This window comes from Pseudomonas sp. TH10 (assembly GCF_016651255.1).
Classification (GTDB): Bacteria; Pseudomonadota; Gammaproteobacteria; order Pseudomonadales; family Pseudomonadaceae; genus Aquipseudomonas.
This window is the reverse complement of the sequence record NZ_JAEKEG010000002.1, coordinates 1-57,671: the sequence shown is the minus strand read 5'-3', so window position 1 is coordinate 57,671 and position 57,671 is coordinate 1. Positions and strand designations below refer to the sequence as shown.

Here is a 57,671-nt window from a genome sequence, read left to right as displayed (position 1 = left end):
CCCAGGCAGAGGAATTGCGCCAGGCTTCTGATTTGAAAAGCCGCTTCCTCTCTTACATGAGCCATGAGTTCCGCACGCCGCTGGGTTCGATCCTGAGCATCAACAGCCTGCTTGCCGATGAACTCGACGGCCCGCTCAGCCCCGAGCAACACAAGCAGGTGGCATTCGTCAGCACTGCCGCTCGCGAGCTGAGCGACATGGTCGATGACTTGCTCGACCTGGCGAAAATCGAGGCCGGACGCATCAGCATTTCCCCGGCATGGTTCGACATGTTCGACCTGTTCTCGGCCCTGCGCGGGATGTTCCGGCCGATCGTCGATGCGACGGCGGTCGATCTGATCTTCGAAGAACCGAACGGCCTGCCGCGCCTGTACACCGATGACAAGAAACTCGCACAGATCCTGCGCAACTTCATTTCCAACTCGCTGAAGTTCACCACCCGCGGCGAAGTCCGGGTCTCGGCACGGCTGCACGACGCGACTCACGTACGTTTTGCCGTCAGCGACACCGGAATAGGTATCGCCCCGGAGCTACATGGCGCATTGTTCGAGGACTTTTCCCAGGTCGACTCACCGCTGCAGAAGCGCCTTCGCGGCACCGGGCTCGGACTGTCCCTGTGCAAACGCTTCGCCCAGTTGCTCGGTGGTGAAGTCGGCCTGGAGAGCAAGCCGGGCCTGGGCTCGACTTTTTTCGTGATCATCCCGCTGGCAATTGCCATGGAGCCCGTCGATGAAACGTGACATCCGCCTGCTGGTCGTCGATGACAACGTCGCCACCCGCTACGCCCTGCGCCGGCGGCTGGAGCGTCACGGCTATGAAGTGCTGGAGGCTGGCACCGGCACTGAGGGGCTGGCGCTGATCGAAAGTGAGCCGCTGGATGCGCTTATCCTCGACGTCAACCTGCCGGACATGAGCGGTTTCGACATCGTGCGCAAGCTACGCTGCGACCCCGACACCGCCCTGCTGCCGGTGATTCACGTGTCGGCGGCGTCGATCCAGACTGGCGATATCATCACCGGCCTGGACGCTGGCGCGGATGCCTACCTGATTCACCCGGTGGACCCGGATGTGCTGCTGGCGACCCTGCGCACCTTGCTGCGGGTGCGTGAAACGGAAAATGCGCTGCGCGAGAGCGAGGCGCGTTTTCGGGAGATCTTTGTCAATGTGTCTGCGCCCATCGCGGTGCTGGACGCGCAGCTCAAGGTGCACGAATGCAATCACGCGTTCACGCAGCTGATGCAGGACAACCTCGACCCGGATGCCCTGCGCGAGTGTTTTGCCCCGGACCAGGGCGCGGTCATTGATGAACTGCGCCTGCGACTGGCCTATGGCGAGCGCTGGAAAGGCACGCTGAATATGCGCGTGTACGGCGAAGTCCGCGAGACCGAATGGCAGCTCTCACCCTACCGCACACCTGAACTGAGCCTGGTGTTCGTCGAGGACGTCACCGAGCACCGTCATCGTGAACGCTCGCATCTGGCGCGCCTGGATGACGCCACTACCCAGCTGGCCAACGAAGTCGCGCAACGGGCGCGCACCGAAGGCGCAGCTGCTGCAGGTGCAGAAGATGGACGCGCTGGGCAAGCTCACCGGCGGTATCGCTCATGACTTCAACAACCTGCTGACCGGCATCATCACCAGCCTCGAACTGATCCAGAAGCGCATCGCCGCGTCACGCACCGACAAGGTCCAGTTGTATACCGAAGCCGCCTTGAGCTCTGCCATGAGTGCCGCCTCCCTCACTCATCGCCTGCTGGCTTTTGCCCGCCAGCAGCCACTGGACACCCGGCCGGTGGACATCAACGCCCAGGTGCGTTCGCTGGAAGAATTACTGATGCGCACTATCGGCGAGCGCATCGCCTTGAAACTTGAGCTGACGTCCAAGGCGGCGATCGCCCTGGTCGACCCGGTCCAGCTGGAAAGTGCCGTTCTCAACCTGGTGATCAACGCGCGCGATGCGCTGCCCCAGGGCGGTAATATCTGGGTCAGTACCTATGCCGCCTTCTCCCACGGTGATCCCAACCTGGCGGACGGTGCTTATGTCGCCCTGGCCGTGCGCGATGACGGTACTGGCATCGATCACAACGTGATCGATAAGGTGTTCGATCCGTTTTTCACCACCAAACCCCTGGGTCAGGGAACCGGATTGGGGCTGTCGACGATCTATGGTTTCGCCCGGCAATCGGGTGGCGATGCACACATTCGCAGCGTGGCTCGACGCGGTACGGAAGTGACGATCATGTTGCCCGCTACTTCCGACCCGACCTCCAGCGAGGCCCCCACTCACGGCAGATGCTCAGGGCGATGGCGAGCACGTGCTGATCGTCGAGGACATGCCGTCAGTGCGCATGTTCGTCGCTGAGGTGCTGATGGACGCCGGTTACCGCTGCACCCAGGTCGGCGACATTGAAAGCGCACTCGAGCGGTTGCAGAACGACCCGTCGATCGACCTGCTGCTGACCGACGTCGGCCTGCCGCGCATGACCGGCCGCGAGTTGGCGGACGTAGCCCGAGGCTGGCGCGCGCAGTTGCCGATCCTGTTCATGACCGGCTATGCGGAAAACGCGATCAACCGCCAGGTGTTCCTCGGCGACGGCATGGAAATGCTGGTCAAGCCATTCCAGATCAACGAGCTACTGGACAAGGTGCGACGTACGATTGATAGGGTTTGATCTACCGTTTGTGGGAGTAGGACCGGTGGGAGCAATGCTCATTCCGGTCCTGCTTCTACAGGTTGAGCGTCCTGGCCAAAAACGGTGCAGTCTTGCTCTTCCTGCTTTTGGCAACTTTCAGCGGCGTTCCCGCCACCACAATTTTACCGCCCTGATCCCCTGCCCCGGGCCCGATATCAATCACCCAGTCACTCTGCGCTACCACGCGCATCTCGTGCTCGACCACTATGACCGTATGCCCCGCCGACACCAGGGTGTTGAGCTGTTCCATCAGCCGATCGACATCCCGGGGTGCAACCCGGTGGTCGGTTCGTCGAGCACGTACAGGGTGGCGCCGCGCTGGTTGCGCTGCAGTTCAGTAGCCAGTTTGATGCGCTGGGCTTCGCCGCCCGACAGCTCGGTGGCTGGCTGGCCGAGGCGCAAATACCCCAGGCCAATGTCACGCAACACGTCCAGTGAACGGCGGATGCCAGCCTGCTCGGCAAACACCGTCACCGCTTCATCCACGGTCAGCTGCAGCACCTGGGCGATGTTCAAGCCTTGCCAGGTGATAGCCAGAGTCTGGGGGTTGTAGCGCGCACCATGGCAGGTTGGGCATGGCGCATACACGCTGGGCATGAACAGCAACTCGACGCTGACAAAACCTTCGCCTTCACAGGTCGGGCAGCGGCCCTTGGCGACATTAAAAGAGAACTGCCCGGCATCGTAGCCTTGCGCCCGCGCCTGATCAGTGGCGGCATACAGCTTGCGCACGCTGTCGAACAGGCCCGTATAGGTCGCCAGGTTCGAGCGCGGCGTACGGCCAATCGGTTTCTGGTCGACTTGCACCAGGCGCTTGATCGACGTCAGCCCCGCAGTCACCTGACCGCCGCTGACCTGGGGCGCATCGTCCTCCAGGCTCGGTTCCTCGGCATCACTCTCAGCCACCGGGCGTCCCAAGTGCGCGCCCACCAGTTCCAGCAGCGCCTGGCTGACCAGGCTCGATTTCCCCGACCCCGAAACACCGGTAACCGAAGTGAAACAGCCCAGTGGAAACTCCACACTGAGGTTGTCCAGGTTGTTGCGGGTGATCCCTCCAGTCGCAGCCAGTCGGCTGGCTTGCGGCAGGTGCGCGCCTGGCTCGCTGCCTCGGCGAACAGGTAGTCGCGGGTTTGCGATTCCTTGACCTGCTCCAGGCCGGCCGGTGGCCCGCTGTACAAGATCCGCCCGCCATGTTCACCGGCCGCCGGGCCGACGTCGATCAGCCAATCGGCACGGCGCATGGTTTCCAGGTCGTGCTCGACCACAAACAAGGTATTGCCGCAGGCCTTCAGCCGTTGCAAGGCATCGAACAGCGCCTCGCCGTCCGCCGGGTGCAGGCCCGCCGAGGGTTCGTCGAGCACGTAGATCACGCCGAACAGTTGCGAACCCAACTGGGTCGCCAGGCGCAGGCGTTGCAACTCGCCGGAGGACAGGGTCGGCGTGCTGCGCTCCAGTGCCAGGTAGCCCAGGCCCAGGTCGGTCAGGGTACTGACCCGTTCCAGCAGATCCTGAGCGATACGCTGCGCCGCCAGACGCTTTTCCACCGACAGGTTGGGCGTATGCCGCACATCCGGCGCATTGGCATGCGCACTGGCCCCGTGGGCGACGCGCTGGGCCCGGGCTTCCAGGGTTTGGCTTGGCGTGAAGACGTCACCCGCTTCCTCGGCCTGGTCCAGATAGGTCTGCGCCGCCACCGGTTTCAGCACCTCGGCAAACTGCAGCAAGGGCATCTGCGACAACTCGCCGATGTCATAACCGGCGAACTTCACCGACAACGCTTCGCGCTTGAGGCGTTTGCCGTCGCACACCGGGCATGGATTGCCGAGCATGAACTGCGCAACCCGCTTTTTCATCAGCGCGCTTTGGGAATGGGTGAAGGTGTGCAGGATGTAGCGTCGGGCGCCGGTAAACGTGCCCTGATAACTCGGCTCCATCTTGCGTTTGAGGGCGACGCGGGTTTCTTCCGGGGTCAGCCCGGCGTACACCGGCACGGTCGGGGTTTCTTCGGTGAAGAGAATCCAGTCGCGCTGTTTTTTCGGCAGCTTTTTCCATGGGATATCGACGTCGATGCCCAGGGTCACGAGGATGTCGCGCAGGTTTTGCCCCTGCCAGGCCAACGGCCAGGACGCCACGGCGCGTTGGCGAATGGTCAGGTTCGGATCGGGCACCATCAGCGCTTCGGTGACCTCATACACGCGACCAAGACCATGACATTCCGGGCAGGCGCCCTGTGGCGTGTTGGGCGAGAAGTCTTCGGCGTACAGCATCGGTTGCCCGGGCGGGTAGCTGCCGGCCCGGGAATAGAGCATGCGGATCAGGCTCGACAAGGTGGTCACGCTGCCCACCGACGAGCGCGTGCTCGGCGTGCCGCGCTGTTGCTGCAACGCCACGGCAGGCGGCAGGCCTTCGATGGAGTCAACGTCCGGCACACCCACCTGATCGATCAGGCGCCTGGCATAGGGCGCCACTGACTCGAAATAACGCCGTTGCGCTTCGGCATACAAGGTCGAGAACGCCAGCGAGGATTTGCCCGAGCCGGACACGCCAGTGAACACCACCAGCGAATCGCGAGGGATGTCGACGTCGACGTTCTTCAGGTTATGTTCACGGGCGCCACGCACCCGGACCATGCCGGAGGTTGGATCGGAATTCATAGGCTGCCTTGATTGAATTGAGGATGCTTAATCTCAGGTTTACCAGCTCCTACGTTGGTTCCTTGCAAATCCCGATAATTCACTTCAACCGCTCAGAACATTACGGACCATGCGCGTCAGCGCTTCCGGCCCATAAGGCTTGCTCAACAGATGGGTATCGGGACTGAGCTGGTGATTGCGCGAAATGATGTCGCGGGTATGCCCCGACGTGAACAGCACCGCAACCGGCGGTTTCTGGACCTTGGCCCAGGCGGCCAGGTCCGAGCTCTTGATCAGCCCGGGCATGACCACGTCAGTGAAAATCAGATCCACCGCTACGCCTTCCAGCAACATCTGCATGGCGATGTCCCCGTTGGCAGCGATCAGCACCTTGTAACCCTCCTCGTGCAGCAGCTCCACGGCCGCGGCGCGCACCGCCTCGTTATCCTCCACCACCAGGACAGTTTCGTGGCCGCCTGGATGCTGCGCGTCGTGCACCGCTGATTCAACAGACAGCCCGCGCAGGCACCGCGGAAAATAAAGCTCGACCCGAGTGCCCTGGCCTTCAAAGCTGGACATCTCGATATGCCCGCCGCTTTGCTTGACGAAGCCGAACACCATGCTCAGGCCCAACCCGGTGCCCTGGCCATCCGCCTTGGTAGTGAAAAAGGGTTCAAACGCCTGCGCCAGCACCTGGGGGGGCATGCCAACACCCGTGTCAACTACCGCAACCCGCACATAATCGCCGGCGACAATGCCCTTGCCGGCACAGAACTGGCGGTCCAGTGCAACATTTTCGGCGCTGAGTATCACCGTGCCCTCGCCCCGCATGGCGTCCCGGGCATTGATTGCCAGGTTGAGGATGGCGTTTTCCAACTGATTACGGTCAACGTTGAGATGCCAGGACTCTTGCGGGACCCGCACATCGATCTGCAAGGTTTCGCCCAGCGCTCGCTGCAGCAACTCGGCCAGGCCTTCGAAGATTTGCCGTGGGTCGTAGACCGCCGGGGACAAAGGCTGGCGCCGGGCAAACGCGAGCAGTTGCGAGGACAGCTTGGCCCCGCGCTCGACCGCTGCAATCGAGGCCTTGACCCGACGTTGCACATTGGCGTTGTCCGGCTCATGCCGCGCCAGCAGGTGCAGGTTGCCGGCGATCACCTGCAGCAGGTTATTGAAGTCGTGAGCTACGCCACCCGTGAGGCCACCGATGGCTTCGAGCTTCTGCGACTGACGCAATTGCTCCTCGGCCTGCAGCCGCGCGCCGACCTCTTCAGCGACACGTTGTTCCAGATTGCGGGTGAACTTGAGCAGTGATTCTTCAGCCGTCTTGCGCACATGAATGTCGATCAGCACTCCGGGGAAGCGCAACGGTTCGCCCCTTTCGTCGAACTCGCAAGCGCCGCTGGCCAGCACCCACAGATGGCTGCCGTCGGGCCGCAGCACGCGGTATTCGGCGTTAAAGGGTTCACCGGTCTTCTGCGCCTGCTTAACCTGCTCACGGACCCAGCCTACGTCCTCGGGGTGAATCCGCGATTCAGCGACGGCACTGGGCAGGTTGGACAGGTCGTAGCCTGGCGGAAAGGAGAATGTGCGGGCGAATCGGTCGTCGCCGGAAAGAATGTCGGCCTTGAGGTCCCAGACGAAGGAGCCCAGCAAGGCCCCGGCATTCAGTGCCAGGCGGACCCGCTCGTTATCGGCGCGATAGGCATCTTCAGCCGCCCGGCGCCGGCGCTCGGAAATGACATGGTCGGTGGTATCCACCACCATCGCCATGACGCCTGCGGGCCGACCCTCGTCATTGGCCACCGGGCTGTAATAGAGATCGAGCCAGACGTCTTCGGGGACCCCGTTGCGTAACAGCACCAGTTCCTTGTTCTGATAGGACAAGGTGCCCCCGCCCAGGCACGTGTCCACCACATGCCGGTTGAATTCGGCGACTTCCGGCCAACCCAGCTCCACCGGAGAGCCCAGCAGGTAAGGATGGCGGCCGCCAGCGAATTCCGAGTAGGCGTCGTTGTAGATCATGTACCCGGCCCGGCCCCAGAGCATGACCATTGGCAAGGGCGACGCAAGCATCAACTGCACGGTGCTGCACAGGCTTTTCTGCCAATTCTGGACAGGCCCAAGCTCGGTCAGGCTCCAGTCGAATGCACGAATGCGTCCGGCCATCTCACCGTTCCAGCCGGCACACCCGTGGCTTGCGTCTAGAAACTGCATCGACTGACTCTTTAGTCCCTGAAATGACACCTGTCTGCTTCGAGCATACGCGGCGCCAATGGTTTCATTGCCTACAAGCACATCGTAGCGATTTGAAGCACGCGCAGGCGCTGTCGAGAGAAACGAGGCTGCGATCCTTTGATCCTGGCGCTAGCCAAACAAGATCAAAAGATCGCTGCCTGCGGTAGCTCCTGCCTGAATTTCCAGATCATCACACTTCAATCAGATGCTTGAGCGGATGGTAGCCAGTTTTCATCTTGGCGGCGACGTCGAGAATGGCTTTTTCGATGCCATTGAGGTGCATGCAGGTCAATTCAATCGCCGCGCTCTGATTGCCCGCCTCGATGTACTCGAGCAGTCGCAGGTGTTCGTCATCGCGGCAAGCTTCGTGGCTGTCGTCATCCAGCGCCGCAGCGTACAGCGACGCGCGGGAAATCAGCTTCTGGAACCAGTCCAGCAGCACCGGATTGTTGAGGCTGCGTGCCAGTTTGATGTGGAACTCGCCGAGCAGATGAATCAGCCGTTCGTGGTCACCGGCGGCGTGGGCTTCATCTTCCAGCAGCAGGTGCTCGCGCAAATCCTGCATCGCCGCCGTGTCCTTGCGCCGGCACAGTTCGGTGACGATGCCGATCTCGATCAGACGGCGGGTTTCGAACAGCGAACGGATTTCTTCATTGCTCGGCAGCGACACCGACGCACCTTTATTGGGCTCGGTGGTGACCAGTCCGTCGGCCTCCAATTGCTTCAGCGCGGCGCGAACCGATGTGCGGCTGACATTAAATAACTCGGCCAGCGAGGCCTCGCCCAGCTTCATCCCCGGACGCAGCGAACGCTTGCTGATCGCCTCGTAAACCCCTTGGTAGACGCGGTCGACCGTGGTTTCCAGTTTCTTCTCGGTCATTGAAAAACTCCTTTAGGTGCTGGCAACGCTGCCCTGGCGAATGAACAGCCGGAAAAAAGGGGGTTGCACACGCAGATTAATCCGGGTATTTCTAAATTGCATTCAGATATTGCATACAATAAATAGAGGATTGCACCATTATGGGTCAACCAATAGCAATTGAAGTGCGCAACGTCTCCAAACGGTACTCTGACGATCCTGGCCTCGCGCCGGCCCTCGACAATGTTTCGGTGAACATCGCCGACAACGAGTTCTTCACCCTGCTCGGCCCTTCCGGCTGCGGCAAAACCACTCTGCTACGCACCATCGCCGGCTTCGAACACGTCAGTGAAGGCGAGATTCGTCTGGCCGGCGAGCCGGTCAATGACCTGCCGCCGTTCAAACGCCGGGTCAACACGGTATTCCAGAGTTACGCGCTGTTTCCGCACATGAGTGTGGCGCAGAATATCGCCTTCGGGCTTGAGATGCAGGGTCTTGATCGCAAGTTGATCCCGGATCGGCTCAACGAGATGCTCGCGCTGGTGCAAATGGAGCATCTGGCCAATCGCAAACCTTCGGAGTTGTCCGGTGGCCAACAGCAACGCGTGGCGCTGGCCCGGGCCTTGGCGCCGAAACCGAAAGTGCTGTTGCTGGATGAGCCGCTTTCGGCGCTCGACCTAAAGCTGCGCAAGGAAATGCAGGTCGAACTCAAGCGTGTGCAGAAAGAAGCCGGCATCACCTTCATCTTTGTCACCCACGATCAGGAAGAAGCGCTGACGCTGTCCGATCGCATCGCCGTGATGTCGGCCGGCAAGATCTTGCAGATCGGCACCCCGACCGATATCTACGAGCATCCAAAACACCGCTTTGTCGCGCAGTTTATCGGCGATATCAACTTCCTTCCCGGCCACCTGAAACACGGCGAGCACAACGAAAAGCTGTTCGTGCCCAACGGCATGCCAGTGGAGATTGCCTGCCCGCCGCAGGGTTTCGACGGCAGCAGCGTGCAACTGGCGTTTCGGCCCGAGCGTTCGCAACTGGTCGACGCCAGCCAGCCACATCACCTGCGTGGCGTCATCGAAGCGGTGCTCTATGTCGGCACCGCAACGCTGTACCAGTGCCGTTTGAACAATGACATCAAAGTCATGCTGCGCGAAAACAACGAAGGCCTGAACCGTGGCCGCGCGGTCGGTGAACGCGTCGCCGTGCATCTGCCGCCCCACGCCTGCCTGTTGATGGAGGCCTGAGATGAGCGTCAGCAGCACTTCCCCCGCCTTGAGCCGTGCGCTGTTGCTCAGCCCGGTGGTCCTTACCTTGCTCGCCCTGATCGCCATTCCCCTGGGCATCATGGGCTACATCAGCCTCCTGCCGCGCAACGTCTACGGCGGAGTCGACTGGCAGGCCGACTGGCAATTGCAAAGCTACGTGCAACTGTTTTTCCAGGAAGGTTTTGATGGCGAACTCGAACTGAACTGGGTCTACGCGCAAGCGCTGTTACGTTCGGTGCTGCAGGCCGGTGGCACGACCGTACTGTGCTTTCTGTTCGGTTTTCCGGTGGCGCTGTGGATGTCGAGCCTGACCCCGCGTCGACGCAATCTGATGGTGTTGCTCATCACCATTCCGTTCTGGACCAACCTGCTGATCCGCAACTACGCGTGGCTGATCATCCTGCGCGAACACGGTTGGGTCGCACAGAGTCTTAACGCGCTGTTCCCGAGTGCCGGCGGCATCACCCTGCTCTACAACGATTTCGCGGTGAGCGTCGGCCTGGTCTACAGCTTTCTGCCGTTCATGATCCTGCCGATCTACTCGACCCTGGAAAAACTCGACTGGCGTCTGGTCGAAGCCGCCTACGACCTCGGCGCCAACCGCTGGCACGCCTTGCGGCGGATCATCCTGCCGCTGTCGATGCCGGGCGTGATTGCCGGTGCGCTGCTGGTGTTCGTGCCGAGTCTGGGCGCCTTCATCACCCCGGCGATTCTCGGCGGCGGCAAGACGCTGATGATCGGCAATCTTATCCAGCAGCAGTTCGGCACCGCGCGCAACTGGCCGCTGGGCAGTTCGCTGTCGTTCCTGTTGCTGGCGATTCTGCTGGTGTCGCTGGTGCTCTACGCCCTCTACAGCCGCCATACGTCGAAGACCCTGAATCGGGGAGCCAAAGCATGATTTCTCTGCACCTGAAAAAACTCCCGGCAACCCGTGAAATCAGCCTGCTGATTCTGGCTTATCTGTATCTGCCGATCTTTGTGTTGATCGCCTACAGCTTCAACGCCAACCGCTCGGCGACGGTGTGGACCGAGTTCTCCTTTGCCTGGTACGGACGGATTCTGGCCAACCCGTCGATTCAGACCGCGGCGCTGAATTCGATCATCGTCGCAACCATCGCCACGGTGTGCGCCACGGCGATTGCGCTGCTGGCGGCGCTGGCGACCTATCGACCTTTCTACGGACAGAAAATGGTCGAGGGCGGGATCAATCTGCCGCTGATCCTGCCGGAAATCGTCACTGCGGTGGCCACGCTGCTGCTGTTCATGGCCTTGGGCATCAAGCTCGGGTTGCTGACAGTGATCGTTGCGCACATTGGCTTCTGCATTCCCTTCGCTTATTTACCGATTCGGGCGCGGCTCAACGATCTGGACAAGAGCCTGCTGGAAGCGGCGAACGATCTGTACGCCAATCCGTGGCAGGTGTTTCGCCGCGTGACCTTGCCACTGCTGTGGCCGGCGGTGTTGTCCGGTGCGGTGCTGGCGTTCGTGGTCAGCCTCGACGATTTCATCATGACTTTCTTCGTCGCCGGCCCGGGATCCACAACCCTGCCGGTGTACATCTTCTCCGCAATCAAGGCCGGCGTGACGCCGGAGATCAATGCGATTTCGACCCTGATGCTGGTGATTTCCATCGTGCTGGTGGTCCTGGCCTTCTGGCTGGGTCAGCGCGGCAAAAACCAATGAGCCTGGAGTGTTCTGTCATGAAAATGAAAACCCTGCGGTATGGCGTCGCCGGTCTGGCACTCAGTTGCCTGACGGTTTTTACTGCGCAAGCCGCCGAGCCCAAGGAGCTGTTCTTCTACAACTGGACCGATTACTACCCGGTCGACCTGCTGGCCAAATTCGAGAAAGAAACCGGCATCAAGGTCACCATGGACGGCTACGACAGCAACGAGACCCTGCTCGCCAAGTTGCAGGCCGGGGGCGCCGCGTATGACGTGATCGTACCGTCACAATCCATCATGCAGACGCTGATCAAACAGGATCTGCTGATGGAAATCGACACGCCGACCCTGAGCAACTTTCAGTACGTCAAAGGGCCGTTCCGCGATCCGGGGTTCGACCCCGGCCGCAAGTTCTCGGCGCCGTATCTGTGGGGCACCACCGGGTTTTCCTATGACAGTGCGCGGGTGCCGGGCGGCAAGCTGGATGATTCATGGAAGGAGTTCTTCGAACCGCGCAAAGAGCTGCAAGGCCAGCTCGCCGCGCTGGATACGTCGAGCAGCGTGATCAATGCCGCCAGCCATTACCTGAACGTCGACGAATGCAGCGAAAACCCGCAGGACGCCAAGCGCATCCTTGAATTGCTGCAAAAACAAAAGCCGTTCTTGAAGATGTACAGCTCCGACAACACTGTCGACCGCATGGCTTCCGGCGAGGTGATCATGATGCAGAACTGGAACGGTTCTACCGCGCGGGCCACCTTGCAGAAAAGCACGATCAAGTACGTGTATCCGCGTGAAGGCGTGGCGATGTTCCAGGACAACTTTGCCGTGCCGAAAAGCGCACCGCATCCGGGCAACGCGAAGATCTTCATCGACTGGATGATGAAACCGGAAAACGCGGCGGCCGTGTCCAACGCCATTGCCTACGCCAACGGCATTCAGAGTGATCAGTTGCTCGATCCGAAATGGAAGGTCATGGACGCGATCAACATGCCCGAGGAATACGCCTCGCGTTTGCGCCCCGAGAAGGAATGCAGCAACAAGGCGCGCGAGCTGCAGGATCGGATCTGGTCGAAGCTCAAGGGTTGAGTGCCTGATTTGAAACCGAGGTGCGGCCTTCGCGAGCAAGCTCGCTCCCACAGGGGGCCTGGCCCCCACGGGTCCCTTGTGGGAGTGACCTTGCTCGCTATGGAGCCAACTCTGACCTCACAAGATCCGGAGATACGTAATGATCCAATGGCTACGCAACGTGCGCCCCTACGGCGCCCCCGCTGAAGACCTGCTGATCGAAGACGGCCTGCTCAAGCAACGCCGCCCGGCAACAAACGCAGCGCTCAGCGCCACCGACATCGACGGCGGTCATCAACTGCTCACCCCGGCCCTGGTGGAAAGCCATGTGCATCTCGATAAAACCCTCTGGGGCCAGCCCTGGCGCCCGAACAGCGCCGGGCCGACTCTGAAGGACTACATTGCCAACGAGCGAAGCGTCCTGCGTGAAGTCGACTCGCCCATCGCCCACCGGGCTGGCGCACTTCTGGAAAACTGCATCGCACGCGGCTCGCTGACCATGCGCTGTCACGTCGACATCGACCCTGAGTTCGGCCTGCGCCACGTCGAAGCCATGCAGCAACTGCGCGAGCGCTACCGCGACCTCATCGACCTGCAACTGGTGGTGTTCCCGCAAACCGGCCTGATCAGCCGCCCCGGCACTGCCGACCTGATGCGCGAAGCCATGACCCTGGGCGTGGAAAACGTCGGCGGCCTGGACCCCTGTGGCATCGACAATGATCCCGTCGCCCAGCTCGACTTCGTGTTCAAGCTCGCCAGCGAATTCGACCGTGGGGTGGACATCCACCTGCATGACAAAGGCGAACTGGGCCTGTGGCAGATCGCCCTGATTGCCGACTACACCGAGCGTTTCGCACGCCAGGGACAGGTAATGATCAGTCATGCCTACTGCCTTGGCATGTTGCCCTGGAACCAGGTCAAACCCGTGGCCGAGCGTCTGGCTGCCCTCGGTATTTCGCTGATGAGTTCGGCGCCAGCGGACTGCGCAGTGCCACCGTTCCTCGCGTTACGCCAGGTCGGGGTCAACATGTGCCTGGGTTCCGACGGTATCCGCGACGCCTGGTCGCCCATGGGCAACGGCGACATGCTGGAACGGGCGATGCTTCTCGCCTTTCGTTTCGACCTGAACAAGGACGATGAACTGACCGCCGCGTTCGATGCCGCGACCGTCAATGGCGCCCGCGCATTAGGCATCGAACACTACGGCTTGGAGCTCGGCCGCCCGGCGGACTTCCTGTTGATGCCGGTACAGACCCTGGGCGAAGCAGTGGTCGCGCGGCCATTGCGCCAGGTTTATCGCCAGGGCCAGTTGATTGCCTGCGATGGACGATTGCTGGACAGTCGCCTGTGAGTCGCCGGGCAACCATCATCGGCCTCAAAGCAGCTTGTGTGGTCGGTTTCGACGGCTCCCGGCATGTGCTGTGGCGCGACGGCGAAGTGGTGTTCGCTGGGTCGCGCATCGAGTTCGTCGGACGGGGTTATACGGGGCCGGTGGATCAGTGGATCGATTACGGCAATGCGTTGATCGGCCCGGGTTTTATCGATCTCGATGCGCTGGGCGATCTCGACTCCACGGTGTTGACCCTGGATAACGGCGACGAACGCAGCATGGGGCGCATGTGGTCTTCCGAGTATCTGGCCGCTGGCCCACGTGAGACTTACAGCCTGCAAGAAGAGGTATTCAAATACCGCTATGCCTTTACCCAGTTGATCCGCAACGGCATCACCACAGCGATGCCGATCACCTCGATGTACTACCGCGAGTGGGCGGAAACCTACGACGAGTTTGCCGCCGTCGCCCAGGTTGCCGGCGAGCTGGGCCTGCGGACCTACCTCGGCCCTTGCTACATGAGCGGCATGAGCTACTGGCGTGCAGACGCAACCCTGGGGCATCACTTTGATGAGGCCAGGGGTTGGCCGGGCTGGCAGCGGCTGAACGATTTTTCCAGGATTTCGACGGTGCCCACGGCGGGCTGATTCGCGGCGCGTTGCTGCCGGACCGCATCCAGACCTGTACGCAAGGGTTACTGCAACGCACCGCTGCTTTAAGCCGCGAACTTGCAGCGCCAGTGCGCCTGCACTGCTGCCAGGGGCTTGGCGAGGTCGCGATGGTCGAGCAACTGCACGGTTGTTCACCGCTGGGTTGGTTGCAGCAGCTGGACTTGCTCACGCCGCGCAGCCTGTTACCGCACGGCATCTACACCACGGGCGATGACGACTTGCAGCGGGTCATCGATGGCGGCGCGAGTCTGGTGCATTGCCCGCTGGTGTTCGCCCGCGATGGCGAGGCGCTGAATGCCTTCGGACGTTATCGGGCCAAGGGCATCAATTTTGCCCTCGGCACGGATACCTGGCCGGCCGATCTGCTGGAAAACATGCGCCACGGTTTGCACATCGCGCGGTTGATGGAGGGTGGTTCGGCGCTGACCAGTAGTCTCGACCTCTACAACGCCGCCACCCTTGGTGGTGCGCGGGCGCTGGGTCGTGATGACCTCGGACGTCTGGCGCCCGGTGCCAAGGCCGACATCACTGTGTTCAACCTGCGCGGTCTGCACTTGGGGCCCTTGTTCGATCCGCTGAAAAACCTGCTGTTGGCCGGGCGTGGCGACGACTGCATCGCCAGTTACATCGACGGTCGCTGCGTGATGCACGACGGTCAGGTCAACGGTGTCGACTACCCCGCCCTGCAACGCCAGGCGCAACGCCAATACGAAAAACTGATGCGCAGCCACAGCGAGCGAGCCTTTGCCCGACCGGACTGGAAAAGCCTGTTCCAGCCGGCCATTCCGTTCGCCGATGACTACAGCGCCGACGCGCCATTGAGCGCAATCGATCCACTTTCCTAGAGAGTTCTGCCATGCACAGTTTCGATTTCAGCCAGCTCAGCCCACGGGAAAAATACAAAATCCTGATCGGCAGTGTGGTGCCCCGGCCGATCGCCCTGGTCACTACCATTGATGGCGAGGGCCGGGTCAACGCCGCGCCGTTCAGCTTCTTCAATGCGCTGTCGGCGGATCCACCGATTCTGGCGCTGGGCGTGGAGAATTACGGCGACCAGAGCCCGAAGGACACCACGCGCAACATTCAGTTGAATCAGGAATTCACCGTGAACATCGTCAGCGATGCGCTGGTGGAAGCAATGAATGTGTGTGCCGTGCCGTTTGCACCGGGGTTCGATGAATTGACGGCGGCGGGACTGACGGCGATTGCCGGCACCACCGTCAAATGCCCACGCATCGGTGAAGCACCGGTGGCACTGGAGTGTCGGCGGATGATGGCGCTTAACATCGGTCAGTCGCGAGAGATTATTTTTGGTGAGGTCTTGATGGCGCACGTGCGCGATGAGTTGATCGACCCGAAAACCTTGTACATCGATCAGCTGGGGCTGGATGCCATCGGGCGCATGGGCGGCCATGGTTATGCGCGCACCCGGGACTATTTCGACTTGCCGACGCGATCGCTGCAGGCCTGGACGCAAGCGCCGGGCGGCGGCGAGCGGGTCTGGCCTGAAGTGTAGGAGCTGTCGAGTGCAACGAGGCTGCGATCTCTTGATTTTGTTTTTTACGATCAAAAGATCGCAGCCTCGTTGCACTCGGCAGCTCCTACGGAGAGGGGATAGAGGATGGATTCATCAATGGAAATCCCGACTGCGAATGCTCATCCCGTCCAGCAACTCACTCAGGTCACTCATTCTTCCGGCAATCAGGTGACGAACCTCGCCCTGGCTCTCCCAGCGCCCATCGACCTTGAGCAACTGCGAGCCCACCAGCACTTTTCGCTGACGCTCGGCCAGGTCGCGCCAGACGATCACGTTGACGTTGCCGAACTCATCTTCCAGGGTGACGAAGGTCACACCACTGGCGGTACCCGGTCGCTGGCGACCGGTGACCAGGCCGGCGACGCTGACCGGACGGCCATGCTCGACCTCCAGCAATTCCCTGGAACTGCGACAGCGCCGCGCTTTCAGCTCGCCGCGTAACAAGCGCCAGCGGATGTGGGCCGAGGGTGGTACCGACACGTGGTGTAGTCAGCCAGCAGATCCTCGCCAACCGTGGGCTTGGGTAAGGCCACCAGGTTCCTCCTCCTGCATCGCGCAGCCCGGCAAACAGTCCCAGTTGCTTGTGCACCCCTGCCACTTCCCAGCGCGCGCGATGGCGATCTCCCGCCAGCCCGCGCAGGGCTCCAGCATCGGCCAACTGCTCCTGGGCGCGGGCTTCGAGCCGTGCCCGTTCGCCGAGGTCGGCGATGTCGACAAATGCCCTCGAGCCCGGGCCACCTCGATGCGTCGTGCATCGTCCTCGCGAAAGCCCTTGATCATGCGCAAGCCCATACGGATCGCCGGCTGCGCCCCGGCAACGGGTTCAAGGCTGCAATCCCAGTCACTGGCGCGCACATCCACCGGGCGAATCTGTAAATGGTGGCGGCGTGCATCCTGCAGGATCTGGTCGGGACTGTAGAAACCCATGGGCCAGCTGTTAATCAGCGCGCAGGCAAATGCCGCAGGTTCGTGGCACTTCAGCCAGCAACTGGCGTAAGTCAGCAAGGCAAAGCTTGCGGCGTGGGACTCGGGAAAACCATAGCTGCCAAACCCCTTGATCTGTTCGAAGATCAGCTCGGCGAATTGCGCCGTATAGCCGTTTTTCTTCATCCCGGCAGCCAGGCGCAACTTGTGCGGTTCAAGCCCGCCGTGGCGTTTCCAGGCCGCCATGGAGCGACGCAACTGGTCGGCCTCCCCGGGGCTGTAGTCGGCGGCAACAATGGCGATCTGCATCACCTGCTCCTGGAACAACGGCACCCCAAGCGTGCGCTTCAACACTTCGCGCAATTGCTCGGACGGATAGGTTTCAAGCTCTTCACCGTTTCGTCGCCGCAGATACGGATGCACCATGCCACCCTGGATAGGCCCGGGTCGCACGATCGCTACCTCAATGACAAGGTCATAGAACTCTTTGGGCTTGAGCCTGGGCAACATCGACATCTGCGCCCGGGACTCGATCTGGAACACCCCGACCGTATCCGCACGGCCAATCATTTCGTAGGTCTGGGGGTCTTCAGCCGGCACCGTGGCCAGGCTCAGGTCGAGGTTGCGGTGGCGACGCAACAGGTCAAAACAACGGCGAATGGCACTGAGCATGCCCAGCGCCAGGATATCGACCTTGAGCAGACCGACCGCATCCAGGTCGTCCTTGTCCCATTGAATGATGGTGCGCTCGGCCATGGCCGCGTTCTCCACCGGCACCAGGGTGTCGAGTGGCTGCTCGGAAATGACAAAGCCACCCGGATGCTGGGACAGGTGCCGGGGAAAGCCGATCAGTTGTCCGGTGAGGCTGAGCACCCGACGCAACACCGGGCTTTCGGGGTCGAAACCGCTTTCGCGCAAGCGCTCCAATGGCGGCGTCTGATCGCTCCAGTGGCCGCAACAATCGGCCAGGGCGTTGATCTGGTCCGGCGGCAACCCCAGCGCCTTGGCCACGTCACGCACCGCTCCGGCAGCGTGATAAGAGCTGACCACTGCGGTCAGGGCTGCACGGGTGCGACCGTAGCGCTGAAACACGTATTGCAGGACTTCTTCGCGACGTTCGTGTTCGAAATCGACGTCGATGTCTGGCGGTTCGTTACGCTCCTTGGAAAGGAAACGCTCGAACAGCATGTTCATGCGTGCCGGGTCGATCTCGGTGATGCCCAGGGCAAAGCACACCGCAGAGTTGGCCGCCGAGCCGCGTCCCTGGCAGAGAATGCGCTCGCGTCGGGCGAACGCGACGATGTCTTGCACGGTGAGGAAATAACTTTCATAACCCAGCTCGGCGATCAGGCCCAGTTCCTTGTCGATCAGTTGCCGAACCTTGTCACTCGCACCTTCGGGCCAACGCTGGCGAATCCCGCGCTCGGTCAGTACCCTCAGCCACGAGACCCCGCTGTGCCCCTCGGGCACAAGCTCACGTGGGTATTGGTAGCGCAACTGGCTCAGGTCGAAGGTGCAACGCCGGGCGATCCTGACTGTTTCGTCGAGCAAGGCCTGGGGATAGAGCGCGCCCAGTGCATCGAGACTGCGCAGGTGCCGCTCGCCATTGGGGTGCAGGCGTAAACCGGCGGCTGCCACCGGCACGTGATGGCGGATGGCGGTCATGGTGTCCTGCAGCGCGCGTCGCCCGCGCACATGCATGTGCACGTCGCCGCTGGCTACCATCGGGATTTGCAGCTCGCCCGCCAGGCTCATCAGGTCGGCCAGTCGGCGCCGGTCATTCTGCCCACAGTGCAACTGCACCGCCAGCCACAGACGTTCAGCAAACACTTGCCGCAGCCACTGACCACTGCCCGTATCATCCACAGCGTCAGGCACCCACAGCGCCAGTAAACCCGGCAACGGCTCGCTGAAATCCTCGCGCAGCACCTGATACTGGCCTTTCTGCGTACGACGTCGGGCCCGGGTGATCAGCCGGCACAGGTGCTGATAACCCTCGAGATTTTCCACCAGGAGCACCAGTTTCGGGCCGTTCTCGATGCGGATTTCACTGCCGATGATCAGCGGCAAGTCCACCGACCTGGCCGCCTGCCAGGCTCGGACGATGCCTGCCAGCGTGCATTCATCAGTAATGGCCAGCGCCTGGTAGCCCTGCTTTTTGCCCGCTGGAACAGCTCAAGCGCACTGGATGCGCCGCGCTGGAAGCTGAAGTTCGACAGGCAATGCAGTTCCGCGTAGGCGCTGGTCATGCGAACCAGCCCTGCAGCCACAATGGACCACCCTCGCCTACCGCTCGATAGGCCCAGGCCTGCTGGCCGGAGCGGGTTTCAATCAGGTAATAGTCGCGTCGCACATCGCCGCCATCCCACCAACCGGACTCGATTCGCTCCGGCCCCATGACAATGCGCGCCGACCCTTCCTGCACCGCCAGCGGTTCAGTCAGCAGCCACCCTGGACGTTGCACACCGCACAGCCCGTTGCCGCGCTGGTTATCGGCCCCGGCCTGCCAGGCACATTCAGGTCGGTGGTCGGCCTGAAAGCGCAAGCCGTGAACCGCATCATCCCCAAGCCGGGCCCGCAAGCGCTCGCGCAATTGCTCCCAGGGCAAGGACTGTTGCGGACGGTCGTCGAACAGCTCCTGATGCTGGGGCACAAAGGCGGGCAAGTCTTCGGCTCGCAAGCGAAAGCCGCGCACCGGGGCCTGCACCTGCACTTGCTCCAGCCGCCCACGGGCCAGTTCAAAGAGCATCGCCGGATCGCGCTCAGCGCTGAGCAGGCCGACCTTGATCACGCTGTCAGGCAAGCCTGAGTGTTCCAGGTGCAGGTCAAAACGCTGCACGCCACTGTCGCGCCCGCACAGGAACGCCGCGAGATCGCCGGTCAGGCGGCGTAATGGAAACAGCAACGCCTGGTGGGACTGCACATCAAAATTGAGCTCGATGCGCACATCAAAACGGTCAGGTGGCAGGTAGAACGCCAGGGCCAATGGCCGGATCCCGCACAAGGTGTCCAGGTGCAGCAGTACACGGGCTTCGAACCGCCGTGCCAGGCTGTTACGCGGCAAAGCCTGCAGCTGGTCCAGGGTGCGCAGCCCCATGCGCGACAAAGCCGTGGCTACCGTCGGTTCCAGGGCAATGCGGTCGATGGGCAATTGCGCGAGGTGCCATTGCAAGGCGGCGTCATCCGCGACCACCAGACCGTCATGCAGGTTGGCCAATACCCGTGCGGCCACCGGGTTGGGGGCTGCGACTATGCGATGGCGAAAACCCAGCTCCCCCAGCTCGCTGCGCAAGCGGGCCTCGAATTGCGACCAGGGGCCGAACAGGCCCAGGCTGGATTCGATCTCGAACACCAGTGCACGGGGGTAATGCACGCTGACCTGGGAACTGAACCGATAGGCCCAGGCCGCGAGGAATTGCTGCCAGTGTTCGATTTCTGCGGCGTCGTACTCCGCCGTGACAAAGGCCTTGCTCAATGCCTGGGCGGCAGTCATTGACTGGCCTGGACGCAAGCCCAGTGCCCTTGCAGAAGCGTTGACTGCCTGCAACACACGGCGCTGGGCCGGGCCGGTCAACAGCGCCAGCGGTTGATCCGGGTCGCTGCGCTGACGCAAGACCGCGTCCAGCGCCAATTGCGGGAAGAGAATACATACCCAACGCATGGCAACCTCAATGCCCCACGGCAAAGGCGATTGGCGCCGAACGGGCCAGCCCGCCCCGGCACTTGAGCACACGCAGTTGCGCGGGGCGCGCATCGATGGCGATGCGCAAGGCTGCAGGCGAAGGGTTGATGGCCTCCTGGATCGAGCGATAGGCAAACGCCAGGGTCGAGCCGGTTTCTGCTGCCACTTGCAAGCGACGCAATGCACGGTCATCGGCTTTATGCGGCCAGCACAGCACCGCGCCGCAACTGCCCGAGCGCAGGCACTGCTCCGCTGCCCACAAGGCATCGCGCTCGCTGGCCTGGATGATGGACAGTTGACGCAGATCGACCCCGGCGTTTTCCCAGGCTTGGGGGTAGGGAACAAAGGGCGGCGCCACCAGGACAATCCGCTCCCCCGCTGCGGACAACCGCGCCAGGGCCGGCCACACCAGTTGCAATTCACCCACGCCCTGCCCGGCCAGGAGGATTTCAGTCAGTGCCGCTTCCGGCCAGCCACCGGTGGGCAGCGCGGCATCCAGCACCGCGTGCCCGGTGGGTTGCGGGCTGGCGGCCGAGGGCGCGGGCCGGCCCTTCCAGACCTGGCCGCCATTGAACAGCGTATCCAACGCAACGACGGCGCCCATCAGCCTTGCCTCACCAGACCGCAGAACACTCCTTCGATGGCCAGATCCTGATCGTCGCGCACGACAATCGGCTGATACGCCGGGTTGCGCGGCAACAGCCGCACTTCATCGCCGAGCCGTTCGAAACGTTTGATAGTGACTTCACCGTCGAGCCGCGCCACAACGATCTGGCCGTTGAGCGCTTCGGGATTGCGCCGCACGCCGACCAGATCGCCGTCGAGAATGCCGTCCTCGATCATTGAGTCGCCCTGCACCCGCAGCATGTAATCGGGCGTGCGCGAGAACAGCGCCGGGTCGAGCATCAAGCGCCGGTCAACCTCGGCATCGGCGCCAATCGGCGCACCGGCAGCGACGCGGCCGAGCACGGGAATGTCGAGCAACTCCGGGCGCGCCGGTTGCCCAAGCAAACGAATGCCTCGGGCCTGATGGGGGTTGACCTCGATGAACCCGGCTTCGGTAAGCGCCAGCACATGCTTGCGCGCCACACTTCGGGAGGCGAAACCGAACGCCTCGCTGATTTCAGCGAGGCTTGGGGGCTGACCGTGCTCGGCGATGCGATCGCGGATAAAAGTCAGAATGGCGGTACGGCGGGGAGTGAGGTTGGTCATGGAGTACATTTGTACTCTTCTGCGGTTTTGGTGACAAGCACCATCCGTCCATGACATGCCCCGTGGGGGCGTGTTCAATTGGAGTTATTAGCCAGTCCGGCGAGAAAGCCCCACGGAAAAATTCCCCGCTCATGTCCATCACTGAATACCAGCTGCACCCCATACCCCTGGTCATTGACCTCGATCACCCGCACCCGCGAGTCCACCAGCGGCGCCTGCCCTCGCAGCCGAAACGCCCGGCATTGCGAGCACGGGCACTGGCGGCGCAGTTCAGCATGGTCCAGCAATTGTTCACGGCCATCCGGCCAGTTGAGGCGCAATTGCTGTCGAGCCTGCGAATTCCCCACCGACCGCGGGTTCATTGCAACTGACTCAAGGCAATGCGCACGGCTTTGCGCACTTCCGGGTCGCCGTCATCCTGCGCAGCCTGCAATGCGGCCACAGCGCCGCGATCATTCAGTTCACCCAGGGCCAGTGCGGCTTCCTTGCGCAGGTTGCTGATGCGATGGCCGAGGGTGTCGATCAGGGCCTCAAGCGCCGGGACATAGCGCAAGCGCCCGAGGCTGCGGGTGGCGCGCAGGCGTACTTGCCAGTAATCGTCGCCCAGGGCATCGACCAGCGCCGGGCCCGCGTCAACGTGGCCGACCTTGCCCAGGGTCGTAGCGGCTTCCTCACGAACCTGCCAGGCGTTGTCCCGCAGGGCCTGACGCAGGGCCGGCAGGACCTGGGCATCGCAAGCCAGACCGAGGGCGCCGGTGGCGGCACGACGAACTTCTGTGTCGGGATCCTGGCTGGCCAGCGTCGCCAGCGCCGGCAAGGCATCGAGCTGCTTGAGCCAGCCGAGCACGCCGACCGCCTCGCGGCGCACACCTGGGTCCACATCGAGCAAGGCGGCAGAGGCGGCAGCGGCGGCACCGGGGAAGCGCAACTCGCGCAGAGCCCGAAACGCGGCGACGCGCACCTGCACTTCGGCATGCACGGTCCACGGCAGGATCACCTTGCCTGCCGCCTCGCTCTTGAGCAGGCTGAGGCTCTGCGCGGCGGCGGCCTGCACTGTCTGCGCAGGGTCGGTCAGGGCCTGGCACAATGCCTCGACGACCGGGTCATCCTCCCAGGCTTCCAGCAGCCGTGCGGCTTCGGCACGAACTTCTTCAGCCGGATCCTCGGCCAGTCGGTCGACCAGCCAGACCAGGCCTTCAGGCTCCTCGAGATCAGCCAGTTCAATCAGGGCAATCCTGCGCACGCCCGGATCCTCATCACTCAGGCGTGTTTGCAGGGCAAGAATGTCAGCGTTATCGGTCACATCGAATAGAGAGGTCATAGGGCAAATCGCGGCAGTTTATTTTCTGGGGGAAGTCCGAGAGGGTTCAGGCGCGGTAGCTGCCGACCGTCTTCGTGACGCAACAACTCAAGGCAGTGACGCTTGAGTCGGGAGAATTCGTGGCTGGTGACCAATTCGCTGGTGCGGGGTCGGACGAAATCCAGGCGCAAGTCTTCGATGATTCGCCCCGGCCGTGCGCTCATCACCAGCAAACGGTCGGCAAGGAACAGCGCTTCGTCGATGTCGTGGGTGACGAAGACCACGGTGGTGCGGATGCGCGTCCAGATGTCCAGCAGCAGCTCTTGCATGTTCAGACGGGTCAGCGCATCCAGCGCGCCGAACGGCTCGTCCATCAGCAACAGGCGCGGGCGATTGACCAGCACACGGGCGATTTCGACACGTTGCTGCATGCCCCCGGACAACTGATCAGGCCAGCGCTCGGCGAACCCTTCAAGCCCGACCAGGGCCAGGATCTCGTCAGCGGCCTGGTGTCGCTCGGTTTTACCGATGCCACGCATCTTCAGGCCGAAGGCGACGTTGTCACGCACCGTGCGCCAGGGGAACAACGTGTGATGCTGGAACACCATGCCGCGCTGCGGTGATGGGCCTGAGACTTCGCTGCCATCGACTTTCAGGCTACCGGCATGGGCGTTGAGATGCCCGGCCAAGGCGCCGAGCAAGGTCGATTTGCCGCAACCGGACGGGCCGAGAATGCACACAAACTGGCCTGGCTCGATCTGGCAGTCGAGGCCTTGCACGGCTTCGAATGCTTGCAGCCCTTCGCCAAGAACAATGGATAACTGGCGGATATCAATCCGTCCTTCCGGGGTTTGCATCACGCTCATCAGGCTTTTCCTCGCGGTCGATGCCAAGGCGTGAACAACCCGCCCAGGCGTTTGATCAGCAAACTGCTGCCCATGCCCAGCACACCGATCAAGAGCATGCCGACGACGATGTCGGCATAGTTTTGAATGGTGTAGGACTCCCAGGTGTAGTAACCGATGCCGAACTGGCCGGAGATCATTTCTGCGGTGACCAGGCAGAACCACGACGTGCCCATGCCGATCGCCAGACCGGTGATGATGCTCGGCGCGGCGCCGGGCAGGATCACTTCCAGCAGGATCGCCCGGCGCCCTGCTCCGAGGCTTTTCGCTGAGGCAATCAGGCGTGGGTCGACGCCTTCGACGCCGTGCACGGTATTCAACAGGATCGGGAACAGTGCGCCCGTGAAGGTGATGAAAACCATCGACAGCTCCGACGAGGGAAACATCAGGATGGCCAGGGGAATCCAGGCCACGGCGGGAATCGGGCGCAGCACTTCCAGGGGCGGCAGCAGCCAGTCTTCAGCCCGCTTCGAGCGACCGATGGCCAGGCCCAGGGCGATGCCGATGACCAGTGCCGCGAGGTAGCCGGCGAAGACGCGGCTGAGGCTGGCGGTCAGGTGTTGCAGGAGCTTGCCGGAGTCGCCCAAGCCAAGCGCCGCTTCGATCACCGCGATGGGTGTCGGCACGTTGGCGAAGGTGACGAGGCCGAGGTTCCAGTGGTGGCTGGCGGCGAGTTGCCAGAACAGCAGGCAGAGCAGCAATGAAGCGGCCCTGGGGGTCCAGCGGATAAATGATCGGTACATAAACAATTCCCAATGGCGACACGCCCCCGTAGGAGCTGCCGGAGCCTTCGGCAGCTCCTACGTTGACCGCATTCCAGTTTGATTACCGGGCAGCAACCGCCTGGGTGGTGGCGTCGGTGAAGTCGAAAACTTTGCCGCCCTGCGCCGCTGCAAATTGCTGGGCCTGGCCCTTGAGCAGGAACGCACTCAAGCGACCCTTGGCATCGCTGGCAAACCACGCCTGGTCGGCCAATAACTTGATTCCGCTGTCACTGGCCTGCGCATACACCGCCCGGACGTTTTTGCCCTCGGCTTTCAACTGCGCCAATGCGCTGAACGCTGTCTGCGCCGAGGCATACTGGCGAACCTTGGGTTCACCGCGCACCCAGATCTCGGCCACGTGACTGAAGTCGGTGATGACCTGGCCGTTCGCTGCATCCACTGCCTTCAACGGGCTCTGGGCGTAATTGCCAAGCTGGGCGGAGTAATCCAGGTTCGACGCCTTGAACGCGGCGCGAATGTATTGGTCGTCGATGAAGGTATTCAGATCGAGGCCTCGGTCGGCCTTCTTCAGCAGCTTCAACGTGTCGATGGCGGTGCCGACCGCCTGACGATATTCCGGCTTCCAACTCAAGTCGCGGGTCTGCACGCCGAGCGGGCCGTGGAACAGGTAGTTGACCTCGGCATCGACGCCGGTGACTTTGGCGATCAGCTCGCTGTACTTCTCTGGTTCGGCGGCGAGCAGTTGATTGGCCTCAATGCTCGCCCGCAAATAAGCAACGACGATCTCCGGGTACTTCTTCGCATACGCCTGATCCACCAGCGCACCATGGAACGTCGGCGCATTGGCCTGGGCGCCGTCGTAGATCTTGCGAGCAAAACCACGGCTCGGGAACAGTTCGGCGAACGGCACGAAATCGGCGTGAGCGTCGATTTTGCCGGCCTGTAATGCCGAGCCGGCGACCTCCGGCGGCTGGGCGATGATGTTCACATCTTTCAGCGGATCCCAGCCCTGCGCCGCCACCGCTCGCAACAACATGCCGTGGGCCGTCGAGGCGAACGGTACGGAGATGGTCTTGCCCTTGAGCTCGGCCAGGGATTGCACGCTGGACGCGCTGGGCACCACGATGCCGTTACCGCTGCCTTTGATACTGCCCGACAACACGCTGATGAACAGGCTGTGCTTGCCAGCGGCTTCAAACGCCACCCCGTTGAAGGTGCCGGGGAAATCCGCCATGGCGCCGAAGTCGAGTTTGCCGGCGACCATCTCATTGGTCAGGGGCGCACCGCTGGTGAAGTTTTTCCACTGCACCTCGTATTGGGCGTCTTTGTAGGCGCCGTCGTGGGGCAGGTATTTGTCGAGCAGACCGAGTTCACGAATCAGCAAACCGCCTGCGGCGCAGTTGATGGTGGTGTCCTGGGTGCCGATGGCGATGCGGATGGTTTCGGCTGAGGCCGACAAGGTAAATGAGGCCAGTACCAGACCGGCGATTGCTGCACGCAACATGAGTGTTTCCCCTCGAATCGTTTATTTGAGTTCGTCTCCGCCGCGATCAGGGCGCGGTGGGAAACGAGGGGTGTTCGATGAATCCAGCGTCCGGGGTTCACCGGATGGCTTTACAAGTTGTCTGTACTCGATCCCACAATGATTGGGATTTAGCGCAACAGATAGGGAATCTCGACCTTCACCGCCCCGGTCGGGCAGTCCTTCTCGCACGGCATGCAGTACCAGCATTCATCGAACGCCATGTAAGCCTTTTGCGTCGCCGGGTTGATCGCCAGCAGGTCCATCGGGCAGACGTCAACGCACACGGTGCAACCCTTTTCGGCGATGCATTTGTCCTCGTCCACGGTGACGGGGGCATTGGAGCGGAAGAAGATTTCCTGGGCTTGATAGGCCATGGTTCGGACTCTCTTTTCAGTGATGCATCACGCGGCAAAGGCACCGACTCGCAAGCGGTCGTAGGCCTGCATTTCTTCGGCATCGAGCGGGATGATGTAAGGCTCGACGGCTTTCTTGAAACTGGTCATCAAGCCGTCATCGCCCTTCTTCAGGTGGCAATGGCAGAACCAGTCGCGGTCATTGCGCTGCGGGTAATCGACCCGATGGTGGTACAGCCCCCAACGGCTTTCGGCGCGGAACAATGAGGCGCGAGCAGCCATTTCGGCGCAATCGCGGATCACGCTGACTTCCATCGCGCGCATCAGTTCGTGGGCGTTGTTGGCCTTCATCTGCTCGAGGTCGCGCTCGATGTCGCTGAAACGTTGCAGGCCGATCTGCATCTTCTTGGTGACTTTCGGCGGTTGCAGGTAATCGTTGACGAAGCGCCGCAGCTTGTACTCGACCTGTGCGGGCGGCAGACCGTTTTCGCGATCCAGTGGCGCGTAGACTCGGGCCTTTTCCTTTTCGATCTGCTCGGCATCCAGCGCAGAAAACTCGCGCCCGGCGACAAAGTCCGCAGCGTTGTGCCCGGCGAACCAGCCGTAGGTGAAAGCGCCAAGCATGTAGTTGTGCGGCACGGCGGCCATGTCACCGGCCGAGTACAAGCCTTTCACCGAGGTCTCGGCACGCTCGTTGACCCACACACCGGACGCCGAATGACCACTGCAAAAACCGATTTCGGAGATGTGCATCTCGACCATTTGCGTGCGGTAATCGGTGCCGCGATTGGCGTGAAACTGGCCCCGGCTCGGGCGTTCGTTGCTGTGCAGAATCTCCTCGATGTTCTGGATGGTTTCCTCGGCCAGATGATCGAGTTTGAGAAACACCGGACCGTTGCCGCTTTCCAGCTCCTGGTGGAACTCCCACATCATCTGCCCGCTCCAGTAGTCGCACTCGATGAAGCGTTCGCCCTTGTTGTTGGCGGTATAGCCGCCCAACGGGCCAGTGACGTAAGCGCAGGCCGGGCCGTTGTAATCCTTGATCAACGGGTTGATCTGGAAGCACTCGAGGTTCGCCAGTTCGGCTCCGGCGTGATAGGCCATCGCGTAACCATCGCCAGCGTTGGTCGGGTTTTCGTAGGTGCCCATCAGGTAACCCGACGACGGCAGACCGAGGCGTCCGGCGGCACCGCACGCGAGGATCACCGCTTTGGCCTTGATCACATGGAAGTCGGCGGTGCGGCAATCGAAGCCCATCACGCCATTGACGGTGCCCTCCTCGTCGGTCAGCAAACGCGTGCACACCAGGCGATTGGTGATGTTGACCCGAGCGCGTTTCAACTGGCGATACAAGACCTTCTTGATGTCGTGTCCTTCCGGCATTGGCAGCACGTAGGCGCCCATGTGGTGGACTTTTTTCACCGCGTAATCGCCGGTTTCGTCCTTTTCGAACTTCACGCCCCAGCGGTCGAGTTGCTCAATGGTTTCGAAACTATGCGTGGCGTAGGCGTACACCGCCGCCTGATTGACGATGCCGTCGTTGGCGATGGTGATTTCCTTGGTGTACTGCTCCGGCGTCGAGTGGCCGGGAATGATCGCGTTGTTCAGGCCGTCCATGCCCATGCTGATCGCGCCGCTGCGTTTGACGTTGGCCTTGTCGACCAGCAACACGCGCAAGTCGCGGTTCTTTTCCTTGGCCTTGATCGCGGCCATCGGGCCGGCAGTGCCACCGCCGATAACGACGATGTCGTACTCCTGTTCGAGAACGTTGCGGGTCATGCCTGCGCTCCTTTTTGCCGGTCGATTCGCAGGCGGTACTGGAAGGCGTCGCCACGGTAGTAAAGGTATTCGAAGTCCAGCGGCTGGCCGTTGGCGTTGTGGGTCAGGCGCTCGATGCGCATGATCGGCGAGCCGGCCTCGACGTTCAGTGCCTGGGTCAGGTCGCTGTCGGCCAGCACCGCGTCGATCGCCAGATCGGCGTGGCCGAGGGCAATGCCGCAGTCGTTTTCGAGAATCAGGAAGATGTCGCGGGTGACCAGATCAGCCTTCTCCAGGCGCTCGCCGACGGCTTTGGGCAGGTAGGTGATTTCCAGCGAGATCGGCTCGCGGTTGATCAGCCGTACGCGTTTGATCTGCGCCACGGTCTCGCCTTCCGCGACTTGCAAACGCTCGGCGACGCGTTTATCGGCGGGGATGAATTTGAAACTGCGCAGGCGGTTGATCACCTCGTAGCCACGCCCGGTCATGGACTCGGCGAGGCCTTGCAGGCTGCTGACGTTTTGAAAGGTTTTCGGCTTGGCAACAAAAGTGCCTTTGCCGTGGATCTTGAAGATCAGCCCTTCCTTTTGCAGATCGCCGAGCGCCTGGCGCACGGTGATGCGGCTGACTTTGAACAGCGCACCCAGTTCGCTTTCGGAAGGCATCTGGCTGTCTTGCGGGTATTCACCGTCCAGAATGCGCGCACGGAGGACGTCGCGCAGTTGAGTGTGCAAAGGAACGCTGCTTAGGGAGAGAACGTTATCGGTCATCACGGAATCACTTGTTATAACGAGTTATGACAAGATCATATCGAGCTGATTTGCGGCTGGGAAATAACGTTTGGGTATAAGGTTAGTCGGCAGTTTCAGGTGAAGGCGCCTGCTCCTTCACCCTGCCAACCGGTGTCAGCCCATGCGCAGCGCGCGCAGGTCGAGGTGGCCGCCCTTGAGCGGCGGGCACCAGTAGTAGCCGCCGGTGATCGGTCGGCTGATGCGATACAGGCCATCGGTGATGCCGTCTTCCAGGCCGCTCATGCGGCGCAGCTGGGCTTCGAAGGCGTCCAGGGAGAAGCCGAAAGCGAGGAACATCAGGCCGGCACGGTCGCCTTCAATCCAGGGCATGGAACGACGCACCACAAACGCCTCGGGGGCAAAACTTTCCTGGGCGGTGCGTTTGACGTGAGCAGAGATTGGCGCATCGTCCAGTTCTTCGTTGTCGCTCAGGCGCCGGCCCATGATGTTGTCCGTCTCATGGGACGGCAACGCGCGAAAACCTTTCAAGTCGTGCTGCCACTGCTGGATCGCGGCAAAACTGCCACCGACCAGGCCCTCAGCGCCCTCGCCCAGCAACGCCGCCGCCACGGCCGCTTCGTCATGGGGGTTTTCCGTACCGTCCTCGTAACCGGTCAGGTCGTGGCCGGTCAGGTGGCGAAAAGTTTCATTCATCTGTACCAGACGCAACGCCGGAGCCAGTGCCGCTTCGATGGCCTGGCTGCGATTGAGCAGTTCGCCACGGTCGATGCCATGCAGCCAGCACCACAGCGCATGCTGGGTCGACGGGTTGTCGACGCCCACGCCGGTCATCGCCGGAAATGCCCGCAGGCCATCGATACGGGCGTGTAGTGCCATGGCCAGGGACTCACCAAAGCCCACTACGGCAGATTTGCCGTCTACCAGTTGCATCAGGTTGTCGAGCGCAGCCGGCAGGGCTTCGACGGACACCAGCGCGAAGAACAGATGACGGGCTTGCAGCGGAACGGGGTGGCGAGGATGCCCGGCTGGTAGTGACTCATATCGACTCCTTGAAAAAGGAGCGCAGTTTACCGGGGTCCTGGATCGTATACACATGCGTTTTTCATGTAGAGCAGGACCTGCGCATGCCCGCTTCGTCGCTTGATCGCTGTAAAAATGCTAAACGTGCTGCAATATCGCAGCACTTTTGTGCAGCTGCCAAAGATTGTGGGAGCACACGCTGTACAGCTGCTCCATCTGCTGCAGTTGCTACAACGGCTCCAGGTGCTACGAAAGATCTGCTTGGCATGCGATGTGCCCTGCTTTTGAGACCCTCAGCCAACCCGAGCCGATTCGCCATGGATATCCTGAATTTGCTGGCCCACAAGGCGCCGCCCTGCACCAGCACCCTGAGTGCCGACGGGCTGCTCGTGAGCCTGTCCGCCAGTTTGAGCGACCAGTTGGGTTACTCGCCGGAAGACTCTTTGAACCAGCCGATCGAACACCTCTACAGCGTCGAATCGGTTCGCACCCTGCGCGCACTGTTCGCCAACCCGCCTGCGGACGAGTTGGTCCAGAGCCTTGAGCTGACCCTGATCCGCCACAACGGCAGCCTGCTGCACGTGATTGCCAGCGGGTTGCTGCAGTGGCGTGAGGTTCAGCCGGCCTGCCTGCACTTGTTGAACATACCGCTGGGTACACTGGGTCATCGCCTGCGGGAAATGCACAACGCCAATGAAGTGATGAGCCAGATGCTGCAGAGCGCCAAGGTGGCCTACTGGTGCATCGAGTTTGCTGAGGCGGTAGACATCAACAACTCGCCCGATGAAATCGTGCGACAGGTCTTCGAGAACGACTCGCACTGGCGCCTGTGCAACCGCGCGATGGCCGACGTCTACGAAATGCCGTCGGATGTCGATTTCAACCAGCAACCGGTCCGGCTCTACTGGCCGCGCAGCCCGGCCAACGAGGAATTTGTGCGGCGCCTGATCGAAGCCGGATTCAGCGTCGACTGCGCCTTGTCCGTGGATCGCCGCCATGACGGATCGCCCGCCTACGTCGAGAACGACGTGCGCGCAACCATCGTCAACGGGCACCTGTTACGCATGTGGGGCAGCATTCGCGATGTCAGCCAGGAACTGCGCATGCAACACGATGCAGAACAACGCATAGATGCGCTGCGCCGAGTGTTCGATGCGGTACCGGACGCCGTGCTGGTGATTGACGAACACTTGCAGCCGCAATGGCGCAACGCAGTGTTTGAAGAGACATTCGGCATCACCAACGGCGCGGGTATCGCTCGCCTGTTGCTGGATAACGCACTGCCGGAACGCACCTGGCACCGTCTGCCGCTGCCGGATCTGAGTGGGCGTGCGCCGGACTTCGACGTGCACTGTTCGCGCATCCTGATTCGCGAAGGCGTAGCCTGGCGCGTTGCAGTGTTCCGTCAGCGCCAGGGCGTGCGCACCCAAGAGTTGCACCCATGAAAGACTCGAACCTGCCACCCAGCCTGCAGATGGGCATGCGTTCCTCGGTCAATGTCAGCAGCGAAGTGCTCGGCGCGTTACTGCAGACCCCGGCCCTGCACGCCCTCCTCGACAGCTTCAGCGAGGCGCTCATCGTGACTGACGGCGAAGGCCGCGTACGCTTTCTCAACCTGGCCGCCGAGCGGGTCAATCGACTGTCCAAACAGCAGGCCATCGGGTTATCGGACAGTGAGTTTTTCCAGCGCTCTGCACTCAACTACGACGACCTGCAAGCGGCGCTCCATCGCGGCGGCAATAGCGCCTTGACGCGCTCCCGAGAGGGCCGCGTGCTGCTCAGCAGCACCCATGCGATTCCCACCGGGGCTTATGAAAAGCCTTTTCGCATGCTGACCCAGAAAGATTTTGACGGCAGCCAGCCGCAACGCCGAGCGTCCCTGGGCGCCAGGCCGGTTGAATCCCACGGCCTGCGCGACCCGCAAGATAACGCGCTGCATCTGTCCCCACAGCTCTCAGGCATCGCCGACACTGGCGTGCGCGCCTTCCGTCGACGCGCGCGCCTGTTGCTGTTGGGTGAACCAGGAGTGGGCAAGACTGCGATCGCCCGACACATACACCGAGCTGCGGGCTGGGGCGATCGGCCGTTCATTCATGTCAATTGCGGGAGCATTCCCGAGAGCCTGTTCGAATCGGAGATGTTCGGTTATGAACGCGGGGCCTTTACCGGCGCGCTGGCGGGCGGCAAGCAAGGCTATATCGAAGCGGCTGCCGGCGGGACGCTGTTCCTCGACGAGATCGGCGAGATACCGCTGCACGTCCAGGCCAAGTTGTTGAAATTTCTCGAAGACAGCACCATTCAATCGGTCGGCTCGCCCCTGAGCAAATCGGTGCAGGTGCAGGTCATTGCCGCCACCAACAAGGATTTGCGACACCTGGTCAGCCTGGGCGAGTTCCGTGCCGACCTGTACTACCGCCTGGCCGTGCTGCCGGTGGAAATCCCGCCGTTGCGCCAGCATCGTGATGATTTGCCCTTCCTGATCGACATTCTGCTCAGCCGCATCAATGGAGACCGTGAACCATCCCTGAGCCTCTCAGCGGGCTGTCGCAAGCGGCTCCTGAGCTACGACTACCCGGGCAATATCCGCGAGCTGGTGAACATTTTCGAGCGCCTGGCCGTCCTCGCCGATGATGAAGCACAGGAACATCATCTGCCTGCCGAAATGCTCGAACCGCAGCGCCCTCGGGAATCAGTGGATGCCCGACTGGCCGACGAAGAGGATGCGCAGCAGAACCTCAAGCTGCAGGTCCAGCATTTCGAACGCCAGGTGATCCTCCGGGCGGTGCACCTGTGCGGCAGCAAGCGCAAGGCGGCGGTGCACCTGGGTATCGACATTGGCACGTTGATTCGCAAGTTGCAGCGCGAGTGATTTGAAAACGTAGCAGCGTAGAGGTGCTGTTTCACCTGAAAGCGCTGCGAAAACGCATACATATCAAGTTACTTTTGCCTTCCTCTTTTCTTCGCCAAACAACATATCCCTTTGGATTCATAGACTTATATAACTGGCACGACCTGTGCTCCTGCTATCTGCAACCCACCATCGTTGGGCTTTGCACAAGGCCGGCTTTACCGCCGCGCCGGTAGCCAGGAGGAATAATAAAAATGTTGATCACCGGGATCAAAAGCCGACCGGTCTATGACCGGCTGGAACCGCTGCCAGGCGGTCTGCACCACATCATCGCCGGCCAGGGCAGTGGTGGGCGCGCCATGTTGCGATTACTGGACGAGATGGCCGCATCTGCGGGCCCCATCACCCTGCTGTATTCCCAGGAGTCCTTCTCCGGGCAGGATTTCCTCGGCCAGTTACAGGAGCATCCGCAGCTTCCACTGCACGTGCACTCGTCCAATCAGGCGCTGATCGAAGCACTCAGGACCCTGCTCGGCGAAGCACGCATGGGCACCCGCCTGTACCTCGCCGGCTCGGAAAGCTTTCTCGGCAGCGCCATGCAAGTGGCCACGCATTTCGACCTCAATCGCGACGAAGTGCTACGCGAGCATTCCGGCACCCTGGTACGCCGGGTCTGGTGCGTGCATTGCGACACCTACACCGAGAACGTCACTCAACGGGTCTACGACTGCCCTGGATGCGGCGTGACGCTGGTGGTGCGCGATCATTATTCCCGTCGCCTGGCCGCCTTTCAGGCGGTCAAGGCCGATGCTGAAGTCCCGGGTGAATTGCCCGAAGCCGAGGAGCTCGACACATGAGCCAGAACAACGGCACATTGAATTTGCGCGTAGCCCGCATCGAAGCGGTGACCCCGGAAATCAAGCGCTTCACCCTGGTGTCGCCGACCGGCGCTCACCTGCCCGCGTTTTCCGGTGGCAGCCACGTGGTGGTGCTGATCGCCCACTCGCAGAACACCCTGCGCAACCCCTATTCACTGCTCAGCTCGCCGTACGACACCAGCAGTTATCAGATTGCCGTGCGCCGGGTGGACAACGGTCGTGGCGGCTCGGTCTCGCTGCACGACGATGTCAGCGAAGGGGATGTGATCGAGGTGACGCCACCGGTCAACCTGTTCCCGCTCATCAAGCAGGCGCGGCTGCACATCTTTATCGCGGGCGGCGTCGGCATTACACCGGTCATCTCGCAGCTGGAGGAACTGCGCCTGAGCAAGGTGCCTTTTGAACTGCATTACGCGGTGCGCGGCGAAGCGCATGCACAACTTGGCAAGGAATTGCAGGCCACCTATGGCGAACAGGTGCATCTGTATCGCAAGGGTGTCGACTCGCGCATGGACATCGGTAGGGTCCTGGCCGACCGCCCGCTGGGTAGCCACGTGTACGTCTGCGGCCCGGACAGCATGATCGACGCCACGCTGGCGTGCGCCCGGGAACTGGGCTGGACCGACAGCCATGTGCACTTCGAGCGATTCCTGGAGCAGAGCAGCGGCGGCGAAGCCTTCAGTTTCACCCTCGGCCATAGCGGCACGACCATCGAGGTCTCTCCCGACCAGACCATGCTCGAAGCAGTAGAAGCCGCTGGCTACAGCATGCCTTACCTGTGTCGTGGCGGCGCCTGTGGCCATTGCGAAACCACCGTACTGGAACTTGATGGCGAGCTGCTGCACGGCGATGACTGGCTGTCGGATGAGGACAAGACCAGCCGCAAGAAAATCATGCCCTGCGTATCCCGCGCCAAATGCAATCGCCTGGTCATCGACCTCTGATCGACGGAAAACATAAAAATGAATATTAAATTCAATCCCGACGAAACCTACCGCGACGACTACACCTTCGCCAACAGCCCGGAAACCATCGCCCGTGCGCCCTTCCCATTCCCTGATGACGACTACATGTACTCGATGAATCTCGAGCCGCATGTCTCGGTAGGCGATGGCGCGTTCCGCGCAGCTTTCGACATCGACGAACATTACATCAGCGAGTGCAAGGACCGGGCGATCACCCTGGATAAAGACCCAGGCATGCACTACGTCTCGGCTCCTCACATGATGGAGGCGCAGTGGGACTTGCTGGAGCTGATCATGGAGTCCTACGCCCGCGATTATCCGCAGTACTTCAGCCTGCAGCGCGAGGGCCGCCAGTGGCACTGGACCAACCGTCTGCTGGACATTGATGACCACTTCACCTTCGGTGATCCGGCCACCCTGCCCTACGAGCCGATGGAATACGTGACCCGCCAGGCCCAGGGCGATTGGGTGTTGCAGGAAGAACGCGACGGCACGCTGTTTTGGGGCGCCGGCATCGCCACCCAACGTGCCGATTACTCACTGCGCTTCAACCTGGGCATGAGCTGGGAGGAATTCCACGGCCCGGTGCCACTGGTCAAGGAAATCGGCATGCTGGACCGTGCCTTGAAGTTCCTGTTGCGCTTGCGCACCGGGCATCCGGTGCGTCGCCTGAACTGGTCACTGACGGTCAACCCGCGCCTGGAAGTCTCCGCCGAAAGCCTGCCGGAATGGGCACCGGACCGCACCATCGTGACGGCACAGAACGCCGGCAAGCTGGTGTACCTGCGCATCGAGTTACAGCCACTGCACCGCCTGCCTCGCAGCAACGCGATCGTGTTTCCGATTCGTACTTACCTGCTTAGCCTCGAGGACATCGCTACCAACCCTGCATGGGCGCGGCGCATGCACCGGGTGCTGCGGGACTTGAACCAGCAACTGGTCGATTACAAGGGCTTCAGCCGTTATCGCGATGCAGCGGTGGAATGGCTTTCGCAGTACGACACCGAAGCCAAACCCTGACGCGAGCCCCTGTGGGAGCCCCTGTGGGAGCCCCTGTGGGAGCCCCTGTGGGAGCCCCTGTGGGAGCCAGCCTGCTGGCGATTGGCTGCCTTGAAGTCGCCATCGCCAGCAGGCTGGCTCCCACAGGTTCGAGGTATCCAATAATTGGCGGGCCAACCCGCCAGCACCGCAATCCACTGCCATTGATAATGAGGAAATAAAATGAGTGGCTCATCCAACACGCGTGCAAGCAGCAGCGCCGATCAGGACGCGGAACAACTACGCGCCCTCGGCTACAGCTCGGATTTCAATCGGAGCATGAGCCTGTGGGAGAATTTTTCCCTGGGCTTCACTTACCTGTCACCGGTGGTCGGCGTCTACACCCTGTTTGGCCTGTGCCTGGCCGCCGGCGGCCCGCCGATGTTCTGGTCGTACCTGTTGATCGGCGCCGGGCAATTGCTGGTGTGCCTGATCTTCGGTGAAATCGTCTCGCAGTTCCCCATCTCCGGTGGGGTCTATCCATGGGCGCGCCGTCTGGTGGGCAAGCGCTGGGCGTGGATGGTCGGCTGGGTTTACGCCTGGGCGCTGTGTGCAACCATCGCCGGCGTCGCAGTCGGTGCGGGACCTTACCTGGCCATCATGCTGGGTTTCAATCCGGGGCCCGAGGCCAATATCTATATCGCCCTGACGATCATTGCACTGTCGACCGCGCTGAACCTGGTCGGCACCAAGCTGCTGGCGCGGGTGGCGATGTTCGGCTTCCTCTGCGAGCTGGTCGGCGCCATCCTGGTGGGTGGCTACCTGCTGATCTTTGAACGGCACCAGCCGTTCAGCGTGCTGTTCGACACCTTCAATCTCGAAGTCAACGGTTCATACCTGCCAGCGTTCCTTGCGGCATCGCTTGCCGGCCTGTTCCAGTACTACGGCTTCGAGGCCTGCGGCGATGTCGCCGAAGAAACGCCAAACCCTGGCAAGCGCATTCCCAAAGCCATGCGCATGACCATCTACATCGGTGGTGCGGCGGCGATGTTCGCCTGCCTGGCGCTGATCCTGTCGGTGCCTGACATGGCCAAGGTCCTCGCTGGTGAAGACACCGACCCGGTAGCGACCATTCTGGCCAACGCCTTCGGCCCGGTGGGTTCGCGCCTGGTGATGGCGGTGGTGATGGTGTCGTTCATCTCTTGCGTACTGAGCCTGCAAGCGGCCGCCAGCCGCCTGTTGTTTGCCTATGCCCGTGACGAAATGATCATCGGCAGCTCGCTGCTCAAGCGGCTGTCGGGCAACCACGTGCCGTCGTTCGCCCTGTTGATCAGCGGCCTGGTGCCGGCTGGCATCGTCTGCCTCGGCATGTTCATGGCCGATGCGGTGGCGACCATCGTCGGTTTCGCGGCCATTGGTATTTATGTCGCCTTCCAGCTGATCGTCATTGCGGCCTTGATCGCCCGCGCCAAGGGCTGGCGTCCGAACGGGCAGTTCACCCTCGGCGCCTGGGGCCTGTGGGTGAACCTCGCCGCGCTGATCTATGGCGTCTGCGCGATCATCAATATGGTCTGGCCGCGCTCGCCGGATGCGCCGTGGTTCATCAACTATTCGATGATCCTGACCACCCTGGTCGTGATGGGTGCCGGCCTGGTCTACATGTTGCTCGGCAAACCGTACGACAAGGGCACAGCGCCTGCAGGCGATGCATGGAAGTTCTCCAGGCCACCGGCCAAGGCTGCTGATGTGTCCGCTGCGGCGATCAACAGACCTTCAATTTAACAACACCCCTGTAGGGAGCGAGCTTGCTCGCGATGAACCTGAGGGCGCCGCGTGCATTCAGGCAGCCCTCGTCATCGTTGACGTCCATCGCGAGCAAGCTCGCTCCTACAAGGGTCCGGTTTGAAAACCAGAATTGCTTCAGAGAGGACAATGCCATGCAAACCAAACTCCTGATCAACGGCCAGTTGATCGCTGGCGAAGGCCCCGCCCAAGCCGTGTTCAACCCGTCACTGGGCCGAGTCCTGGTGGAGATCAACGAAGCCAGCGAAGCCCAGGTCGATGCTGCCGTGCGGGCCGCCGATGCGGCGTTCGATGGTTGGTCACAGACCCCGCCGAAGGATCGCGCCCTGCTGCTGCTGAAGCTCGCCGACGTCATCGAGGCCCACGGCGAAGAGCTGGCCAAGCTGGAATCGGACAACTGCGGCAAGCCTTACAGCGCCGCTCTGAATGACGAGATCCCGGCGATTGCCGACGTGTTCCGTTTCTTCGCTGGCGCCAGCCGTTGCATGAGCGGTTCGGCGGGCGGCGAATATTTACCCGGCCACACGTCGATGATTCGCCGCGACCCGGTTGGCGTGATCGCCTCCATTGCGCCGTGGAACTACCCGCTGATGATGGTTGCCTGGAAAATCGCCCCAGCGCTGGCTGCCGGTAATACCGTGGTGCTCAAGCCGTCGGAACAAACCCCACTGACCGCGTTGCGTCTGGCCGAACTGGCGTCGGAAATCTTCCCGGCTGGTGTACTCAATCTGGTATTCGGTCGCGGTCCTACCGTTGGCAGTCCGTTGGTTACGCACCCGAAAGTGCGCATGGTTTCGCTGACGGGCTCCATCGCCACGGGCGCCAACATCATTTCCAGCACCGCCGACAGCGTCAAACGCATGCACATGGAACTGGGCGGCAAGGCACCGGTGATCATCTTCGATGACGCCGATATCGATGCGGCGGTTGAAGGCATTCGCACCTTCGGTTTCTACAACGCCGGGCAGGACTGCACCGCCGCGTGCCGGATCTACGCGCAGCAAGGCATTTACGACAAGTTTGTCGAGAAACTCGGCGCGGCGGTCAGTAGCATCAAGCACGGTTTGCAGGATGATCCGTCGACCGAGTTGGGGCCGTTGATCACTGCCCAACATCGCGACCGTGTTGCCGGGTTTGTCGAGCGTGCCGTGGCTCAGCCGCACATTCGTCTGATCACTGGTGGCAAGGCAGTCGAGGGCAACGGCTTCTTCTTCGAACCGACGGTGTTGGCCGATGCGCAACAGGACGACGAAATCGTCCGTCGCGAGGTGTTCGGGCCGGTGGTTTCGGTGACCAAGTTTACCGATGAAGCGCAGGCGCTGGAGTGGGCCAACGATTCGGACTACGGCCTCGCCTCCTCGGTGTGGACAGCGGACGTCGGACGCGCGCATCGCATGTCGGCACGCTTGCAGTACGGCTGCACGTGGGTGAACACGCACTTCATGCTCGTCAGCGAAATGCCCCATGGCGGTCAGAAATTGTCCGGTTACGGCAAGGACATGTCCATGTACGGGCTGGAGGACTACACCACGGTTCGGCATGTGATGTTCAAGCACTAAAAAGCATCGCTGGCAAGCCAGCTCCCACAAGGGTTGGGGACGTACCCAACTCTGTGGTCAACCACAAATCCTGTGGGAGCTGGCTTGCCAGCTCCGACAAGGGTTGGGACTTACCCAACTCTGTGGTCAACCACAAATCATGTGGGAGCTGGCTTGCCAGCGATGGCGTCACCTCGGTTTCAAGGCAGAAACCGGCAATACGCACCACCAGGCACCACCCCAAAGAAGTCAAAACAAAAACCACCGAACCGGGCGCGCTGTCACAGCCACGCCACGGCATCGGACATCCGAAATCTGCCGATTTTCCGGAGCTGACAGACCATGAGTGCATCAACCGATCTCCCCACAGCCGCCGACAGCGATGCCGAGCAGCTACGTAAGCTGGGTTATACCTCCAACTTCAACCGCAGCATGAGCCTGTGGGAAAACTTCGCCTTGGGCTTCACTTATCTGTCACCGGTCGTAGGGGTTTATACCCTCTTCGGCCTGTGCCTTGCCGCTGGCGGGCCACCGATGTTCTGGGCCTATTTATTGGTCGGTTGCGGCCAGTTGCTGGTGTGCCTGATCTTCGGCGAAGTGGTTTCGCAGTTCCCGATTTCCGGCGGTGTATACCCTTGGGCACGTCGATTGGTCGGTAAAAAATGGGCATGGATGGTCGGCTGGATCTACTCCATCGCCCTCTGCGTCACCATCGCTGCGGTCGCCGTCGGTGCGGGTCCGTACCTGGCCGCCATGCTCGGTTTTGAGCCGAGCAACAACACCAACATCGTCATCGCTCTGGTGCTGACCTTGTTTGCCACGCTGGTCAACCTCAGCGGCACCAAAGTGCTGGCGCGCATCGCCATGTTCGGCTTCCTCTGCGAACTGGTCGGCGCGGTGATCGTTGGCGTTTACCTGCTGGTGTTCGAACGTCACCAACCGCTGAGCGTGCTGTTCAACACCTTCGACATCAGCGTCGACGGCTCGTACCTGCCGGCATTCCTCACCGCATCGCTGGCGGGGATGTTCCTCTACTACGGCTTCGAGGCTTGCGGCGACGTCGCCGAAGAAACCCCGAACCCGAGCGCGAAAATCCCGGTGGCCATGCGCATGACCATCTACATCGGCGGCATCGCGGCGATGTTCGCCTGCCTGGCGCTGATCCTCGCCGTGCCGGACATGCAAGCCGTGATCAATGGCACCGACAAAGACCCGGTCACCACCATCCTCAACAACGCCTTCGGCCCGGTCGGCTCGAAAGTGGTGATGGGCGTGGTGATGATTTCCTTCATCTCCTGCGTCATCAGCCTACAAGCAGCGGCGAGCCGTCTGCTGTACTCCTACGCTCGCGATGAAATGGTCATCGGCAGTTCGCTGCTGAAGAAGATTTCTTCTACAACCCAGGTGCCGGTTGCTGCGCTGTTCGTGTCCGGCGTTCTGCCCGCACTCATCATAGTGCTGGGCTTCTTCCTGCAGGATGCGGTCGCAACGATCGTCAGCTTCGCGGCAATCGGTATTTACCTCGCCTTCCAGATGATTGTGCTGGCAGCGCTGTATGCACGCATCAAGGGCTGGAAGCCGAGCGGCAAGTTCACCCTGGGCGCATGGGGCTGGGCGATCAATATCGGCGCGCTGGTCTATGGTGTCGCCGCTATCATCAACATGGCCTGGCCACGCACCCCGGATGCGGCTTGGTACGTCAACTACGCCATGGTATTGAGCACCGCCATCGTCATTGGCCTGGGCCTGCTGTACATGTGGCTCGCCAAACCTTACGACCACGGCACCGCGCCTGCGGGCGATGCCTGGAAAATCAGCCGGTAACGGCCCTCGCCCCGGCACCTGAGCGGGTGCCGGGGTGATTTATGAAAACCCACAAGGATTGAACATGGACATCACCCGCCGCGACTTCCTCAACGGCGTTGCAGTCACTATCGCTGCCGGCATGACGCCACTGCAGATTCTTCAGGCTGCCCCCGATGGACGCTATTACCCGCCTGCCCTCACCGGCCTGCGCGGCAGCCACGTTGGCTCCTTCGAAATTGCCCACCAGATGGGCTGGGAGAAAAAGGTCTTCGACACCGACAAGCTGCCCATCACCGAGGACTATGACCTTGTGGTTGTCGGAGGAGGCCTCAGCGGTCTGTCCGCAGCCTGGTTTTACCGTGAGAAACATCCAAAAGCACGCATCCTGATTCTGGAAAACCACGATGACTTTGGCGGTCACGCCAAGCGCAACGAGTTCTCGGCCGGCGGTCGTACCATCATCGGCTACGGCGGCAGCGAAGCCTTCCAGTCGCCCAATCATTTGTACAGCAAGGAGGTGAACGGCCTGCTGAAAAAACTGGGTGTCGACATCAAGCGCTTCGAGACCGCCTTCGACCGCCAGTTCTATCCCGACCTGGGCTTGTCCCGCGCGGTGTTCTTCGACAAGGAAAACTTCGGCGAAGACAAACTGGTCAGCGGCGACCCGACACCGATGGTGGCTGACGACATTGCCCCCGATCAGCTCCACGCCCGTTCCATCACCGACTTCATCAACGACTTCCCGCTGCCGCCAGCCGATCGCCAGGCGCTGATTGCGCTGCACATGACGCCCAAGGATTATCTGGCCGGCAAGACCACCGAGGAAAAAACGCGCACCTGGAAGCCACCAGCTACCAGGATTTCCTGCTCAAGGACGTAGGACTGTCAGCCCAGGCGGTGAAGTACTTCCAGAGTCGCACCAATGATTTCATGGCGCTGAGCATCGACGCCGTCGCCGCTTCCGACGCCTACTCGGTCGGTTTCCCAGGCTTTAGCGCGATGAATCTGGAACCCATCAGCGAAGAAGCCCGGGCGGAAATGGAAGAGCCCTATATCTACCACTTCCCCGACGGCAACGCATCGCTTGCCCGCCTGCTGGTGCGCAGCCTGATCCCGTCCGTCGCACCGGGACACACGATGGACGATGTGGTCCTCGCCCCGTTCGACTACGCCAGGCTCGATCAGCCCAAGGCCGCCGTGCGCATCCGCCTCAACAGTACGGCGGTCAGCGTACGCAACGTCGGCAATGGCGTGAACGTCGGCTACAGCCGTGGCGGTCAACTCAACCAGGTGCGCGGCAAACACTGCATCATGGCCTGCTACAACATGGTCATCCCGTACCTGTTGCGGGACCTGTCAGCCGAGCAGTCGCACGCGCTGAGCCAGAATGTGAAGTTCCCGCTGGTCTACACCAAAGTCGTGATACGCAACTGGGAGTCGTTCCAGAAGCTGGGCGTGCACGAAATCTATGCCGCGACCCAACCCTACAGCCGCATCAAGCTCGATTACCCGGTCAGCATGGGTGGCTACGACCATCCTCGCGACCCGAAACAACCCATCGGCCTGCACATGGTCTACGTCCCCACCAGCCCCAACAGCGGCATGAACGCCCGCGACCAGGCTCGCGCCGGCCGTGGTCGGCTGTACGGCCAGTCGTTCGAACAACTCGAAGCGCAACTGCGCGATCAACTGCAACGCATGCTCGGCCCTGGCGGTTTCAACCACCAGACCGACATCCTGGCGATCACGGTCAATCGCTGGTCGCACGGCTACGCCTATTTCTCCAACAGCCTGTACGACGATGCGGATGAAAGCGAAAAACTGATGAACCTGGCGCGTCAGCCCGTGGGTCGAGTCAGCATCGCCAACTCGGACGCGGCGTGGAGTGCTTATGCGCATGCGGCGATTGATGAGGCGTATCGAGCAGTGGAAGAAGTCGGATAGTCGGAAAAGATTCGGCCGCAACTCCCGTCGCGGCCGATCCCATTTCTCATCAAAACCGCGACACGGTTCGCATCGCATCCACGAGGTAACGCATGGCGATCCGGTCGCTTTCCGACAGGTCGCGGTATTGCTCCACCAATTTCATTTCATCCGAACTCAATCGACGCCTTCGACGACTGACATTGAAGCAAGGAAAGATTCCTAACATTTCGGTAATGCCTTGTACTTTCGCCATGGGCGATGTCCTTCCATATGTCAGAGAAAACCAAAATACCCATCGCCCCTATCCACTTGTGCAGCCACCGGCCTGAAGGGCAGAAACCGGTCATGCTCATAGAATAGAAATTAATTCGGCGCTGAAAAGCGATTTTTAGAGTAATTAGTCGAGAAAAGCAGATATGCCGTGTAAATCAGAACGTCCTGTCAGATTTTTAACCGACATGTCTTGTTTCATTGACACACTCACGCAGTGAATCAACGAATTTTGCATTGCGAGCGAACGGTTTAAGCTAGCCGGCATCTGTTTATAGTCCGTTGCGTTTGGCCGAAGGCTTGTCCGAACCGTTATTTCTGATCCAGCACGTGCCAGGAAGGGCGCGGGATTGCACACGACAGGTTGTATTTATGCACCGCAGGAATTTGCTCAAAGCGTCCATGGCCATTGCGGCTTACACCGGTCTTTCGGCCACCGGCCTGCTGGCCACCCGTGCGTGGGCTGCCAATGGCGGCGCCGCTGATGGTGAGGCACAGGCGTTTGACTTCGAAGCATTGAAGCGCCAGGCCAAGCAACTCGCTGGCAGTGCCTATCAGGACACCAAACAGGTGCTGCCGCCGACCCTGGCGACCATGACGCCGCAAAATTTCAATGCAATTCGTTACGACGCTGATCACTCGCTGTGGAATGACCTCAACGGTCAGCTCGACGTGCAGTTCTTCCACGTCGGCATGGGGTTCAAGCAGCCCGTGCGCATGTACAGCGTCGATCCCAAGACGCGTCAGGCCCGTGAAGTGCATTTCCGCCCTTCCCTGTTCAATTATGAGAAAACCACGGTCGACACCCAGCAGCTCAAGGGCGACCTGGGGTTCTCTGGATTCAAGTTGTTCAAGGCACCCGAGCTGGATCGGCACGACGTGTTGTCATTCCTGGGCGCCAGTTATTTCCGTGCAGTCGATGCGACTGGCCAATATGGCCTCTCCGCGCGCGGTCTGGCGATCGACACTTATGCCAAGAAGCGCGAAGAATTCCCTGACTTCACCAAGTTCTGGTTCGAGACGCCGGACCAGAACGCCACGCGTTTTGTGGTCTACGCCTTGCTCGACTCGCCGAGTGCCACCGGTGCCTATCGGTTCGATATCGACTGCCAGGCTACTCAGGTGGTCATGGCCGTGGACGCTTACATCAACGCCCGCACCGCTATAGAACAACTGGGCATTTCGCCGATGACCAGCATGTTCAGCTGCGGCACCCACGAACGCCGCATGTGCGACACCATTCACCCGCAAATCCATGACTCGGATCGTCTGGCCATGTGGCGCGGCAATGGCGAGTGGATCTGCCGCCCGCTGAACAATCCGGCAACCCTGCAATTCAACGCGTTTGCCGACACCGATCCGAAAGGTTTCGGCCTGGTGCAGACCGACCACGAGTTCGCCAACTATCAGGACACCGTGGACTGGTACAGCAAGCGCCCAAGCCTGTGGGTAGAACCGACCACCGCGTGGGGCGAAGGCTCGATCGATCTGCTGGAAATTCCTACGACTGGCGAGACCCTCGACAACATCGTCGCGTTCTGGACACCGAAAAAACCGGTCGCTGCCGGTGATTCGCTGAACTACGGCTACAAGCTTTACTGGAGCGCTTTGCCTCCGGTGAGCACGCCGTTGGCGCGAGTACAGGCGACCCGTTCCGGCATGGGCGGTTTCGTTGAAGGCTGGGCACCGGGCGAGCATTACCCGCCAGTCTGGGCGCGTCGTTTTGCCGTGGACTTCACCGGTGGAGGCCTCGACCGCTTGCCAGCGGGTACCGGGATTGAGCCAGTGATCACCTGCTCGAACGGCAAGGTGCAGGACTTCAGCGTGCTGGTGCTGGATGACATCAAGGGTTACCGGATTCTGTTTGACTGGTACCCGACCAATGACAGCGTTGAGCCGGTGGAGCTGCGGTTGTTTATCCGCACCAACGATCGTACGTTGAGCGAGACGTGGTTGTACCAGTACTTCCCGCCGGCTCCGGATAAGCGTAAGTATCCTTGACGATTTGAGGCGCCTGTACGGGCCTCATCGCTGGCAAGCCAGCTCCCACAGTGATCAAGGTGAAACGCCGACCGTGTTTCAACACAAAACCTGTGGGAGCTGGCTTGCCAGCGATGGCGGTTCACCAGGCACTACATAATCAAAAGATGAAAATGAAAAAGCCCCGGCCATCACTGACCGGGGCTTTTTGCTTTTCAGCGGTTCACTTAATCGCGCAAATCAGACTCATGAATCGGCTGATCCCGATGCGTCGCACGCTGATACTGCGCTGGCCACACCGCTTTGCGTCCACCCAGATCATCGTCGGCATGCAGCGGCCAGTACGGATCACGCAGCAGCTCGCGGGCGAGGAAGATGATGTCGGCCTGGCAGGTGCGCAAAATGTGCTCGGCCTGCGCCGGCTCGGTAATCATTCCCACAGTGCCGGTGGCGATGCCTGACTCTTTGCGTACGCGCTCGGCAAAGCGCGTCTGATAACCCGGCCCGACCGGGATCTCTGCGTTGGCAGCAGTGCCGCCCGACGACACATCGATCAGATCCGCGCCAAGCGTGTGAAGGCGTCGCGCCAGCTCCACGGTTTCATCCGGATTCCAGCCATCCTCCACCCAGTCAGTGGCCGAGACGCGAACAAACACCGGCAACTCCTCCGGCCAAACCGCCCTGACCGCTTCAGTCACCTGCAGCACCAGACGGATGCGATTTTCGAACGAGCCGCCGTACTGGTCACGGCGCTGGTTGCTCAACGGCGACAGAAACTGATGCAGCAGATAACCATGGGCAGCATGCACTTCGACGACACTGAAACCCGCCGTCAGCGCACGTTTCGCGGCATCGACAAACGCCTGAATGACTTCAGCAATCTGGCCTTCATCGAGCTGTTTTGGCTGTGTGTGTTGTGGGTCAAAGGCAATCGGCGACGGCCCGACCGGTGTCCAGCCGCCATCATCGGGTTTGACGCTGCCGTGCTTGCCCAGCCACGGCCGATAAGTGCTGGCCTTGCGCCCTGCGTGAGCCAGTTGAATGCCGGCAACCGCGCCTTGGGAGGTAATGAATCGGGTGATGCGTTGCAGTGGTTCGATCTGTGCATCGTTCCACAGGCCGAGGTCTTCGGCGGTGATCCGGCCATCGGCGGTGACCGCGGTGGCCTCAGTGAAGATCAGGCCAGCGCCACCCACCGCGCGGCTGCCAAGGTGAACCAGATGCCAGTCATTGGCCAGGCCATCGACGCTCGAATATTGGCACATGGGTGATACGGCGATGCGGTTGGGCAGGGTCAGTTGGCGCAGAGTGAAGGGTTCAAGCAGCAGACTCATGGGGCACCTCTCAAATCAGTGGGCAGGCTCCAGGGTTCTGTTTGAAAAGTCGACGAGTGACAGGAAAAGGTGGAGCACCCGCCCCCGCGGGCAAAAAATTCGACAAGACGTCACAAGGCCAATCAAGCAGTGCTTAGAGCCTAGTCGACAACGGGGGATGAGGGAGGGTTCAGAGGGATTCAGCGTGTGAAAGGGTGCTTTCGCGAACAGGCTCGCTCCCACATTCGGGAATGCCTATCCCTGTGGGAGCGAGCCTGCTTGCGAATGGCGTCAACGCGGTTCGATGTGGGCAATCATCAGTTGAACAGTCTCGTTACCACGAAACTCGTTAACGTCGAGCTTATACGCCAGCTCAACCCACTGAATCGTCGGATTCGGCCAGATATCCCGGTCGATACCAAACGCGATGCCATCCAGTTTTACCGAGCCACACTCGCTCTTCAGCACCACCTTCAGATGTCGCTCACCAACCACGCGCTGCTCGACCAACTGGAACACACCGTGAAACAACGGCTCCGGGAAGTGCTGGCCCCAAGGCCCGGCATGGCGCAGGGCGCGGGCCAGTTCGAGGTGGAATTCCTCAACCGCCAGCGTGCCATCGGTCAACAGGCGCCCGGTCAGGTCTTCCTCGCGAAGTTGCCTACGCACTTCAGCGTCAAAGGCCTCGGCGAAAAGCGCAAAATTCTCTTGCGGCAAGGTCAGACCAGCGGCCATCGCATGGCCACCATACTTGCTGATCAGTGTCGGATGCTGCGCCGCTACCACGCTCAAGGCGTCACGGATATGAAACCCCTGCACCGAGCGCCCCGAACCCTTGAGCAGCCCATCACCGGCATCGGCAAAAGCGATGGTCGGACGGAAGTAACGCTCCTTCATCCGCGACGCGAGGATGCCGATCACGCCTTGGTGCCACTCGGGATCGAACAGGCACAAACCGAACGGCATGGACTCCACCGGCAGATCCTTGAGCTGGGCCAGCGCCTCGCGCTGCATGCCCTGCTCGATGGATTTACGGTCCTGGTTCATGCCGTCGAGCTGCACTGCCATTTCCCGGGCCAGGGCCTGGCTGTCGGTCAGCAGGCATTCAATGCCCAGGCTCATGTCATCCAGGCGCCCCGCCGCGTTCAAGCGCGGGCCGACGATGAAACCGAGGTCAGTGGAGGTGATGCGGGCATGGTCACGCTTGGCCACTTCGAGAATCGCCTTGACCCCTGGCCGCGCGCGCCCGGCGCGAATCCGCTCAAGGCCCTGATGCACCAGGATCCGGTTATTGGCATCCAGGGGCACCACGTCGGCGACGCTGCCCAGCGCCACCAGGTCCAGCAATTCACCGATGTTTGGCTGCGGTTTGGTCGCATACCAGCCGAGGTCGCGCAACCGCGCCCGCAGGGCCATCAGCACGTAGAAAATCACGCCGACACCCGCCAGCGCCTTGCTCGGGAAAGTGCAACCTGGCTGATTCGGATTGACGATGGCATCGGCCAGCGGCAACTCATCGCCGGGCAAGTGGTGATCGGTGACCAGCACCTGCAGCCCGGCCTTTTTGCCGCCGCGACGCCTTCAACGCTGGAGATGCCGTTGTCCACGGTAATCAGCAACTGCGGGGTCCGGGTTAACGCCACTTCGACGATTTCCGGCGTCAGGCCGTAGCCGTACTCAAAACGGTTGGGCACCAGATAGTCGACGTGGGCGGCGCCCAGCAGGCGCAGCCCCAGCACGCCTACGGTGCTGGCGGTCGCGCCATCGGCATCGAAGTCGCCAACGATCAGGATGCGCTGGCGTTGCTCCAGCGCCGTCACCAGCAAGTCCACCGCTGCGTCGATGCCCTTGAGCTGCTGAAACGGGATCAACCGCGCCAGGCTCTTGTCCAGTTCTGCCTCGGAATGCACGCCCCGCGCCGCATACAAGCGGGTCAGCAGCGGCGGAATATCACCCAGAAAGGGCAGAGTGGCAGGCAGTTGACGAGGTTCGATACGCATGGGGTGACGGAGACTTCTCTTTAATACGTGGGATTAATCAGTTAAAGGCGCGGGATCAGCCGCGCTCACCTTGCAGCCATTGCAACTGGACTTCGTGCTGACCACGGTCGTCGGTAACGAAGATCGTCCCTTCGCTGATCATCACGTCCCACTTGATAACGCGGGGCATGTCCTTGGCCAGAGTCTCCAGCACTTCTTGCGGGACTGCGGCGATGTTGACGTTCTTCAGGTTCTTGATCGCCGGGATCACCTTGGTTTCCCACACACGCAGGCTGCCGTAGGCGAGCAGGCTGGTGCGCTCGGTGCGACGCGAGCACCAGGTCAGGCGATCGGCGTCAGGCTGACCGACTTCGATCCAGTGCAGAACGCGGTCGTCCAGGCTCTTTTCCCACAGCGCAGGTTCATCCACGTCTGACAGACCACGACCAAACGACAACTGCTCGTTGTACCAGAGGGCGTAGGCCAACAGCCGCACGGTCATGCGCTCTTCGGTCTCCGAAGGGTGACGGGCGATGGTCTGCTTGACGCTCTCGTAGACGCTGCGGTCGAGGTCGGTGAGGTTCAGTTCAAACTTGTAGGTGGTCGAAGGCTGGGCCATGAACGGGCTTCTTGATACGAGGAAAGTCGGCAAGTCTAACCGATGCGACCACCAATCAACGAATTGTAGCGATGAACCTTGGGCGACTGACGCCCGGCTATGCTAAAACGCTCTATCAGCCAGCCTTTGTCCTACAGGATCCAGCATGCCGTTCACCGCCAAACCGCTCTCAGGCTTGAAAGTCATCGAATTGGGCACCCTGATCGCCGGGCCCTTTGCGTCGCGGATTTGCGGCGAGTTCGGCGCTGAGGTGATCAAGGTCGAATCGCCCGACGGCGGTGATCCATTGCGCAAATGGCGCAAAATCTATGAAGGCACCTCGCTGTGGTGGTTCGTCCAGGCGCGCAATAAAAAGTCCCTGACGCTGAACCTCAAGCACCCCGAAGGCCTGGCCGTCCTGAAAAAGCTGCTCGGCGAAGCAGACATCCTCATCGAGAACTTCCGCCCCGGCGTCCTGGAAAAGCTTGGCCTGGGCTGGGATGTCCTGCACGCCTTGAACCCCAAGCTGGTGATGGTGCGGCTGTCGGGATTCGGCCAGACCGGGCCAATGAAGGATCAGCCAGGGTTTGGTGCGGTTGGCGAGTCCATGGGCGGTCTGCGCTACATCACCGGCTTCGAGGATCGCCCACCCGTGCGCACCGGCATTTCCATTGGTGACTCGATCGCCGCCCTCTGGGGCGTGATCGGCGCGCTGATGGCGTTGCGTCATCGTGAGGTCAACGGTGGCCAGGGCCAGGTAGTGGACGTGGCATTGTATGAAGCGATCTTCGCCATGATGGAAAGCATGGTGCCGGAGTTCGACGTGTTCGGCTTCATCCGCGAACGTACCGGCAACATCATGCCGGGCATCACGCCCTCCTCGATCCACACCAGCGCCGACGGCAAGCACGTGCAGATCGGCGCCAACGGCGATGCGATCTTCAAGCGCTTCATGCTGATCATCGGCCGCGAGGACCTGGCCAATGACCCAGTCCTGGCCAGCAACGACGGGCGCGACACCCGGCGCGACGAGCTCTACGGGGTCATCGACCGCTGGGCCAACTCACTGCCCCTGGACGCCATCATCGAGCAACTGAACCAGGCCGAAGTACCGGCCAGCCGAATCTTCAGTGCCGAAGACATGTTCGCGGACCCGCAATACCTGGCCCGGGAGATGTTCCTCCAGGCCAAACTGCCAGATGGCAAAGACTTCAAGATGCCCGGGATCGTCCCAAAACTCTCCGAGACCCCGGGATCCGCAGAATGGGTCGGCCCCCAACTGGGCGAACACAACTCGCAGGTACTCAACGACCTTGGCTACGACCAGGCCCAGATCACCAAACTGCGTGAAGACGGAGCCATTTAAGCTCAAACGCCTGTTGCCACCCGCACCGCACAACCGCCTGGCCCTGGCGGCTATTGCGTTGTTGGCCGGGCTGGTCTCGCCCAACCTGGCGCAGGCCAGGGACACGCTGATCTGGGTGCTGCGCGACTTCCACGATGGCAATGTGGCCACCGGCAGCCTGAAGGACACTCGAGCATTTTTCGAGCACCCGGCGCTGCCGTGACAAATCGCAGGCAAAAAGAAACCCCGAGAAGTGGGGAGACGACTCGGGGTTAAACGTGGTCTACATAAAGACCAGTAACAGCAAGCGCCAGGCACCGGAGCACAATGCTTGTTCCTGCTGTTACATACTCTGACTGGCGATCCCGGGATTAGGTTCCCGCAAGATGCGATTCAATTTCGACTGGCGAGCAGCTTGTCCTGTGCAGCGTTGCGCAACGCCGCGATAACACAGGGTTCCAGACGACCTTCGGCAATCATCAAGTCGCGGCGCAAACCGTCGACCACGTCCGTGAGCAAGCGCTTGTCGCTCAACTGAGTCTGGTTGAAAGCCCGTTCGACCACGATCGCGCCGGTTGAACTCTTCAGAGTCACCAGGCATTCGCCGTGCAGACCCGATGGGGTCAGCGTTACTTGATACGGGCTCAGCGCCTCTGCGAGCAATAGACTGATACTTTCCAAATCGATCACCACTCATTAGTCCGAAAACAAAGTGCCTGGGGCAGGTCTACTGTAAATGACCATCGGCCTCAGAAGAAAGTTCTGAATGGTATCCGCAGGGACGTCGACGCCTCTGGTAGTTGAAGCATGCATGACGAAGATGACAGGAAAAAACAGCGGCGCGCTGCATGAACGAAAAAGCCCGTCAGAAGACGGGCTTTTCAGTTCGAGGCTTTGGGCCTACAGCGGTTTACCGCGATTCCCATGCTGGCTGACGAACGCCTGGACGGCTTTCAGGTCATTGGGCAGCACGGTGCAGCGCTCATCGCGCTCGAATAGGTCGGTCAGGTGCACTGGCAGTTCCAGGGCCTTGCCGACGCCGGCCTTCAGCACCGCGTCCGGGAACTTGACCGGGTGGGCCGTACCAAGGATCACCATCGGGATGTCCAGGCTGCGACGGCATTCGCGTGCAGCTTTAACGCCGATAGCGGTGTGGGGGTCCAACACTTCGCCGGTCTGCTCGTAGACTTCGGCGATGGTTTCGCAGGTTTGCGCATCGTCCACGGCCAGCGAGTCGAACAGTTTGCGCGCTTCGGTCCAGCGCTCCTGCTCGACGCTGAAGCTGCCGTCCTTCTTGAACGAGTCCATCAGGCCGGCAATCGCCGCACCGTTGCGACCGTGCAGGTCGAACAGCAGACGTTCGAAGTTCGACGACACCATGATGTCCATCGACGGCGACAGCGTGGCATGCAGGGTTTCCTTGACGTACTGGTTGCCGCTCATGAAGCGGTGCAGGATGTCGTTGCGGTTGGTGGCGACGATCAACTGGTTGATCGGCAGGCCCATGTTGCGCGCCAGGTAACCGGCGAAGATGTCGCCGAAGTTGCCGGTCGGCACCGAGAACGATACCGAACGCGCCGGGCCGCCCAACTGCAGCGCTGCGTGGAAGTAGTAAACGATCTGGGCCATGATCCGCGCCCAGTTGATCGAGTTCACCGCCACCAGACGCGTGCCTTTGAGGAAGCTTTGGTCGGCGAAGCTCGCCTTGACCATTTCCTGGCAGTCATCGAAGTTGCCTTCGATGGCGATGTTGTGGATGTTCTCGCCGAAAATCGTGGTCATCTGGCGACGCTGCACTTCGGACACACGGTTGTGCGGGTGCAGGATGAAGATGTCGACGTTTTCGCAGTGCTTGCAGCCTTCGATGGCGGCCGAACCGGTATCACCGGAGGTGGCGCCGACGATGACAACGCGCTCGCCGCGTTTTTCCAGCACGTAGTCGAGCAAACGACCGAGCAGTTGCAGGGCGAAGTCCTTGAACGCCAGGGTCGGGCCGTGGAACAGCTCCAGCACCCATTCATTGCCGTTCAACTGACGCAGCGGCGCGACGGCACTGTGCGAAAACACGCCGTAGGTTTCTTCCAGGATCTTCTTGAAATCCGCATCGGGAATGCTCCCGGTCACGAACGGGCGCATCACCCGGAAAGCCAGTTCGTGATACGGCAGGCCGGCCCAGGACGCGATTTCTTCCTGGGTGAAACGTGGCAGATTTTCCGGGACGTACAGACCGCCGTCGGTCGCCAGACCAGCCAGCAGGACGTCTTCGAAATTCAGGGCCGGTGCCTGGCCGCGGGTACTGATATAACGCATGACTGGCTCCAATAGACAGTGTTCGCAAACCCGGGCCCGCACGCGAGCCCGGTGAACGATAACGGCTTAGTTCAGGTGCTCGACGCGGATCCGTACCACCGGACCGACCACGCCCGCCAGGGCTTCCAGGGCGGCGATGGCATCATTCATGTGCTGTTCCAGCACGCGGTGGGTCAGCAGGATCATCGGCACCAGACCGTCGTGTTCCTCGACTTCCTTCTGCATGATCGACTCGATGTTGATGCCGCGCTCCGAGAGGATGCTCGCCACCTGAGCCAGTACGCCCGGATGATCCTTGGCCTGAATGCGCAGGTAGTAAGCGCTTTCGCAGGCTTCGATCGGCAGGATCGGATGGGCCGACAGCGAGTCTGGCTGGAAGGCCAGGTGCGGCACACGGTTCTCCGGATCGGAAGTCATGGCGCGAACCACGTCGACCAGATCGGCAATCACCGACGAAGCGGTAGGCTCCATGCCAGCGCCGGCGCCGTAGAACAGCGTCGAACCGGCGGCGTCACCGTTGACCATCACCGCGTTCATCACGCCGTTGACGTTGGCGATCAGACGATCGGCCGGGATCAGCGTCGGGTGCACGCGCAACTCGATGCCGGCAGGCGTACTGCGCGCCACACCAAGGTGCTTGATGCGATAGCCCAGCGCTTCGGCGTAGTTGACGTCAGCGGTGGTCAGCTTGGTGATGCCTTCGGTGTAAGCCTTGTCGAATTGCAGCGGAATACCGAACGCAATGGACGCCAGAATCGTCAGTTTGTGCGCGGCATCAATGCCTTCAACGTCGAAGGTCGGATCGGCTTCGGCGTAACCCAGCGCTTGCGCTTCGGCCAGCACGTCTTCAAACGTACGGCCCTTCTCGCGCATTTCGGTGAGGATGAAGTTGCCGGTGCCGTTGATGATCCCGGCCACCCAGTTGATGCGGTTGGCAGACAGACCTTCACGGATCGCCTTGATCACCGGAATGCCACCAGCCACAGCCGCTTCAAACGCCACGATCACGCCTTTCTCACGTGCCTTGGCGAAAATTTCATTACCGTGAACGGCAATCAGAGCCTTGTTCGCGGTGACCACATGCTTGCCATTCTCGATGGCCTTGAGTACCAGCTCGCGGGCAACGGTGTAGCCGCCCATCAGCTCTATGACGATGTCGATCTCAGGGTTTGTGGCCACTTCGAAGACATCGTTGGTAATCGCAATACCGGTCGTCTGGAACTGAGGCTTTGGCGTGCGCATGGCAATTTGTGCCACTTCGATCCCACGCCCGGCACGACGAGCAATTTCCTCGGCGTTGCGCTGAAGTACGTTGAAGGTACCGCCACCGACGGTCCCTAACCCACAGATGCCTACTTTGACCGGATTCACTGTGAACTCCCCATAAAACGGCCGACGCAGGGTCGGCCGGAAAACAACCGCGTGCTCGCGGTTCTCTATTAATGGCCCGGCAATGCTGCTGCCGAGCCATGATCGTCAAAGGCTGACCGTGACAATGCGAATTACTTCGCGCCCAGCGCCAGTTTGGCGACTTGTGGCGCAGGCTGGTAGCCCGGAATGACTTGTCCGTCGGCCAAAACGATGGCCGGTGTGCCGTTCACGCCGATCGACTGACCGAGGGCGAACTGTTTGGAAACCGGGTTCTCGCACTTGGCGGCCTTGATTTCCTTGCCATCGACCATTTTGTCCATGGCGGCTTTCTTGTCTTTCGAGCACCACACGGCTTGCAGTTGTTCGTCACCCGGCGAGCCGAGGCCCTGGCGCGGGAACGCTACATAACGCACTTCGATGCCGCGCTTGTTCAGCTCAGGCACTTCGGCGTGCAGCTTGTGGCAGTACGGGCAGGTGGTGTCGGTGAACACGGTGATGTGCGATTTGGTCTCGCCGATAGCCGGGTAGACCACGGTTTCGGCGACCGGAATGGCGTTGACCAGTTTGGAGACGCCCAGGCGTTCGGTCTTCTCGGTCAGGTTGACCGGTTTGCCGTCCTTGAGCTGGAACAGGTAGCCCTGAACGATGTACTGGCCATCGGCGCTGGCGTAGAGCACGCGGCTGCCTTTGAGTTTGACTTCGTACATGCCTGGCAGCGGACTGGCGGTGATGGTCTCTACCGGGACTTCGAGCTGGAGGTTTTCCAGGCTTTTACGAATGGCTTTGTCGGCCGCGTCATCGGCGACGGCAAAGGTGCTGACCAACGCAATGGCTGCGGCGGCGAAAATCTGGGTCAGACGCATGAGAACTCCTGAAGGCGGACAAATGAAACGGTCAGAACGCCCGTGTCGAAACACCGGGTCACAACCGTCCATCGTGCAAACCGGCAAAGCCTAACACATAAGGTCACGGTGGCCGAATGCGCCTGTCGCAAGACATTGCTGGGCCCTGTAGGAGCGAGCTTGCTCGCGATGGTCGTTAACGATAGCGCATGCTATCTGGTTCAACGCGGTGCTATTGAGACCATCGCGAGCAAGCTCGCTCCTACAGGATTTGCGTCAACCTCTGGGATGATGTTTGGCGTGCAGGTCCTGCAGGCGGGCACGGGCGACGTGGGTGTAAATCTGGGTGGTCGACAGGTCGCTGTGGCCGAGCAACATCTGCACCACCCGCAGGTCAGCGCCGTGGTTGAGCAGGTGCGTAGCAAACGCGTGGCGCAGGGTGTGCGGCGACAGCGACTTGCCGATACCCGCCACCTTCGCCTGGTGCTTGATGCGATGCCAGAACGTCTGGCGGGTCATCTGCTCACCGCGCAGGCTGGGAAACAGCACATCACTGGGACGCCCGCCGAGCAACTCGCCTCGAGCGTCGCGCATGTAGCGCTCGACCCAGACAATCGCCTCCTCCCCCATCGGCACCAGCCGCTCCTTGCTGCCCTTGCCCATCACCCGCAGCACGCCCTGGCGCAGGTTGACCTGCTCCAGGGTCAGGCTGATCAGCTCCGTTACCCGCAGGCCACAGGCATACAACACCTCGAGCATGGCGCGGTCGCGCTGGCCGATGGCTTCGCTCAGGTCCGGCGCCTTCAGCAGCGCCTCGACATCGGCCTCTGACAAGGATTTGGGCAATGGCCTGCCGAGTTGCGGCATGTCGATACGCAAGGTCGGGTCGACTGCGATCAACTTTTCCCGCAGCAGATAGCGATAAAAGCCACGCACTCCCGAGAGGAAACGCGCCGTGGACCGTGGCTTGTAGTTTTGCTCCAGGCGCCAGGCCAGGTGGTCGAGGATCAACTCGCGGCCGGCGTTGATTAACTCCAGGCCCTTCTCCTGCAGCCAGCCGTTGAACAAGGCCAGGTCACTGCGATACGCATCGCGCGTGTTGTCCGACAGGCCTTTCTCCAGCCACAACGCGTCGAGGAATTGGTCTATCAATGGATGTTCGATGGCGGGCATAAAGGCTCAGGTGACAGATCAACTGTCGGTAAGTCTTTCATAGACTGCTGGGGGTTTATAGAACCTGATGTCAACGCGCTGCCTGGTCGATCGATTCGCGTGCAAGCCGGATCGCCGCATCTAACGCGCCCACCAGTAAATCGCAGGCAACAAAAAAGCAGCCCGCAGGCTGCTTTTTTGCATCGGAAGCTGGACTTAAGCCAGTTTTTCCTTGATGCGAGCTGCTTTACCGGACAGGTCACGCAGGTAGTACAGCTTGGCTTTACGTACGTCACCGCGACGTTTAACAGCCATGCTGTCGATCTGCGGGGAGTAGGTCTGGAAAGTACGTTCTACGCCAACACCGTTGGAGATTTTACGAACGGTGAACGCACTGTTCACGCCGCGGTTACGCTTGGCGATTACAACGCCTTCGAACGCTTGCAGACGGGAACGATCGCCTTCCTTCACTTTCACCTGAACGACAATAGTGTCGCCTGGGGCGAAGGTAGGGATTTCTTTGGTCATCTGCTCTGCTTCGAGTGCAAGGATGATTTTGTTGGTCATGCTGTGCTCCTAAGGTAAATCAACTGATCTACCATCGATACGTTGTTAACTATCGTCCCGCTCGCGGATGTATTCCTCGAGCAGCTTCTTCTCTTCTCCAGAAAGCGAGCGGCTTTCCAGAAGATCGGCGCGTCGTTCATAGGTCCTACCAAGGGACTGCTGTAAACGCCAACGCCGGATATGCGCGTGATTGCCACTTAGCAACACGTCGGGAACACGCTGATCCGCATACACCTCAGGTCGGGTGTAGTGCGGGCAATCCAGCAGACCATCCGTAAAGGAATCTTCCTCAGCGGAATCCGCATGCCCTAAAGCTCCAGGCAGCAGTCGTGTAACCGCATCGATCAGGACCATCGCCGGCAGCTCGCCACCAGACAGTACATAGTCGCCAATCGACCACTCTTCATCGACATGAGCTTCAATAAAACGCTCGTCAATGCCTTCATAGCGGCCGGCAATCAGGATCAATGCATCCGATTGTGCCAACTCGCGTACCGCCGACTGAGTCAGTTGACGGCCTTGGGGGGACAGGTAAATCACCTTCGCCGCCTCCCCGGCTGCTGCCTTGGCCTGAACCAGAGCATCTTCCAGGGGTTTGATCTTCATCACCATGCCCGGACCACCGCCAAACGGGCGATCGTCCACAGTGTGATGCCGATCCGTCGTGTAATCCCGCGGGTTCCAACAGGTCAGCTGCAAGAGCCCCTGTTTGACCGCTCGACTGGTGATGCCGTAGTCGCCGATGGCGGAAAACATCTCGGGAAACAAACTGATCACTTCTACGCGCAAGTTAGCCACGCTTAGAAGTCCGCGTCCCAATCCACCTTCATCTCGCCCGCGGCCAGATCGACTGCCAACACACATTGGCCCGTATAGGGCAACAAGCGTTCGCGATCATCCAGGCTGCCAGCGCAAGGCTTGACTACCATTACATCATTGGCGCCGGTTTCCAGAAGATGGTCGACTTTCCCGAGCATTTGCCCCAGTTGATCGATAACCTTCAGACCTTCCAGCTGGTACCAGTAGTACTCGCCGTCGGTCAATTCAGGGAACAGGTTGCGCGGCACGCAGATCTCATAACCGGC

At 61.1% G+C, this 57,671-nt stretch carries 42 protein-coding genes and 7 pseudogenes (1 of these 49 running past the window's edge); 21 read left to right on the top strand and 28 right to left on the bottom strand.

The window, feature by feature from the left end; all coding sequences use genetic code 11:
• Together JFT80_RS00335 and JFT80_RS00330 are read left to right on the top strand one after the other, a co-directional pair.
• A protein-coding gene (locus JFT80_RS00335; protein ID WP_201146540.1) for a sensor histidine kinase KdpD crosses the window boundary here: on the top strand, positions 1-740 show its 3' portion. 136 nt of this gene lie to the left of the window's left edge; the window shows 740 of its 876 coding nt (coding positions 137-876); the start codon falls outside the window, past its left edge; the stop codon is at positions 738-740.
• Positions 730-2,672, top strand: a pseudogene (locus tag JFT80_RS00330) (response regulator). Before JFT80_RS00335 ends, JFT80_RS00330 begins: the two are co-directional and overlap by 11 nt.
• A 55-nt stretch (positions 2,673-2,727) precedes the next feature.
• Here the strand turns inward: JFT80_RS00330 and JFT80_RS00325 are convergent.
• From JFT80_RS00325 to JFT80_RS00315, 3 genes and pseudogenes are all read right to left on the bottom strand, one after another.
• A pseudogene (locus JFT80_RS00325) lies at positions 2,728-5,347 on the bottom strand (excinuclease ABC subunit A).
• 84 nt (positions 5,348-5,431) lie between these two features.
• The gene (locus JFT80_RS00320) at positions 5,432-7,543 is read right to left on the bottom strand and encodes a PAS domain-containing sensor histidine kinase (RefSeq protein WP_201146539.1); all 2,112 of its coding nucleotides are present in this window, start codon (positions 7,541-7,543) and stop codon (positions 5,432-5,434) included.
• Positions 7,544-7,754: 211 nt separating this feature from the next.
• The gene (locus tag JFT80_RS00315) at positions 7,755-8,444 is read right to left on the bottom strand and encodes a GntR family transcriptional regulator (RefSeq protein ID WP_201146538.1); all 690 of its coding nucleotides are present in this window, start codon (positions 8,442-8,444) and stop codon (positions 7,755-7,757) included.
• A gap of 140 nt (positions 8,445-8,584) precedes the next feature.
• Between JFT80_RS00315 and JFT80_RS00310 the strand changes: the two genes are divergently transcribed.
• The 7 genes and pseudogenes from JFT80_RS00310 to JFT80_RS00280 all read left to right on the top strand — a co-directional run bounded on the left by JFT80_RS00310 (position 8,585) and on the right by JFT80_RS00280 (position 15,940).
• Positions 8,585-9,670 (top strand): ABC transporter ATP-binding protein, encoded by a 1,086-nt coding sequence (locus JFT80_RS00310; protein ID WP_201146537.1) that lies wholly within the window; start codon positions 8,585-8,587, stop codon positions 9,668-9,670.
• A 1-nt stretch (position 9,671) separates the two neighbouring features.
• The gene (locus JFT80_RS00305; protein ID WP_201146536.1) at positions 9,672-10,589 is read left to right on the top strand and encodes an ABC transporter permease; all 918 of its coding nucleotides are present in this window, start codon (positions 9,672-9,674) and stop codon (positions 10,587-10,589) included.
• Complete coding sequence (locus JFT80_RS00300) at positions 10,586-11,374, top strand: ABC transporter permease (RefSeq protein ID WP_201146535.1); 789 nt, start codon at positions 10,586-10,588, stop codon at positions 11,372-11,374. Before JFT80_RS00305 ends, JFT80_RS00300 begins: the two co-directional genes overlap by 4 nt.
• A gap of 17 nt (positions 11,375-11,391) precedes the next feature.
• Positions 11,392-12,444, top strand: coding sequence for an extracellular solute-binding protein (locus JFT80_RS00295; RefSeq protein WP_201146534.1), 1,053 nt, complete (start codon positions 11,392-11,394; stop codon positions 12,442-12,444).
• 139 nt (positions 12,445-12,583) lie between these two features.
• Positions 12,584-13,774, top strand: coding sequence for an amidohydrolase family protein (locus tag JFT80_RS00290; protein WP_201146533.1), 1,191 nt, complete (start codon positions 12,584-12,586; stop codon positions 13,772-13,774).
• A 14-nt stretch (positions 13,775-13,788) separates the two neighbouring features.
• Positions 13,789-15,269, top strand: a pseudogene (locus JFT80_RS00285) (amidohydrolase family protein).
• Positions 15,270-15,280: 11 nt separating this feature from the next.
• Positions 15,281-15,940, top strand: a complete 660-nt coding sequence (locus JFT80_RS00280; RefSeq protein ID WP_201146532.1) for a flavin reductase family protein — start codon at positions 15,281-15,283, stop codon at positions 15,938-15,940.
• Between the two features lie 114 nt (positions 15,941-16,054).
• Here JFT80_RS00280 and JFT80_RS00275 read toward each other — a convergent pair.
• The 13 genes and pseudogenes from JFT80_RS00275 to JFT80_RS00215 form a co-directional block, all read right to left on the bottom strand.
• Positions 16,055-19,134 (bottom strand): annotated as a pseudogene (locus tag JFT80_RS00275) (error-prone DNA polymerase).
• Positions 19,131-20,546: a DNA polymerase Y family protein gene (locus JFT80_RS00270; RefSeq protein WP_122840665.1), complete on the bottom strand. Its 1,416-nt coding sequence runs from the start codon at positions 20,544-20,546 to the stop codon at positions 19,131-19,133. The pseudogene JFT80_RS00275 and the gene JFT80_RS00270 overlap by 4 nt, the downstream one beginning before the upstream one ends.
• A gap of 7 nt (positions 20,547-20,553) precedes the next feature.
• Entirely contained in the window at positions 20,554-21,171 is a 618-nt protein-coding gene (imuA, locus tag JFT80_RS00265) for a translesion DNA synthesis-associated protein ImuA (RefSeq protein ID WP_201146531.1), read from the bottom strand.
• The gene (gene lexA / locus JFT80_RS00260; protein WP_201146530.1) at positions 21,171-21,788 is read right to left on the bottom strand and encodes a transcriptional repressor LexA; all 618 of its coding nucleotides are present in this window, start codon (positions 21,786-21,788) and stop codon (positions 21,171-21,173) included. Before lexA ends, imuA begins: the two co-directional genes overlap by 1 nt.
• A gap of 65 nt (positions 21,789-21,853) precedes the next feature.
• Complete coding sequence (locus tag JFT80_RS00255; protein WP_201146529.1) at positions 21,854-22,141, bottom strand: DUF971 domain-containing protein; 288 nt, start codon at positions 22,139-22,141, stop codon at positions 21,854-21,856.
• Positions 22,138-23,100 (bottom strand): HEAT repeat domain-containing protein, encoded by a 963-nt coding sequence (locus JFT80_RS00250; RefSeq protein ID WP_201146528.1) that lies wholly within the window; start codon positions 23,098-23,100, stop codon positions 22,138-22,140. Before JFT80_RS00250 ends, JFT80_RS00255 begins: the two co-directional genes overlap by 4 nt.
• Positions 23,097-23,945: an ABC transporter ATP-binding protein gene (locus JFT80_RS00245; protein WP_201146527.1), complete on the bottom strand. Its 849-nt coding sequence runs from the start codon at positions 23,943-23,945 to the stop codon at positions 23,097-23,099. Before JFT80_RS00245 ends, JFT80_RS00250 begins: the two co-directional genes overlap by 4 nt.
• Complete coding sequence (locus tag JFT80_RS00240) at positions 23,945-24,727, bottom strand: ABC transporter permease (RefSeq protein WP_201146526.1); 783 nt, start codon at positions 24,725-24,727, stop codon at positions 23,945-23,947. The genes JFT80_RS00245 and JFT80_RS00240 overlap by 1 nt, the downstream gene beginning before the upstream one ends.
• 82 nt (positions 24,728-24,809) lie before the next feature.
• Positions 24,810-26,213 carry an ABC transporter substrate-binding protein gene (locus JFT80_RS00235; protein ID WP_201146525.1) on the bottom strand — a complete coding sequence of 468 codons (1,404 nt, stop codon included), beginning with the start codon at positions 26,211-26,213 and terminating at the stop codon, positions 24,810-24,812.
• A 149-nt stretch (positions 26,214-26,362) separates the two neighbouring features.
• Positions 26,363-26,608: a ferredoxin family protein gene (locus JFT80_RS00230; protein ID WP_007959413.1), complete on the bottom strand. Its 246-nt coding sequence runs from the start codon at positions 26,606-26,608 to the stop codon at positions 26,363-26,365.
• A gap of 27 nt (positions 26,609-26,635) precedes the next feature.
• Positions 26,636-28,366, bottom strand: a complete 1,731-nt coding sequence (locus JFT80_RS00225) for a fumarate reductase/succinate dehydrogenase flavoprotein subunit (RefSeq protein ID WP_201146524.1) — start codon at positions 28,364-28,366, stop codon at positions 26,636-26,638.
• Complete coding sequence (locus JFT80_RS00220; RefSeq protein ID WP_201146523.1) at positions 28,363-29,115, bottom strand: GntR family transcriptional regulator; 753 nt, start codon at positions 29,113-29,115, stop codon at positions 28,363-28,365. The genes JFT80_RS00225 and JFT80_RS00220 overlap by 4 nt, the downstream gene beginning before the upstream one ends.
• Positions 29,116-29,250: 135 nt before the next feature.
• Positions 29,251-30,137: pseudogene (locus JFT80_RS00215) on the bottom strand (Dyp-type peroxidase).
• 297 nt (positions 30,138-30,434) lie between these two features.
• On the opposite strand from JFT80_RS00215, the gene JFT80_RS00210 reads away from it, so the two are divergent.
• From JFT80_RS00210 to JFT80_RS00170, 9 genes and pseudogenes are all read left to right on the top strand, one after another.
• Positions 30,435-31,562, top strand: a complete 1,128-nt coding sequence (locus JFT80_RS00210) for a PAS domain-containing protein (RefSeq protein ID WP_201146522.1) — start codon at positions 30,435-30,437, stop codon at positions 31,560-31,562.
• Complete coding sequence (locus tag JFT80_RS00205) at positions 31,559-32,986, top strand: sigma-54-dependent Fis family transcriptional regulator (protein ID WP_201146521.1); 1,428 nt, start codon at positions 31,559-31,561, stop codon at positions 32,984-32,986. The genes JFT80_RS00210 and JFT80_RS00205 overlap by 4 nt, the downstream gene beginning before the upstream one ends.
• A gap of 233 nt (positions 32,987-33,219) precedes the next feature.
• On the top strand, positions 33,220-33,822 hold the full coding sequence (locus tag JFT80_RS00200; protein WP_201146520.1) for a dimethylamine monooxygenase subunit DmmA family protein: 603 nt from the start codon (positions 33,220-33,222) through the stop codon (positions 33,820-33,822).
• Positions 33,819-34,787 carry a PDR/VanB family oxidoreductase gene (locus tag JFT80_RS00195; RefSeq protein WP_201146519.1) on the top strand — a complete coding sequence of 323 codons (969 nt, stop codon included), beginning with the start codon at positions 33,819-33,821 and terminating at the stop codon, positions 34,785-34,787. The genes JFT80_RS00200 and JFT80_RS00195 overlap by 4 nt, the downstream gene beginning before the upstream one ends.
• Before the next feature lie 18 nt (positions 34,788-34,805).
• The gene (locus JFT80_RS00190; RefSeq protein ID WP_122840679.1) at positions 34,806-35,828 is read left to right on the top strand and encodes a DUF3445 domain-containing protein; all 1,023 of its coding nucleotides are present in this window, start codon (positions 34,806-34,808) and stop codon (positions 35,826-35,828) included.
• A gap of 201 nt (positions 35,829-36,029) precedes the next feature.
• Positions 36,030-37,568, top strand: a complete 1,539-nt coding sequence (locus JFT80_RS00185; protein WP_045057626.1) for an APC family permease — start codon at positions 36,030-36,032, stop codon at positions 37,566-37,568.
• Positions 37,569-37,723: 155 nt separating this feature from the next.
• The gene (locus JFT80_RS00180; protein WP_201146518.1) at positions 37,724-39,148 is read left to right on the top strand and encodes a gamma-aminobutyraldehyde dehydrogenase; all 1,425 of its coding nucleotides are present in this window, start codon (positions 37,724-37,726) and stop codon (positions 39,146-39,148) included.
• A gap of 321 nt (positions 39,149-39,469) precedes the next feature.
• Positions 39,470-40,951, top strand: coding sequence for an APC family permease (locus JFT80_RS00175; RefSeq protein WP_201146517.1), 1,482 nt, complete (start codon positions 39,470-39,472; stop codon positions 40,949-40,951).
• A gap of 64 nt (positions 40,952-41,015) precedes the next feature.
• Positions 41,016-42,877 (top strand): annotated as a pseudogene (locus JFT80_RS00170) (NAD(P)-binding protein).
• Positions 42,878-42,926: 49 nt separating this feature from the next.
• Here the strand turns inward: JFT80_RS00170 and JFT80_RS00165 are convergent.
• Entirely contained in the window at positions 42,927-43,112 is a 186-nt protein-coding gene (locus tag JFT80_RS00165; RefSeq protein WP_045061012.1) for a hypothetical protein, read from the bottom strand.
• A 389-nt stretch (positions 43,113-43,501) separates the two neighbouring features.
• Here JFT80_RS00165 and JFT80_RS00160 point away from each other — a divergent pair, with 389 nt between their 5' ends.
• On the top strand, positions 43,502-45,130 hold the full coding sequence (locus tag JFT80_RS00160) for a glucan biosynthesis protein D (protein ID WP_201146516.1): 1,629 nt from the start codon (positions 43,502-43,504) through the stop codon (positions 45,128-45,130).
• 206 nt (positions 45,131-45,336) lie between these two features.
• Here the strand turns inward: JFT80_RS00160 and JFT80_RS00155 are convergent, their stop codons facing one another.
• From JFT80_RS00155 to JFT80_RS00145, 3 genes and pseudogenes are all read right to left on the bottom strand, one after another.
• The gene (locus JFT80_RS00155; RefSeq protein ID WP_201146515.1) at positions 45,337-46,443 is read right to left on the bottom strand and encodes an NADH:flavin oxidoreductase/NADH oxidase; all 1,107 of its coding nucleotides are present in this window, start codon (positions 46,441-46,443) and stop codon (positions 45,337-45,339) included.
• 270 nt (positions 46,444-46,713) lie between these two features.
• Positions 46,714-48,422: pseudogene (gene recJ / locus JFT80_RS00150) on the bottom strand (single-stranded-DNA-specific exonuclease RecJ).
• Positions 48,423-48,477: 55 nt separating this feature from the next.
• Positions 48,478-49,020, bottom strand: a complete 543-nt coding sequence (locus tag JFT80_RS00145; RefSeq protein WP_007908961.1) for a YaeQ family protein — start codon at positions 49,018-49,020, stop codon at positions 48,478-48,480.
• A gap of 145 nt (positions 49,021-49,165) precedes the next feature.
• Between JFT80_RS00145 and JFT80_RS00140 the strand changes: the two genes are divergently transcribed.
• A complete protein-coding gene (locus tag JFT80_RS00140; protein WP_122837644.1) occupies positions 49,166-50,365 on the top strand; it encodes a CaiB/BaiF CoA-transferase family protein in 1,200 nt (399 codons plus the stop codon).
• Complete coding sequence (locus JFT80_RS00135) at positions 50,346-50,567, top strand: hypothetical protein (RefSeq protein WP_122837643.1); 222 nt, start codon at positions 50,346-50,348, stop codon at positions 50,565-50,567. Before JFT80_RS00140 ends, JFT80_RS00135 begins: the two co-directional genes overlap by 20 nt.
• 170 nt (positions 50,568-50,737) lie before the next feature.
• Here JFT80_RS00135 and JFT80_RS00130 read toward each other — a convergent pair whose 3' ends face one another.
• The 8 genes from JFT80_RS00130 to rimM form a co-directional block, all read right to left on the bottom strand.
• Entirely contained in the window at positions 50,738-51,025 is a 288-nt protein-coding gene (locus tag JFT80_RS00130) for a DUF3509 domain-containing protein (protein WP_122838606.1), read from the bottom strand.
• 219 nt (positions 51,026-51,244) lie between these two features.
• The gene (thrC, locus tag JFT80_RS00125) at positions 51,245-52,654 is read right to left on the bottom strand and encodes a threonine synthase (RefSeq protein ID WP_201146514.1); all 1,410 of its coding nucleotides are present in this window, start codon (positions 52,652-52,654) and stop codon (positions 51,245-51,247) included.
• Between the two features lie 66 nt (positions 52,655-52,720).
• The gene (locus JFT80_RS00120) at positions 52,721-54,025 is read right to left on the bottom strand and encodes a homoserine dehydrogenase (protein ID WP_201146513.1); all 1,305 of its coding nucleotides are present in this window, start codon (positions 54,023-54,025) and stop codon (positions 52,721-52,723) included.
• Positions 54,026-54,156: 131 nt separating this feature from the next.
• A complete protein-coding gene (dsbC, locus tag JFT80_RS00115) occupies positions 54,157-54,888 on the bottom strand; it encodes a bifunctional protein-disulfide isomerase/oxidoreductase DsbC (RefSeq protein ID WP_201146512.1) in 732 nt (243 codons plus the stop codon).
• A 255-nt stretch (positions 54,889-55,143) separates the two neighbouring features.
• Complete coding sequence (gene xerD, locus JFT80_RS00110; RefSeq protein WP_201146511.1) at positions 55,144-56,040, bottom strand: site-specific tyrosine recombinase XerD; 897 nt, start codon at positions 56,038-56,040, stop codon at positions 55,144-55,146.
• Positions 56,041-56,235: 195 nt separating this feature from the next.
• Positions 56,236-56,586 carry a 50S ribosomal protein L19 gene (gene rplS, locus JFT80_RS00105; protein ID WP_003175895.1) on the bottom strand — a complete coding sequence of 117 codons (351 nt, stop codon included), beginning with the start codon at positions 56,584-56,586 and terminating at the stop codon, positions 56,236-56,238.
• 45 nt (positions 56,587-56,631) lie between these two features.
• A complete protein-coding gene (gene trmD / locus JFT80_RS00100; RefSeq protein WP_090281920.1) occupies positions 56,632-57,384 on the bottom strand; it encodes a tRNA (guanosine(37)-N1)-methyltransferase TrmD in 753 nt (250 codons plus the stop codon).
• 2 nt (positions 57,385-57,386) lie between these two features.
• Positions 57,387-57,671: ribosome maturation factor RimM (gene rimM / locus JFT80_RS00095; protein WP_201146510.1), on the bottom strand; the 285-nt coding region annotated here is incomplete at its 5' end.

Bases quoted from the DNA above. Each gene is read 5' to 3' on its own strand.
- JFT80_RS00320 (WP_201146539.1), bottom strand. From the start codon at position 7,543: ATGCAGTTTCTAGACGCAAGCCACGGGTGTGCCGGCTGGAACGGTGAG.
- JFT80_RS00315 (WP_201146538.1), bottom strand. From the start codon at position 8,444: ATGACCGAGAAGAAACTGGAAACCACGGTCGACCGCGTCTACCAAGGG.
- JFT80_RS00310 (WP_201146537.1), top strand. From the start codon at position 8,585: ATGGGTCAACCAATAGCAATTGAAGTGCGCAACGTCTCCAAACGGTAC.
- JFT80_RS00305 (WP_201146536.1), top strand. From the start codon at position 9,672: ATGAGCGTCAGCAGCACTTCCCCCGCCTTGAGCCGTGCGCTGTTGCTC.
- JFT80_RS00300 (WP_201146535.1), top strand. From the start codon at position 10,586: ATGATTTCTCTGCACCTGAAAAAACTCCCGGCAACCCGTGAAATCAGC.
- JFT80_RS00295 (WP_201146534.1), top strand. From the start codon at position 11,392: ATGAAAATGAAAACCCTGCGGTATGGCGTCGCCGGTCTGGCACTCAGT.
- JFT80_RS00290 (WP_201146533.1), top strand. From the start codon at position 12,584: ATGATCCAATGGCTACGCAACGTGCGCCCCTACGGCGCCCCCGCTGAA.
- JFT80_RS00280 (WP_201146532.1), top strand. From the start codon at position 15,281: ATGCACAGTTTCGATTTCAGCCAGCTCAGCCCACGGGAAAAATACAAA.
- JFT80_RS00270 (WP_122840665.1), bottom strand. From the start codon at position 20,546: ATGCGTTGGGTATGTATTCTCTTCCCGCAATTGGCGCTGGACGCGGTC.
- imuA (WP_201146531.1), bottom strand. From the start codon at position 21,171: ATGGGCGCCGTCGTTGCGTTGGATACGCTGTTCAATGGCGGCCAGGTC.
- lexA (WP_201146530.1), bottom strand. From the start codon at position 21,788: ATGTACTCCATGACCAACCTCACTCCCCGCCGTACCGCCATTCTGACT.
- JFT80_RS00255 (WP_201146529.1), bottom strand. From the start codon at position 22,141: ATGAACCCGCGGTCGGTGGGGAATTCGCAGGCTCGACAGCAATTGCGC.
- JFT80_RS00250 (WP_201146528.1), bottom strand. From the start codon at position 23,100: ATGACCTCTCTATTCGATGTGACCGATAACGCTGACATTCTTGCCCTG.
- JFT80_RS00245 (WP_201146527.1), bottom strand. From the start codon at position 23,945: ATGAGCGTGATGCAAACCCCGGAAGGACGGATTGATATCCGCCAGTTA.
- JFT80_RS00240 (WP_201146526.1), bottom strand. From the start codon at position 24,727: ATGTACCGATCATTTATCCGCTGGACCCCCAGGGCCGCTTCATTGCTG.
- JFT80_RS00235 (WP_201146525.1), bottom strand. From the start codon at position 26,213: ATGTTGCGTGCAGCAATCGCCGGTCTGGTACTGGCCTCATTTACCTTG.
- JFT80_RS00230 (WP_007959413.1), bottom strand. From the start codon at position 26,608: ATGGCCTATCAAGCCCAGGAAATCTTCTTCCGCTCCAATGCCCCCGTC.
- JFT80_RS00225 (WP_201146524.1), bottom strand. From the start codon at position 28,366: ATGACCCGCAACGTTCTCGAACAGGAGTACGACATCGTCGTTATCGGC.
- JFT80_RS00220 (WP_201146523.1), bottom strand. From the start codon at position 29,115: ATGACCGATAACGTTCTCTCCCTAAGCAGCGTTCCTTTGCACACTCAA.
- JFT80_RS00210 (WP_201146522.1), top strand. From the start codon at position 30,435: ATGGATATCCTGAATTTGCTGGCCCACAAGGCGCCGCCCTGCACCAGC.
- JFT80_RS00205 (WP_201146521.1), top strand. From the start codon at position 31,559: ATGAAAGACTCGAACCTGCCACCCAGCCTGCAGATGGGCATGCGTTCC.
- JFT80_RS00200 (WP_201146520.1), top strand. From the start codon at position 33,220: ATGTTGATCACCGGGATCAAAAGCCGACCGGTCTATGACCGGCTGGAA.
- JFT80_RS00195 (WP_201146519.1), top strand. From the start codon at position 33,819: ATGAGCCAGAACAACGGCACATTGAATTTGCGCGTAGCCCGCATCGAA.
- JFT80_RS00190 (WP_122840679.1), top strand. From the start codon at position 34,806: ATGAATATTAAATTCAATCCCGACGAAACCTACCGCGACGACTACACC.
- JFT80_RS00185 (WP_045057626.1), top strand. From the start codon at position 36,030: ATGAGTGGCTCATCCAACACGCGTGCAAGCAGCAGCGCCGATCAGGAC.
- JFT80_RS00180 (WP_201146518.1), top strand. From the start codon at position 37,724: ATGCAAACCAAACTCCTGATCAACGGCCAGTTGATCGCTGGCGAAGGC.
- JFT80_RS00175 (WP_201146517.1), top strand. From the start codon at position 39,470: ATGAGTGCATCAACCGATCTCCCCACAGCCGCCGACAGCGATGCCGAG.
- JFT80_RS00165 (WP_045061012.1), bottom strand. From the start codon at position 43,112: ATGGCGAAAGTACAAGGCATTACCGAAATGTTAGGAATCTTTCCTTGC.
- JFT80_RS00160 (WP_201146516.1), top strand. From the start codon at position 43,502: ATGCACCGCAGGAATTTGCTCAAAGCGTCCATGGCCATTGCGGCTTAC.
- JFT80_RS00155 (WP_201146515.1), bottom strand. From the start codon at position 46,443: ATGAGTCTGCTGCTTGAACCCTTCACTCTGCGCCAACTGACCCTGCCC.
- JFT80_RS00145 (WP_007908961.1), bottom strand. From the start codon at position 49,020: ATGGCCCAGCCTTCGACCACCTACAAGTTTGAACTGAACCTCACCGAC.
- JFT80_RS00140 (WP_122837644.1), top strand. From the start codon at position 49,166: ATGCCGTTCACCGCCAAACCGCTCTCAGGCTTGAAAGTCATCGAATTG.
- thrC (WP_201146514.1), bottom strand. From the start codon at position 52,654: ATGCGTTATATCAGTACCCGCGGCCAGGCACCGGCCCTGAATTTCGAA.
- dsbC (WP_201146512.1), bottom strand. From the start codon at position 54,888: ATGCGTCTGACCCAGATTTTCGCCGCCGCAGCCATTGCGTTGGTCAGC.
- xerD (WP_201146511.1), bottom strand. From the start codon at position 56,040: ATGCCCGCCATCGAACATCCATTGATAGACCAATTCCTCGACGCGTTG.
- rplS (WP_003175895.1), bottom strand. From the start codon at position 56,586: ATGACCAACAAAATCATCCTTGCACTCGAAGCAGAGCAGATGACCAAA.